This window comes from Geodermatophilus amargosae, from assembly GCF_041028265.1.
Classification (GTDB): Bacteria; Actinomycetota; Actinomycetes; order Mycobacteriales; family Geodermatophilaceae; genus Geodermatophilus; species Geodermatophilus amargosae_A.
Window position 1 is genome coordinate 1 of sequence record NZ_JABGCW010000017.1, and the last position, 55,939, is coordinate 55,939.

Annotated in this window: 57 protein-coding genes and 1 riboswitch (1 of these 58 cut by a window edge); of the genes, 27 read left to right on the forward strand and 30 right to left on the reverse strand. The window is 76.3% G+C overall.

Annotated features, from left to right (window positions below):
- On the reverse strand, positions 1-1,037 hold a 1,037-nt coding region (locus HLV61_RS19490), incomplete at its 3' end, for an inositol monophosphatase family protein (RefSeq protein WP_369258405.1).
- A gap of 67 nt (positions 1,038-1,104) precedes the next feature.
- Between HLV61_RS19490 and HLV61_RS19495 the strand changes: the two genes are divergently transcribed.
- Entirely contained in the window at positions 1,105-2,040 is a 936-nt protein-coding gene (locus HLV61_RS19495) for a glycosyltransferase (protein ID WP_369258407.1), read from the forward strand.
- Positions 2,041-2,053: 13 nt separating this feature from the next.
- Here HLV61_RS19495 and ppc read toward each other — a convergent pair whose 3' ends face one another.
- Positions 2,054-4,861 carry a phosphoenolpyruvate carboxylase gene (gene ppc, locus HLV61_RS19500; RefSeq protein ID WP_369258409.1) on the reverse strand — a complete coding sequence of 936 codons (2,808 nt, stop codon included), beginning with the start codon at positions 4,859-4,861 and terminating at the stop codon, positions 2,054-2,056.
- A gap of 23 nt (positions 4,862-4,884) precedes the next feature.
- Here ppc and HLV61_RS19505 point away from each other — a divergent pair, with 23 nt between their 5' ends.
- Positions 4,885-5,820, forward strand: a complete 936-nt coding sequence (locus HLV61_RS19505; RefSeq protein ID WP_369258411.1) for an SMP-30/gluconolactonase/LRE family protein — start codon at positions 4,885-4,887, stop codon at positions 5,818-5,820.
- A 61-nt stretch (positions 5,821-5,881) separates the two neighbouring features.
- Here the strand turns inward: HLV61_RS19505 and HLV61_RS19510 are convergent, their stop codons facing one another.
- The 3 genes from HLV61_RS19510 to HLV61_RS19520 form a co-directional block, all read right to left on the reverse strand.
- The gene (locus tag HLV61_RS19510; protein ID WP_369258413.1) at positions 5,882-6,742 is read right to left on the reverse strand and encodes a tetratricopeptide repeat protein; all 861 of its coding nucleotides are present in this window, start codon (positions 6,740-6,742) and stop codon (positions 5,882-5,884) included.
- A 102-nt stretch (positions 6,743-6,844) separates the two neighbouring features.
- Entirely contained in the window at positions 6,845-8,056 is a 1,212-nt protein-coding gene (locus HLV61_RS19515; RefSeq protein WP_369258415.1) for an ABC transporter permease, read from the reverse strand.
- The gene (locus HLV61_RS19520) at positions 8,053-8,982 is read right to left on the reverse strand and encodes an ABC transporter ATP-binding protein (protein WP_369258417.1); all 930 of its coding nucleotides are present in this window, start codon (positions 8,980-8,982) and stop codon (positions 8,053-8,055) included. The genes HLV61_RS19515 and HLV61_RS19520 overlap by 4 nt, the downstream gene beginning before the upstream one ends.
- Before the next feature lie 88 nt (positions 8,983-9,070).
- On the opposite strand from HLV61_RS19520, the gene HLV61_RS19525 reads away from it, so the two are divergent.
- Both HLV61_RS19525 and HLV61_RS19530 read left to right on the forward strand, forming a co-directional pair.
- The gene (locus HLV61_RS19525) at positions 9,071-9,748 is read left to right on the forward strand and encodes a UdgX family uracil-DNA binding protein (protein ID WP_369258419.1); all 678 of its coding nucleotides are present in this window, start codon (positions 9,071-9,073) and stop codon (positions 9,746-9,748) included.
- An 8-nt stretch (positions 9,749-9,756) separates the two neighbouring features.
- The gene (locus HLV61_RS19530; protein ID WP_369258421.1) at positions 9,757-10,200 is read left to right on the forward strand and encodes an organic hydroperoxide resistance protein; all 444 of its coding nucleotides are present in this window, start codon (positions 9,757-9,759) and stop codon (positions 10,198-10,200) included.
- On the opposite strand, the gene HLV61_RS19535 is transcribed toward HLV61_RS19530, so the two are convergent.
- Both HLV61_RS19535 and pdxH read right to left on the reverse strand, forming a co-directional pair.
- A complete protein-coding gene (locus HLV61_RS19535) occupies positions 10,197-11,543 on the reverse strand; it encodes an MFS transporter (RefSeq protein ID WP_369258423.1) in 1,347 nt (448 codons plus the stop codon). The genes HLV61_RS19530 and HLV61_RS19535 overlap by 4 nt on opposite strands.
- Positions 11,540-12,187, reverse strand: coding sequence for a pyridoxamine 5'-phosphate oxidase (pdxH, locus tag HLV61_RS19540; protein ID WP_369258425.1), 648 nt, complete (start codon positions 12,185-12,187; stop codon positions 11,540-11,542). Before pdxH ends, HLV61_RS19535 begins: the two co-directional genes overlap by 4 nt.
- 160 nt (positions 12,188-12,347) lie before the next feature.
- On the opposite strand from pdxH, the gene HLV61_RS19545 reads away from it, so the two are divergent.
- Together HLV61_RS19545 and serC are read left to right on the forward strand one after the other, a co-directional pair.
- On the forward strand, positions 12,348-13,478 hold the full coding sequence (locus tag HLV61_RS19545) for a citrate synthase 2 (RefSeq protein WP_369258427.1): 1,131 nt from the start codon (positions 12,348-12,350) through the stop codon (positions 13,476-13,478).
- Positions 13,479-13,489: 11 nt separating this feature from the next.
- A complete protein-coding gene (gene serC / locus HLV61_RS19550) occupies positions 13,490-14,605 on the forward strand; it encodes a phosphoserine transaminase (protein WP_369258429.1) in 1,116 nt (371 codons plus the stop codon).
- A gap of 19 nt (positions 14,606-14,624) precedes the next feature.
- Here the strand turns inward: serC and HLV61_RS19555 are convergent, their stop codons facing one another.
- Positions 14,625-15,878, reverse strand: a complete 1,254-nt coding sequence (locus HLV61_RS19555) for an osmoprotectant NAGGN system M42 family peptidase (protein ID WP_369258431.1) — start codon at positions 15,876-15,878, stop codon at positions 14,625-14,627.
- Between the two features lie 169 nt (positions 15,879-16,047).
- On the opposite strand from HLV61_RS19555, the gene sepH reads away from it, so the two are divergent.
- Entirely contained in the window at positions 16,048-16,920 is an 873-nt protein-coding gene (gene sepH, locus HLV61_RS19560; RefSeq protein ID WP_369258433.1) for a septation protein SepH, read from the forward strand.
- Between the two features lie 82 nt (positions 16,921-17,002).
- Positions 17,003-17,476: a general stress protein gene (locus HLV61_RS19565; protein WP_369258435.1), complete on the forward strand. Its 474-nt coding sequence runs from the start codon at positions 17,003-17,005 to the stop codon at positions 17,474-17,476.
- A gap of 69 nt (positions 17,477-17,545) precedes the next feature.
- Here the strand turns inward: HLV61_RS19565 and HLV61_RS19570 are convergent, their stop codons facing one another.
- A complete protein-coding gene (locus HLV61_RS19570) occupies positions 17,546-18,346 on the reverse strand; it encodes a TrmH family RNA methyltransferase (RefSeq protein ID WP_369258437.1) in 801 nt (266 codons plus the stop codon).
- 51 nt (positions 18,347-18,397) lie between these two features.
- Here HLV61_RS19570 and HLV61_RS19575 point away from each other — a divergent pair, with 51 nt between their 5' ends.
- The 4 genes from HLV61_RS19575 to HLV61_RS19590 all read left to right on the forward strand — a co-directional run bounded on the left by HLV61_RS19575 (position 18,398) and on the right by HLV61_RS19590 (position 21,554).
- Positions 18,398-19,363: an NAD(P)/FAD-dependent oxidoreductase gene (locus tag HLV61_RS19575; RefSeq protein ID WP_369258439.1), complete on the forward strand. Its 966-nt coding sequence runs from the start codon at positions 18,398-18,400 to the stop codon at positions 19,361-19,363.
- Positions 19,364-19,447: 84 nt separating this feature from the next.
- Positions 19,448-20,170 (forward strand): ABC transporter ATP-binding protein, encoded by a 723-nt coding sequence (locus tag HLV61_RS19580; protein WP_369258441.1) that lies wholly within the window; start codon positions 19,448-19,450, stop codon positions 20,168-20,170.
- A complete protein-coding gene (locus HLV61_RS19585) occupies positions 20,167-20,934 on the forward strand; it encodes an ABC transporter permease (RefSeq protein ID WP_369258443.1) in 768 nt (255 codons plus the stop codon). Before HLV61_RS19580 ends, HLV61_RS19585 begins: the two co-directional genes overlap by 4 nt.
- Positions 20,935-20,993: 59 nt before the next feature.
- Positions 20,994-21,554, forward strand: coding sequence for a TetR/AcrR family transcriptional regulator (locus tag HLV61_RS19590; protein WP_369258445.1), 561 nt, complete (start codon positions 20,994-20,996; stop codon positions 21,552-21,554).
- Here the strand turns inward: HLV61_RS19590 and HLV61_RS19595 are convergent.
- The gene (locus HLV61_RS19595) at positions 21,551-22,363 is read right to left on the reverse strand and encodes a thioesterase family protein (RefSeq protein WP_369258447.1); all 813 of its coding nucleotides are present in this window, start codon (positions 22,361-22,363) and stop codon (positions 21,551-21,553) included. The two genes, HLV61_RS19590 and HLV61_RS19595, sit on opposite strands and share 4 nt — an antisense overlap.
- Positions 22,364-22,390: 27 nt before the next feature.
- Here HLV61_RS19595 and HLV61_RS19600 point away from each other — a divergent pair, with 27 nt between their 5' ends.
- Positions 22,391-23,359: an aldo/keto reductase gene (locus tag HLV61_RS19600; protein ID WP_369258449.1), complete on the forward strand. Its 969-nt coding sequence runs from the start codon at positions 22,391-22,393 to the stop codon at positions 23,357-23,359.
- Here the strand turns inward: HLV61_RS19600 and HLV61_RS19605 are convergent.
- From HLV61_RS19605 to HLV61_RS19640, 8 genes are all read right to left on the reverse strand, one after another.
- Positions 23,328-23,456, reverse strand: a complete 129-nt coding sequence (locus HLV61_RS19605; RefSeq protein WP_369258451.1) for a hypothetical protein — start codon at positions 23,454-23,456, stop codon at positions 23,328-23,330. The genes HLV61_RS19600 and HLV61_RS19605 overlap by 32 nt on opposite strands.
- Complete coding sequence (locus HLV61_RS19610) at positions 23,453-24,361, reverse strand: hypothetical protein (protein WP_369258453.1); 909 nt, start codon at positions 24,359-24,361, stop codon at positions 23,453-23,455. Before HLV61_RS19610 ends, HLV61_RS19605 begins: the two co-directional genes overlap by 4 nt.
- Positions 24,362-24,384: 23 nt before the next feature.
- Positions 24,385-24,630: a hypothetical protein gene (locus HLV61_RS19615; protein ID WP_369258454.1), complete on the reverse strand. Its 246-nt coding sequence runs from the start codon at positions 24,628-24,630 to the stop codon at positions 24,385-24,387.
- Positions 24,631-25,585: 955 nt separating this feature from the next.
- Positions 25,586-26,161, reverse strand: a complete 576-nt coding sequence (thpR, locus tag HLV61_RS19620; RefSeq protein ID WP_369258617.1) for an RNA 2',3'-cyclic phosphodiesterase — start codon at positions 26,159-26,161, stop codon at positions 25,586-25,588.
- On the reverse strand, positions 26,158-26,565 hold the full coding sequence (locus HLV61_RS19625) for a hypothetical protein (protein WP_369258456.1): 408 nt from the start codon (positions 26,563-26,565) through the stop codon (positions 26,158-26,160). The genes thpR and HLV61_RS19625 overlap by 4 nt, the downstream gene beginning before the upstream one ends.
- A 67-nt stretch (positions 26,566-26,632) precedes the next feature.
- Positions 26,633-27,970: an MFS transporter gene (locus HLV61_RS19630; RefSeq protein ID WP_369258458.1), complete on the reverse strand. Its 1,338-nt coding sequence runs from the start codon at positions 27,968-27,970 to the stop codon at positions 26,633-26,635.
- Positions 27,967-28,401 (reverse strand): MarR family winged helix-turn-helix transcriptional regulator, encoded by a 435-nt coding sequence (locus HLV61_RS19635; protein WP_369258460.1) that lies wholly within the window; start codon positions 28,399-28,401, stop codon positions 27,967-27,969. Before HLV61_RS19635 ends, HLV61_RS19630 begins: the two co-directional genes overlap by 4 nt.
- Positions 28,402-28,431: 30 nt before the next feature.
- Positions 28,432-29,997, reverse strand: a complete 1,566-nt coding sequence (locus HLV61_RS19640) for an NCS2 family permease (protein WP_369258462.1) — start codon at positions 29,995-29,997, stop codon at positions 28,432-28,434.
- Positions 29,998-30,106: 109 nt separating this feature from the next.
- On the opposite strand from HLV61_RS19640, the gene HLV61_RS19645 reads away from it, so the two are divergent.
- Positions 30,107-30,358, forward strand: coding sequence for a DUF2530 domain-containing protein (locus HLV61_RS19645; RefSeq protein ID WP_369258464.1), 252 nt, complete (start codon positions 30,107-30,109; stop codon positions 30,356-30,358).
- Between the two features lie 9 nt (positions 30,359-30,367).
- Here the strand turns inward: HLV61_RS19645 and HLV61_RS19650 are convergent, their stop codons facing one another.
- Positions 30,368-31,675, reverse strand: coding sequence for an ArgE/DapE family deacylase (locus HLV61_RS19650; protein ID WP_369258466.1), 1,308 nt, complete (start codon positions 31,673-31,675; stop codon positions 30,368-30,370).
- Between the two features lie 136 nt (positions 31,676-31,811).
- Here HLV61_RS19650 and HLV61_RS19655 point away from each other — a divergent pair, with 136 nt between their 5' ends.
- Positions 31,812-32,249, forward strand: coding sequence for an Lrp/AsnC family transcriptional regulator (locus tag HLV61_RS19655; RefSeq protein ID WP_369258468.1), 438 nt, complete (start codon positions 31,812-31,814; stop codon positions 32,247-32,249).
- A gap of 8 nt (positions 32,250-32,257) precedes the next feature.
- Here the strand turns inward: HLV61_RS19655 and HLV61_RS19660 are convergent, their stop codons facing one another.
- Positions 32,258-33,052: a DUF3027 domain-containing protein gene (locus tag HLV61_RS19660; protein WP_369258470.1), complete on the reverse strand. Its 795-nt coding sequence runs from the start codon at positions 33,050-33,052 to the stop codon at positions 32,258-32,260.
- 461 nt (positions 33,053-33,513) lie between these two features.
- On the opposite strand from HLV61_RS19660, the gene HLV61_RS19665 reads away from it, so the two are divergent.
- Complete coding sequence (locus HLV61_RS19665) at positions 33,514-34,899, forward strand: MFS transporter (RefSeq protein WP_369258472.1); 1,386 nt, start codon at positions 33,514-33,516, stop codon at positions 34,897-34,899.
- Positions 34,896-35,399, forward strand: coding sequence for a DUF2771 family protein (locus HLV61_RS19670; RefSeq protein ID WP_369258474.1), 504 nt, complete (start codon positions 34,896-34,898; stop codon positions 35,397-35,399). The genes HLV61_RS19665 and HLV61_RS19670 overlap by 4 nt, the downstream gene beginning before the upstream one ends.
- Positions 35,400-35,408: 9 nt before the next feature.
- Here the strand turns inward: HLV61_RS19670 and HLV61_RS23225 are convergent, their stop codons facing one another.
- Complete coding sequence (locus tag HLV61_RS23225; RefSeq protein ID WP_440285133.1) at positions 35,409-35,804, reverse strand: cold-shock protein; 396 nt, start codon at positions 35,802-35,804, stop codon at positions 35,409-35,411.
- 478 nt (positions 35,805-36,282) lie between these two features.
- On the opposite strand from HLV61_RS23225, the gene HLV61_RS19680 reads away from it, so the two are divergent.
- Positions 36,283-36,429 carry a hypothetical protein gene (locus HLV61_RS19680; protein ID WP_369258476.1) on the forward strand — a complete coding sequence of 49 codons (147 nt, stop codon included), beginning with the start codon at positions 36,283-36,285 and terminating at the stop codon, positions 36,427-36,429.
- On the opposite strand, the gene HLV61_RS19685 is transcribed toward HLV61_RS19680, so the two are convergent.
- On the reverse strand, positions 36,419-36,988 hold the full coding sequence (locus HLV61_RS19685; RefSeq protein WP_369258478.1) for a nucleotidyltransferase family protein: 570 nt from the start codon (positions 36,986-36,988) through the stop codon (positions 36,419-36,421). The genes HLV61_RS19680 and HLV61_RS19685 overlap by 11 nt on opposite strands.
- Before the next feature lie 72 nt (positions 36,989-37,060).
- On the opposite strand from HLV61_RS19685, the gene HLV61_RS19690 reads away from it, so the two are divergent.
- Positions 37,061-37,828 (forward strand): endonuclease/exonuclease/phosphatase family protein, encoded by a 768-nt coding sequence (locus HLV61_RS19690; RefSeq protein ID WP_369258480.1) that lies wholly within the window; start codon positions 37,061-37,063, stop codon positions 37,826-37,828.
- 11 nt (positions 37,829-37,839) lie between these two features.
- Here HLV61_RS19690 and HLV61_RS19695 read toward each other — a convergent pair whose 3' ends face one another.
- The 3 genes from HLV61_RS19695 to HLV61_RS19705 all read right to left on the reverse strand — a co-directional run bounded on the left by HLV61_RS19695 (position 37,840) and on the right by HLV61_RS19705 (position 40,372).
- Complete coding sequence (locus HLV61_RS19695) at positions 37,840-39,495, reverse strand: AMP-binding protein (protein WP_369258482.1); 1,656 nt, start codon at positions 39,493-39,495, stop codon at positions 37,840-37,842.
- Positions 39,492-39,719: a hypothetical protein gene (locus HLV61_RS19700; RefSeq protein WP_369258484.1), complete on the reverse strand. Its 228-nt coding sequence runs from the start codon at positions 39,717-39,719 to the stop codon at positions 39,492-39,494. The genes HLV61_RS19695 and HLV61_RS19700 overlap by 4 nt, the downstream gene beginning before the upstream one ends.
- A gap of 110 nt (positions 39,720-39,829) precedes the next feature.
- Entirely contained in the window at positions 39,830-40,372 is a 543-nt protein-coding gene (locus HLV61_RS19705; protein WP_369258486.1) for a hypothetical protein, read from the reverse strand.
- A gap of 61 nt (positions 40,373-40,433) precedes the next feature.
- Between HLV61_RS19705 and HLV61_RS19710 the strand changes: the two genes are divergently transcribed.
- A complete protein-coding gene (locus HLV61_RS19710) occupies positions 40,434-42,695 on the forward strand; it encodes a helicase-associated domain-containing protein (RefSeq protein WP_369258488.1) in 2,262 nt (753 codons plus the stop codon).
- A 42-nt stretch (positions 42,696-42,737) separates the two neighbouring features.
- Positions 42,738-44,423, forward strand: a complete 1,686-nt coding sequence (locus HLV61_RS19715; RefSeq protein WP_369258490.1) for a DNA repair helicase XPB — start codon at positions 42,738-42,740, stop codon at positions 44,421-44,423.
- 102 nt (positions 44,424-44,525) lie between these two features.
- Here HLV61_RS19715 and HLV61_RS19720 read toward each other — a convergent pair whose 3' ends face one another.
- Positions 44,526-44,786 carry a hypothetical protein gene (locus HLV61_RS19720; protein WP_369258492.1) on the reverse strand — a complete coding sequence of 87 codons (261 nt, stop codon included), beginning with the start codon at positions 44,784-44,786 and terminating at the stop codon, positions 44,526-44,528.
- Between the two features lie 149 nt (positions 44,787-44,935).
- Positions 44,936-45,000, forward strand: a riboswitch (guanidine-III (ykkC-III) riboswitch).
- Positions 45,001-45,011: 11 nt separating this feature from the next.
- Between HLV61_RS19720 and HLV61_RS19725 the strand changes: the two genes are divergently transcribed.
- The 3 genes from HLV61_RS19725 (at position 45,012) to HLV61_RS19735 (ending at position 48,019) form a co-directional block, all read left to right on the forward strand.
- Positions 45,012-45,326: a DMT family transporter gene (locus HLV61_RS19725; RefSeq protein ID WP_369258494.1), complete on the forward strand. Its 315-nt coding sequence runs from the start codon at positions 45,012-45,014 to the stop codon at positions 45,324-45,326.
- Positions 45,327-45,691: 365 nt separating this feature from the next.
- Positions 45,692-46,009, forward strand: coding sequence for a hypothetical protein (locus HLV61_RS19730; RefSeq protein ID WP_369258496.1), 318 nt, complete (start codon positions 45,692-45,694; stop codon positions 46,007-46,009).
- A 201-nt stretch (positions 46,010-46,210) separates the two neighbouring features.
- Positions 46,211-48,019, forward strand: a complete 1,809-nt coding sequence (locus HLV61_RS19735; RefSeq protein WP_369258498.1) for a DEAD/DEAH box helicase — start codon at positions 46,211-46,213, stop codon at positions 48,017-48,019.
- A 42-nt stretch (positions 48,020-48,061) separates the two neighbouring features.
- Here the strand turns inward: HLV61_RS19735 and HLV61_RS19740 are convergent, their stop codons facing one another.
- Positions 48,062-51,076: a helix-turn-helix transcriptional regulator gene (locus HLV61_RS19740; RefSeq protein ID WP_369258500.1), complete on the reverse strand. Its 3,015-nt coding sequence runs from the start codon at positions 51,074-51,076 to the stop codon at positions 48,062-48,064.
- Positions 51,073-51,198, reverse strand: coding sequence for a hypothetical protein (locus HLV61_RS19745; protein WP_369258502.1), 126 nt, complete (start codon positions 51,196-51,198; stop codon positions 51,073-51,075). Before HLV61_RS19745 ends, HLV61_RS19740 begins: the two co-directional genes overlap by 4 nt.
- 173 nt (positions 51,199-51,371) lie before the next feature.
- Between HLV61_RS19745 and HLV61_RS19750 the strand changes: the two genes are divergently transcribed.
- On the forward strand, positions 51,372-52,766 hold the full coding sequence (locus HLV61_RS19750; RefSeq protein WP_369258504.1) for a glucose-6-phosphate dehydrogenase: 1,395 nt from the start codon (positions 51,372-51,374) through the stop codon (positions 52,764-52,766).
- Between the two features lie 190 nt (positions 52,767-52,956).
- Here HLV61_RS19750 and HLV61_RS19755 read toward each other — a convergent pair whose 3' ends face one another.
- A complete protein-coding gene (locus HLV61_RS19755; RefSeq protein WP_369258506.1) occupies positions 52,957-53,718 on the reverse strand; it encodes a phospholipid scramblase-related protein in 762 nt (253 codons plus the stop codon).
- 47 nt (positions 53,719-53,765) lie between these two features.
- Here HLV61_RS19755 and HLV61_RS19760 point away from each other — a divergent pair, with 47 nt between their 5' ends.
- Both HLV61_RS19760 and HLV61_RS19765 read left to right on the forward strand, forming a co-directional pair.
- A complete protein-coding gene (locus tag HLV61_RS19760) occupies positions 53,766-55,037 on the forward strand; it encodes an ArgE/DapE family deacylase (RefSeq protein WP_369258507.1) in 1,272 nt (423 codons plus the stop codon).
- Positions 55,034-55,660: an HD domain-containing protein gene (locus HLV61_RS19765; RefSeq protein ID WP_369258509.1), complete on the forward strand. Its 627-nt coding sequence runs from the start codon at positions 55,034-55,036 to the stop codon at positions 55,658-55,660. Before HLV61_RS19760 ends, HLV61_RS19765 begins: the two co-directional genes overlap by 4 nt.
- On the opposite strand, the gene HLV61_RS19770 is transcribed toward HLV61_RS19765, so the two are convergent.
- Positions 55,632-55,939, reverse strand: the 3' portion of a protein-coding gene (locus HLV61_RS19770) for a DUF4031 domain-containing protein (protein WP_369258511.1). It continues 43 nt past the right edge of the window; only the last 308 of its 351 coding nucleotides appear in the window; its start codon lies beyond the right edge, outside the window; it ends in the stop codon at positions 55,632-55,634. The two genes, HLV61_RS19765 and HLV61_RS19770, sit on opposite strands and share 29 nt — an antisense overlap.

Sequence of the window (55,939 nt, forward strand, 5' to 3'; positions counted from 1 at the left end):
CGCGCGCCCTGCTCGGAGGCCGCCGCCACGAACCGGATGAGCGTCTCGGTGTCCGGCCGCAGGTGCAGCGGCCCGCCGTCGTCGGTCAGCGCCACCCCGCCCGCGGCGGCCAGCACCGCCAGCCCGCCGGCGACGTCGTGCACGTGGGTGCCGCTGCGGTCCAGGTCGTGCCAGGCGGAGGCGGACCCGTCGGCGACCAGGCACAGGTCGACGGCGGTGCAGCCGGTCACCCGCACCCGGTGCGCCGTCGCGGGCACCCGGACGGTCCGCCCGGACGGCGCGACGACGGTGCTGCCCTCGCGTACCCGCGCCGGCACGCCGTCGCGCTGCGCGCCGGTGTCCACGGTCCCGGCCCAGCGGCGCCCCGAGGACAGGTCGACGACGAGCCCGGCCACCGGGCGGCCCCGGTGCACCAGTCCCGCCGAGAACGCCCACGGCGGCAGCCCGGCGCGGAAGTTGCCGGTGCCGTCCAGCGGGTCGAGCACGATCCAGGGCTCGTCGTCGGGCACGTCGGGGTCGGGCCGCTCCTCCGACAGCACGGGGACGCCGAGCGGTGCCAGCGTCCCGGCGGCGGCGTCGTGCGCGGCCTCGTCGGCGGCCATCGACCAGCTGCCGTCGTCCTTGCGCACGTCGCGGCCGGTGTCGCGGGCCAGCGCGACGGCCACCTCGACCCGGGTGGCGGCCAGCGCGGCGAGGTGCGCGAACCGCACGGTCAACGGCGCGTCGGCCGGGGGCGGGACCACCTCGACCACCCGGCCGGTGCCGGCGTCGCGCACCTGCGAGCAGCCCCAGGCCGCGGCGACGGCGAGCAGCCCCGCCCGGCCGGTCACGTGCGTGGAGCGGTGCACGACGACGGCCTCGGTCGTGCCCTCGTCGGTCCAGCGCCGCCGCAGGTGCGCGGCCGCGCCGTCGCCGACCAGCAGCCGCGCGCCGGGGTCGAGCAGCTCGGGGGCGAGCGCGGCCGGGCCCACGCCGAGCAGCCGGGCCGCCGCGCGCAGGTCCTCCCCCGACGCCGCCACCCGCATCGTCTCCGCCACCGCTCCCCCGCTCTGCCCGCCTCTCCCGCAAGGTAGGCCACCGGCGGCGCCCGGGTAGGACGCCACGGTGACGGCTCCCGCGCGCACCTCCCTCGACGACGTCGACGTCGTCCTCCTCGTCCACCGCGAGCCGCCGGAGCTGCTCGCGCGGCACCACGCGGCACTGTCGGCGGCCACCGGCCCGGGCTGGCGCGGCCGGGCGATGATGGTGGAGAACGCCGCCGCGCCGGCGACCTCGGCCGCCGCCCGCGGACACCTGCGCGCCTGCTACCGAGACGCCGACCGGTGGCTCCTGCGCTCGCCGCGCAACCTCGGCTTCGCCCGCGCGATGGACCTCGCCCTCGACGCGTGCGCCGGCCGGTACGTGGCCCTGGTCAACTCCGACGGCGAGCCGGACCCGGGCATGCTGCGCCGCCTGGCGGAGGTCCTCGACGCCGAGCCCCGCGCGGTGTGGGCGGCCCCGGCGGTGCACGGTCCCGGCGAGGACGACGACCCGCCCGGCCCGCCGTTCGCGGCCGGCGAGCTCGGCGGCACCGCGCTGCTGGTGCGCCGGGCGGAGTTCCTGGCCGCCGGCGGCTTCGACCCGCTGTACTTCTTCTACAACGAGGACCGCGACGCCTCCCGGCGGCTGCGCGCGGCCGGTCACCTGCTGCTGCGGGTCCCCGACACCCGCTTCCGGCACGGCAAGGACGGCCGCGGCGCCCGCGCGGTGTTCCTGCGCGAGTGGCACTACGGCCGGACGGTCCAGGTGCTCCTCCCGCAGCACGCCACCCGGCCGGTGCGGGAGGCCGCGACCCTCCTCGCCCGGCGGCCGCGCGCCGTGGCCCGGCACCTGCGCGACGGCGACCGGCCCGGCGCCGCGGGCATCGCGCTGGCCACCCTCGAGCTGCCGCGCGGGCTGCTGGTGGCCGCCGCCCGCCGCCGCCGCCCCTGGGACGGCGCCCGGCTGGCCGCGTGGCTGCAGCGGCACCGCGGCGCCGTCGAGCTCGGCCCCTGCCCCTGAGCCGGTCCCGGCCTCAGCCGGAGTTGCGCAGCGCCGTCGCGATCCCGTTGATCGTCAGCTGGATGTTGCGCCGGACCAGCTCGTCGTCGTCGCCGGTGCGCCGCCGCCGCAGCATCTCCACCTGCAGGTGGTGCAGCGGCTCCAGGTAGGGGAAGCGGTTGCGGATCGAGCGGACGAGGGACGGGTTGTCGGCCAGCAGGGTGTCGTCGCCGGTGACCGCGAGCAGCATCCGGCAGCTGCGCTCGTGCTCGGCGGTGATCTGGTCGAACACCCGGGCGCGCAGCTCCTCGTCGGGCACCAGCCCGGCGTAGCGCGCGGCCAGGTCGAGGTCGGTCTTGGCCAGCACCATCCCCATGTTCGACAGCACCGTGCGCAGGAACGGCCAGCGCCGGTGCAGCTCCCGCAGCCGGTCCAGGCGGGCGGGGTCGTCGCCGATCCAGGACTCCAGCGCCGACCCGGTGCCGTACCAGCCGGGCAGCATGATCCGCGCCTGCGACCAGCTGAACACCCACGGGATGGCGCGCAGGTCGGAGATGCGGTCGCCGGCCTTGCGCGAGGGCGGCCGGCTGCCGATGTTGAGCTCGGCCAGCTCGCGGATCGGCGTCGCGGCGCGGAACCACTCCACGAACCCGGGGGTGTCGTGCACCAGCGCCCGGTAGGCGTCCTGCGCGCGGGCGGCCAGGTCGTCGAGCAGCGCGTAGGCCTCCTCGGCGTCGTCGCCGAGACCCTCGACGTCGAGCAGCGTGGCCTCCAGCGTGGCGGCCACCAGCGCCTCGAGGTTGCGGCGGGCGAGGTCGGGCTCGCCGTACTTGGCCGCGATGACCTCGCCCTGCTCGGTGAGCCGCAGCGCGCCCGCCACCGCGCCGGGCGGCTGGGCGCGGATCGCCTCGTAGCTGGGCCCGCCGCCGCGGCCGACCGTGCCGCCCCGGCCGTGGAACAGCCGCAGCCGGATGCCCTCGGCGCGGGCCACCTCGACCAGCGCCAGCTCGGCCCGGTACAGCGCCCAGTTGGCGGCCAGGTAGCCGCCGTCCTTGTTGCTGTCGGAGTAGCCGAGCATGACCTCCTGCGCGTCGCCGCGGTTGCGGACCAGCTCCCGGTAGACCGGCTGGGCCAGGACGGCGGTCATCGTCTCGCCGGCGCCCTGCAGGTCGCCGATCGTCTCGAACAGCGGCGAGATCCCGACCGGGCAGGTGGGCCCGTCCTCGCCGTCGGGGTCGAGCAGGCCGACCTCCTTGAGCAGGACGGCGACCTCCAGCACGTCGCTGACCGACTCGCACATGCTGATCACGTAGTTGGGGACCGCCCGCGGCCCCAGCAGCGCCACCTGCTCGGCGGCGGCCACCAGCAGGTCCAGCTCCCCGCGGGCCAGCTCGGAGAGCTCCGCGCCCGGGCGCACCAGCGGCCGGCGCATCCGCAGTTCCCCGGCCAGCAGCTCCACCCGGGCGGCCTCGTCGAGGGACGCGTAGCCGGGGCAGACGCCGGCCCAGGCCAGCAGCTCGCCGAGGACCTCCTCGTGGACGGCGGAGTTCTGCCGCATGTCCAGCCCGGCGAGGTGGAAGCCGAACACCTCGACGGCGTCGCGCAGCCGGGCCAGCCGGTCGTCGGCGAGCGCGCCGGCGCCGTGGCTGCGCAGCGAGGCGTCGACGACGGCGAGGTCGGCGATCAGCTCGTCGGGGCTGTCGTAGGGCTCGAGCTCGGCGTGCGGCACAGCGCCGGGCACCTGCCCGAGGACCCGTCGCGCGGTGGCGGCCAGGCGCGCGTGCACGCCGGTGAGCGCCCGGCGGTAGGGCTCGTCGGCGCGGAACGGCGAGTCGTCGCGGGAGGCGTCGGCCAGGCGCGACAGGTCCGGCGTGGGGGTGACCAGCCGGTCGGACATCGACAGCTCGCTGCGCAGCTCCACCAGCTCGGACAGGTGGTGGGCCAGCGCCGTCTCGGCCTGGCGGGTGCTGGCGCGGCGGACGGCGTCGGCGGTGACGAACGGGTTGCCGTCGCGGTCGCCGCCGATCCACGAGCCGGGCTGCAGCACCGGCTGGGTGGGCAGCCCGCTGGTGGGCCAGCGCTCCCCCAGCGCGCGGCGCAGGTCGGCGTTGATCTCGGGGACGACCCGGAACAGCGACAGGTCGTAGTAGCGCAGCGCCTCGTCGATCTCGTCGGCCAGCCGCAGCCGCGACAGCCGCAGCAGCGCCGTCTGCCAGAGGGTGAGCACCGAGCGCTGCAGCGCCGTGGACCACCGCTGCTCGTCGACCTCGCCCGGCGCCATCCGGTCGCGCTCGCGGATGAGCTCGGTGACCTCCTGCTGCACCTGCGAGATCGTCCGGCGGCGCACCTCGGTGGGGTGCGCGGTGACCACCGGCACGACCAGCGCGCCGGCCAGCTCCCGCGCGACGACGTCGGGGTCCAGGCCGGCCCGGTCCAGCAGCGCGAAGGTGGCCGCGAGGCTGCCCGGCTGCGGCGGCGACCCGGCCCGGCGGTGGTGCCGGCGGCGGCGCTCGTGGTGCAGGTCCTCGGCGAGGTTGGCCAGCAGCGAGAAGTGGCTGAACGCGCGGATGACGTGGTTGGCCGCGCGGACGTCGAGGTCGCCGAGGCGGGCGGCCAGCCCGGCGCGGTCGGTCTCGGAGCGGCGGACGGCGAAGGCCTGCACGCGGGTGGACTCGACCAGGTCGAGGACGTCGTCGCCGGTCTGCTCCCGGATGACCTCCCCGAGCACCCGGCCGAGCAGCCGGATGTCGTCGCGCAGCGGGGCGTCGTCGGCGCGGCCGTCCCCCTCGGGATCGCGGCCGGGCAGGCGCAGGTCGGCGACGTCGACGGTGGCTTCGGACATGGGGCGCAGTATCCGTCCCCCGTGTGACGGGCGGGTGTCGCGGGCACCTGCCCGCCGTGCTGACGCTGCGCGCCACCCCCGCCGACCCCGCGCCCGCCGACCACGGCGAGGGCCCCACCTGGGACGCCGCCCGCTCCGAGCTGCTGTGGGTGGACATCTCCGCCGGCCAGTTCCGCCGGGCGACCCTGGACGGCGACACGCTCACCGACGCCGGCTCGCTGCGCGCCGGGGACACCGTGGGCGCCGTCGTGCCCGCCGCGGCCGGTGGCTGGCTGACCGCCGCCGGCGGCGGGTTCACGCACGTGGCGGCCGACGGCACCGCCCGCGTGCTGCTGGTGCTGGCCGGCGAGGGCGGCGGCGAGGTCGACGGCGGCACCCGCATGAACGACGCGAAGTGCGACCGCGCCGGCCGGTTCTACGCCGGGACCATGGCCTTCGACGAGCGCCCCGGCGCCGGTGCCCTCTACCGGCTGGACACCGACGGCACCGTGACCACGGTCCGCGAGGACCTCACCGTGTCCAACGGCCTGGGCTGGTCACCCGACGACCGCACCGTCTACCTCGCCGACTCCGGCCCCGGGCTGGTGCACGCCTTCGACCACGACCCGGGCAGCGGCGCGTGGAGCAACGGGCGGGTGCTGCTGGAGACCGGCGGCGCCGACGGCGTGGCCGACGGGCTCACCGTCGACGACGAGGGCTGCCTCTGGACGGCGATGTGGGGCGGCGGCCAGGTGCGCCGCTGGTCCCCCGAGGGCGAGCTGCTCGCCGTCGTCGAGGTGCCGGTGGCCAACACCTCCAGCTGCGCCTTCGCCGGCCCGGACCGCGGCCTGCTGGTCGTCAGCACCGCGCACGGCGACGCGGACGAGGACGGGGCGGGCCGGCTGTTCACCGTCCGCCCCGGCGTGACCGGCCCGCCGGCGAACCCCTACCGCGGCCCGCTGGCCGCCCTCCGCCAGTAGGAGGACCCCACCGCCCCCCGCGCCTCGCAGGCTCGCGACGGGCCCCTGCGGTGGGGCCGACTCAGCTCTCCTGCAGCAGAGCCAGTGCGGCGGCGGCGAGCTGGTCGCCGGCGGCGGCGCCGCGCTCGAACTCCTCGGCGGCCCCGGCGAGGTCGCCGCGGTCGGCCAGGAGCACGCCGAGGTTGTGGTGGCAGTACGCGTCCCCGGCCTGGATGCCGGCGCGGTAGGCCTCCTCGGCCGCCTCGTCGTCGCCCAGCTGCTCGCGGTAGAGGTTGCCCAGCGGCAGCCAGGCCACCTGCTCGCCGAGCTTGGCGCCGCGCTCGAGCACCGAGCGGGCCTCCTCGGCGCGGCCGGTCTGCAGCAGCAGCGCCGCGAGGTCGGCGCGGGCGGCGGCGAAGTGGGCGGCGCCGGCGCGCAGCCGCCCCTCGAGCACGGGGTCGAGGGTGGCGCACCACTGCCAGCACGCGGCGACGGCGTCGGCCTCGGCGTCGCCGGTCGCGGCGAGCTCCTCGGCGACGGCCAGCGCCTGCTCGCGCTCCCCCTGGTCGCGCAGGAGGAAGGCCAGCTGCAGCCCACCCTCGGTGTCCCCGGCGTCGGCGGCCCCCCGGTAGGCGGCCATGGCCCCCGCGAGGTCGCCGAGCTGCTCGAGCACCAGCCCGAGGTTGCGCCAGGCGTCGAACTCGCCACCGGCCAGCGCGACCTCGTAGGCGTCGACGGCCTCGGCCCAGCGCTCCTGCGCGGCCAGGCTGTTGCCCAGGTCGTAGTAGCCGGTGACGTCACCGAGCTCCGCCGCGCGGCGGAAGCACCACTCGGCGTCGGTCTGCCGGCCGGCGTCGGCGAGGTCGCAGCCCAGCTCGATCAGCTCATCGGCGTCCTCGGAGGCCTGCAGCCGCCAGAGGCGCGCGTCCAGGTCCTCGGTCATGGCGACGATGATGGCCGCGCTGACCTGGGCACACGCCCTCCGTCGGGGTGAGGTCACCCCAACGTGTCCGGTGCTCGTCCAGGCGGGTGTCCCCCCGCCGGATCAGGTCTCCCCGGCCCGCAGCGCCTCCCGCAGCTTGGTCTTCCCGCTGGTGCGCAGCAGGGCCCCGGAGTAGACCCGCCCGCCCAGCCGGATGACCAGCGCGATGGCCACGAGCATGAGGACGACGGCGACGCCGACCTCCCACAGCGCGACGTCGCCGGCCGCCTGCCGCACCGGCATGACCATCGGCGACAGGCCCGGCACGTAGGAGGTCACCACGGCCAGCGACCCGGACGGGTCGCTGGCGGCCTGGATGGCGACGATGAAGCCGGCCACCAGCACCAGCGACGCCGGCGTCAGCACGCTGCCGAGGTCCTCCTGCCGGCTCACCAGCGAGGCGGCGACGGCGAACAGCGAGGCGAACAGCGCGTAGCCCAGCACGAACCAGAACAGCAGCCACAGCACCGTCCCGACCAGCTCGCCGGGCAGGTCCACGACGTCGAAGGCGAGCGCCCCGCCGATCCCGATCGCGGCGATGACGGCGATCTGGCCGAGGCCCAGGACGCCGAGGCCGAGGATCTTCCCGGCCAGCAGCTGCCACGGCCGCATCGTGGCCAGCAGCAGCTCGACCACCCGGCTGGCCTTCTCCTCGACGACGCCCTGGGCGACGAACTGGGCGAAGAGGATGAGCAGGCTGTAGAGCACCACGACGCCGACGACGGCGACCACGGTGCGCTGGGTGTCGGCCGCGGAGTCGCCGTCGAGCGCGGTCACCGTGACCTGCGGCAGGTCGGAGGGGTCGACGCCGGCCTGCGCCAGCGCGTCGCCGAGCGCCACCGCCCCGACCGCGCCGGAGACGACCGCCTCGAGGGTGGTGTCGGGGTCGCGGACCACGAGCTCGGGGTCGCTCGCGCTGCCGACCAGGGCGCCGTCGACGCCCTCGTCCTCGACGGCGGCCCGTGCGGCGTCGTCGGTGTCGAACCGGACCACCTCGACGTCGAGGTCGAGGGCCTCGCCCTGCGCCTGGAGCGCGGTGCCCACCTGCCCGGGGTCGCCGACGACGCCGATGCGGCTGGTGTCCCCACCGGAGTTGACGACGACCTGGAAGACCAGCACGCCGAGGATCAGCACGATCATCAGCACCGAGCTGGCGATGAACGTCTTGTCGCGGATGCGCGTGGAGATCTCGCGCGCGGCGACCAGGCGGACCAGCTGCCCGCTCGACAGCGGCGCGCTGCCCCGTGCCCGGGACGGGCTCGCGAGCGCGCTCACGCCGCCACCTCCTCGCGGGCCGCGGCCTGCTGCGCCGGGTCGGCGACGGCCTCGCGGAACAGCTCGACCAGCGTGGCCTCGCGCCAGCCGAAGTGGGTGACCCGGCCGGTGCGCAGCGCGGCGGCCAGGACCTGCTGGTCGTCGGTGTCCCCGGCGAGTTCCAGCAGCGTGTCGCCGGCCTGCTCGGACACCACCCGGACGCCCGGGACGGCGACGGCCCAGCCCGGCGCGGCGTCGGGCACGACGACCCGCAGCACGCGGCCGGACTCGCGGCGCCGCAGCTCCTCGACGGTGCCGGTGGCGACCATCCGGCCGCGGGCGAGGATGCCGACCGAGTCGCACAGGCGCTCGACCAGGTCGAGCTGGTGGCTGGAGAACACGACGGGCACGCCGGCGCGGCACTGCTCGAGCAGCGCCTCGGCCAGGGCGTCGACGCCGACGGGGTCCAGGCCGCTGAACGGCTCGTCGAGGATCAGCACCTCGGGCCGGCTGACCAGCGCCGCGGCCAGCTGCACCCGCTGCTGGTTGCCCAGCGACAGCTTCTCGACCGGGTCGCCGCGCCGCTCGGCCAGGCCCAGGCGGCCCGACCACTCCTCGGCGGCGCGGGCCGCGGCGGCGGCGTCCAGGCCGTGCAGCCGCGCGAAGTAGGCCAGCTGCTCGCCCACCCGCATCTTCGGGTAGAGCCCGCGTTCCTCCGGCATGTAGCCGATGCGCCGCCGAGCCTCCTCGTCCAGGGGGCGGCCGCGCCAGCGCACCTCCCCGGCGTCGGCGCGGGCCAGGCCCATGGCGATGCGCATGGTCGTCGTCTTCCCGGCCCCGTTGGACCCGCAGAAGCCGAACATCGAGCCGGGGGCGACGGTGAAGCCGACGCCCTCCAGCACGTGGTTGTCCCCGTAGCTCTTGTGGAGCCCGTCGAACTCGAGCACTGCTCCTCCGTCCAGAGTCCACCCGTGCCCGGCCGACGCTATCGGTCCCCGCCTCGCGCCCGGCTCCGACCTGCGGTGTCATCGGGGCATGAGCCAGGACAACGTCCCCGCCAGCCCACCGTCGGGCGTCGGGCTGGACGGCCTGCGGCAGGCCGCGGCCGGGTGCCGGGCGTGCGAGCTGTGGGAGCCGGCGACCCAGACCGTGTTCGGGGAGGGCCCGGAGACCGCGCGGATCGTGTTCGTCGGCGAGCAGCCCGGCGACCAGGAGGACCGCCGGGGCGAGCCGTTCGTCGGCCCGGCCGGCCGGCTGCTGGACCGGGCGCTCGCCGACGCCGGCATCGAGCGCGGCGACGCCTACGTCACCAACGCCGTCAAGCACTTCCGGTTCACGCCCACGCCCAAGCGGCGGATCCACCAGTCGCCGGGCGCGGAGCACATCCGGGCCTGCCGGCCGTGGCTCGAGGCGGAGTTCGAGGTGCTCAAGCCCGAGGTCGTCGTCTGCCTGGGCGCGACCGCGGCCAAGGCACTCATCTCGCCGTCGTTCCGGATCACCAAGGAGCGCGGCGTGCTCATGCCCTGGACGCCGCCGGGCCTCGCCCGGGCCGAGCTCGGCGACGACGAGCCCGACGAGGACGCCCCGGCGCAGACCTGGATGCTGGCCACCGCACACCCCTCGGCGGTGCTGCGGGTGCCCGACGAGGAGCGCCCCAAGGCCTACGACGCGCTGGTCGCCGACCTGCGCGTGGTGGCCGGGGCCCTGGCGTAGGAGCACCCGTGGGAGACACCGTGGACCCGCTCTACACCGCCCAGGCGACGGCCACCGGCGCGCGCACCGGGGAGGTCGCCAGCTCCGACGGGCGGCTGCAGGTGCAGCTGTCCCGCCCCGCCGAGATGGGCGGCGACGGCGGCCCGGGCACCAACCCCGAGCAGCTGTTCGCCGCGGGGTTCGCCGCCTGCTTCCACAGCGCCATGCGCTTCGCGCTCAGGCCGCTGGGGCTGACCCCGCGGGCGCTGGAGGGCTCGTCGGTCACGGCGCGGGTGCACTTCCTGCGCGGCGGGGACGGTGACTTCGGCCTCGGCGTCGACCTCACCGGCCACCTGCCCGCGCTGGAGGCGGAGCAGGCGCGGGCGCTGATGGAGCGCACCCACACCGTGTGCCCCTACTCGCGCGCCACCGCCGGCAACATCGAGGTGGGCCTGCACGTCGCAGGCGGCTAGCCGGCCGTCCGCGACGCGCGGAAGTGCAGGAACGAGGGCACCGCCAGCGCGACGACGGCCATCGCGACCACGACGACGATCCCGCCGGAGACCATCGCCACGCTCACGCCCGCGGCGCTGGCGATCGCCCCGGCGCGCAGGTCACCCAGCCGCGGGCCGCCCGCGACGACGACGAGGAAGACGCCCTGCATCCGCCCGCGCATGTCGTCGGGCGCGGCGGTCTGCAGCATCGACGAGCGCAGCACCGCGCTGACCATGTCGCCCGCGCCCGCGACGGCCAGGCAGAGCACGGCCAGCCACAGGGTGGACGCCAGGCCGAAGCCGACGATCGCGACCCCCCACACCACGATCGCGGCGAGCACCACGGCGCCCTGCCGGTCGACCCGCGAGACCCATCCCGACGTCAGCCCCATGAGCAGGGCGCCGACGGAGACGCCGGCGAACAGCCACCCGAGGCCGTTCGGGGACCCCTCGAAGCGCGTCTGCGACAGCTCGGGGAACACCGCCTGCGGCCAGGCGAACAGCATCGCGACCACGTCCACGACGAAGGTCATGAGCAGCACCGGCTGGGTGCGGAGGAACGTGAAGCCCTCCCCCACGCCGCGGACGGCGGCGCCCAGGCGCAGCGGGCCGGTGTGCCCGGCCGGCGGCAGCGGCGGCAGGCCGCGCAGCAGCAGGACGGCGACCAGGAACCCGAGCGCGTCGACGGCGTAGGCGAGGAAGAGGTCGCCGAGGCTGATGAGCACCCCGGCCAGCAGCGGCCCGGCGATGACGCCGACCTGGCGGACGGTCATGGCCAGCGCGTTCGCCGCGGGGACGCCCTCGGTGCCGACCAGCGCGGGGATCACGGCGCTGCGGGTCGGCTGGTTGACCGCGGTGAACCCCGACACCGCGGCGACCAGCACCCACAGCAGCCAGACGTTCCCACCGCCGGGCAGCAGCGCCTGCACCGCCAGCAGCGCGCTGGTCACCGCCGACCCGGCCCCGGTGACCAGCATGAGCCGGCGGCGGTCCATGGCGTCGGCGATCGCGCCCCCCAGCAGCCCGAAGACGACCAGCGGCACCAGCGCGACGATCGAGGTGACCCCCACCAGCAGCGAGGACCCGGTGAGGTCGTAGACCTGGAACGGGACGGCGACCAGCGTCATCTGCTGGCCGAGCATCGTGGCCGCCACGCCCCAGAACAGCCGCCGGTAGCCGGGGTGGCGCAGCGGGCTGGTGTCGATCGCCCAGCCCCTCGACGACGTGGAGCGGCGGCGCACCGGCGCGGGCTCGGGGACCCCCCCGGCCCCCTCGACGGGATCGACGGGCAGCTGCTCCCCGGGCGTCTCCCGCGCGGTCACGGGGCCAGGCGCTGCAGCGCCCAGCCGCCGCCCTCCTCGTCGTCGCGGACGAAGCGCAGCCGGTCGTGCAGCCGCCCCGGGCCGCCCTGCCAGAACTCGATGCTGTGCGGCACCACGCGGTAGCCGCCCCAGACCGGCGGTCGCGGCACCTTCTCCGTCGTCGTCTCCTCGTCGAGCCGCCGCACCCGCGCCTCGAGCTCCTCGCGGTCGTCGACGACGGTGGACTGCACCGAGGCGACGGCGGCCAGCTGCGCCTCGCGCGGGCGGGGGTCCCACAGGTCGTCGGAGGCGCCGTCGCCGACGCGCTCGACGGTGCCGGTCACCCGCACCTGGCGCTGCAGCGCGTGCCACGGGAAGACCAGCGCCGCCCGCGGGTTGGCGGCCAGCTGCGCGCCCTTGGCGGAGGCGTAGCTGGTGCCGAAGACGAAGCCGGCCTCGTCGTAGCCCTTGAGCAGCACGATCCGCGCGTCCGGGGCGCCGTCGGCGTCGGCCGTGGCCACGACCACCGCGTTCGGGTCGGGGACGTCGGCGGCGACGACGTCGCGGAACCAGCGGTCGAACTGCTCGACCCAGGTGGGCGCGAGGTCCTCCTCGCGCAGCCCCGGGCGGTCGTAGTCCCTGCGCATGCGGGAGAGGTCGGCCACCCCGCCATGCTGACACCGCCGCCGCGGCGGGGTGCCGGGCGCCTCCCGCTGGACGGCAGCCCCCCGTGTGACGAGGGGGACCGCTGGGCCTAGTGTCGCGGTGCAGTCGTGCGCCGCGGAACGTGCGGGCACGAGGTCCGCGCGCAGAGGAGCATGCGAGATGGCCGACGACTTCGTACCCGGCCTCGAGGGCGTCATCGCCTTCGAGACCACGATCGCCGAGCCCGACAAGGACGGCGGGTCCCTGCGCTACCGCGGGGTCGACATCGAGGACCTGGTCGGCAAGATCACCTTCGGCAACGTCTGGGCGCTGCTGGTCGACGGCAAGTTCGGCCCCGGCCTGCCCCCGGCCGAGCCGTTCCCGATCCCGGTGCACAGCGGCGACGTGCGCGTCGACGTGCAGGCCGCCCTGGCGATGCTGGCCCCCTTCTGGGGCTACCGCCCGCTGCTGGACATCAGCGACGAGGAGGCCCGCGACCAGCTGGCCCGCGCCGCGGTGATGGCGCTGTCCTACGTGGCGCAGTCCGCGCGCGGCATCGGCACGCCCGCCGTGCCGCAGAGCCGCATCGACGAGGCCTCGACCATCGTCGAGCGGTTCATGGTCCGCTGGCGCGGCGAGCCCGACCCCCGCCACGTCGCCGCCGTCGACGCCTACTGGACGTCGGCCGCCGAGCACGGCATGAACGCCTCCACCTTCACCGCCCGCGTCATCGCCTCCACCGGTGCCGACGTCGCCGCCGCGATGTCCGGCGCCATCGGCGCCATGTCGGGCCCGCTGCACGGCGGCGCCCCCTCCCGCGTGCTGCACATGCTCGACGGCGTCGAGCAGGAGGGTGACGCGGAGAAGTACGTGAAGGGCCTGCTGGACCGCAAGGAGCGGCTCATGGGCTTCGGGCACCGCGTCTACCGTGCCGAGGACCCCCGCGCCCGCACCCTGCGCAAGGCCGCCAAGGAGCTGGGCGCCCCCCGCTTCGACGCCGCGCTGGCGCTGGAGCAGGCGGCCCTCGAGGAGCTGCGCGAGCGGCGTCCCGACCGGCCGATCGAGACCAACGTCGAGTTCTGGGCGGCCATCGTCCTCGACTTCGCCGAGGTCCCGAGCCACATGTTCACCTCGATGTTCACCTGTGCCCGCACCGCCGGCTGGTGCGCGCACATCCTCGAGCAGAAGCAGACCGGCCGCCTCGTGCGCCCGTCGGCCCGCTACGTGGGCCCGGCGGCGCGCAAGCCCGAGGAGGTCGAGGGCTTCGACACCATCACGGTCAAGGCCGTCGACCAGGCCACACCCGCCTGAACGGAGCGCCCATGAGCATCGAGATCCCCGCCGGCCTGCTGCCCGCCGACGGCCGCTTCGGGTGCGGACCCTCCAAGGTCCGCCCCGAGGCGCTGCAGGCACTGGTCACCGACGGGGCCGGGCTCATGGGCACCTCCCACCGCCAGGCCCCGGTCAAGGGCCTGGTCCGCCAGGTGCGCGAGGGGCTCGCCGAGCTGTTCGGCCTGCCCGAGGGGTACGAGGTCGTGCTCGGCAACGGCGGGAGCACGGCCTTCTGGGACGTCGCGGCGTTCGGGCTGATCCGGCGGCGCAGCGCCCACGGCACCTACGGCGAGTTCTCGGCGAAGTTCGCCTCCGGGGTCGCCGGGGCGCCGTTCCTCGACGAGCCGGTCGTCGTGACGGGGCAGCCGGGGACGCTGGCCCTGCCGCAGGGTCAGCCGGGCGTCGACGCGTACGCGTGGGCGCACAACGAGACCTCGACCGGGGTCATGGCCCCGGTGGTGCGCCCCTCCGGCGCCGACGACGACGCGCTGGTGCTCGTCGACGCCACCAGCGGCGCCGGCGGCCTGCCGGTCGACGTCACGCAGGCCGACGCCTACTACTTCGCCCCGCAGAAGTCCTTCGCCTCCGACGGCGGGCTGTGGATCGCGCTCATGAGCCCGGCGGCGCTGCAGCGGGTGGCCGAGATCGAGGCGTCCGGGCGGTGGATCCCCGGGTTCCTCGACCTGGCGACCGCCGTCGACAACTCCGCGAAGGACCAGACGTACAACACCCCCGCGGTGGCGACGCTGTTCCTGCTCGCCGACCAGGTGCGCTGGCTGCTCGGCCTCGGCGGCCTCTCCGGCGCCGTGGCACGCACCCAGGACTCCTCGGGCCGGCTCTACGGGTGGGCGGAGAAGTCGCCGTACGCCACGCCGTTCGTCGCCGACCCCTCCCAGCGCAGCCTCGTCGTCGGGACGGTCGACTTCGACGCGTCCGTCGACGCCGCGCGGGTGGCGCAGGTGCTGCGGGCCAACGGCGTGGTCGACGTCGAGCCCTACCGCAAGCTCGGCCGCAACCAGCTGCGCGTGGGCATGTTCCCCGCCGTCGACCCCGACGACGTCAGCGCGCTGACCGCCTGCATCGACCACGTCGTCGAGCGGCTGTAGTCCCGCGCCTCACCGCACGTCAGCGGGCGATCTCGCCGTCGGCGGGCTGGACGGCGGTGCTCGGGAAGTCCCGCAGGTCGCCGGTGGGCGTGCGGTCCCAGCTGCGGAAGGTCAGGTCCGTCTGCAGGTAGAGCGCGATGAGCTCGGCGGTGCTGCGGATCCCGTCCAGGTGGGTGCGCTCGTTGCCGTGGCTGCCGTCGATGCCGAAGCCGACGAGCGCCGCGCGGGTGTTCGCGCCGGCCTCCAGGGCCGAGGCGGCGTCGGACCGGTAGTACTTGTAGACGTCACGGCGGTGCGGCACCTCGTGCACCCGGCACAGGTCGATCAGGTGCCGGGTGAGGTGGTAGTCGAAGGGCCCGGTGGAGTCCTGCATCGCGATGTTCACGCAGTGCTCGGAGGACGCCTGCCCCGGCGCGACCACCGAGGTGTCGATGGAGACGAGCTCGGCGACGTCGGCGTCGAGGCCGTGACTGGCGCCCAGGCCGACCTCCTCGGCGATGGTGACCAGCAGGTGCGCCGTCACCGGCACCTGGACGCCGTGGTCGACGATCGCCTTGAACGCGCCGAGCGCCGCGGCGATGCCGGCCTTGTCGTCGAGGTGGCGGGAGTTGACGAAGCCGCTGGCGGTGACCACCGGCTGGGCGTCGATCGCGACGAAGTCGCCGACCTGGATGCCGCGGCGCTCGAGGTCGGCGCGGCTGTGCGCGACCTCGTCCACCCGCACCTCGACGTGGTCCCAGCCGACGCCCTGCTCGTCGACCTCGTCGCCGAAGCGGTGCCCGCTGGCCTTGTTGGGCAGGATCGTGCCGGTGTGCCAGTAGTCGCCGGAGACGTCGTCGCTGAAGATCGTCACCCGGGCGCCCTCGGCGAAGCGGGCGCTGTGCGTCCCCACCGGCACGATCGCCAGCCGCCCGTTGTCCTTGAGCTCCCGGACCATGCAGCCGATCGTGTCGGCGTGCACGACCACCGTCCGGTCGGCGCCGGGCGAGCGGCTGGGCAGCTCGGCGATGAGCGCCCCGCGGCGGGTGACCTCGAAGTGCAGGCCCATGTCGCGCAGCTCGCCGCCGATGACCTGCATGACGTGGTCGGTCCGCCCCGACGGGCTCGGGATGTGGAGCATCTCGAGCATGACGCGCTGCACGTAGTCCATGTCGATCGGCAGCCGCTTCTGGCCCGCGTCGACCGGAGAGGGCAGGAAGCGGGCGTCGCGCTCGCCGTCGTCGCGGGTGTCGTCGCGGACGAGGCCGGTGTCGTCCCGGGGGCCGGTCAGCATGGGGGCGGAGTCTAGGTGCGCCGTGCGCCCCGGACGGGGACCGGGGAGCGTCGTCCGGTGCCGCCACGCCGGACCACCTGCGGCGCACACCCCCCTCGCGCCGATAGCCTCGCGCGTGGCCCCGTGTAGCCGGGGCCGTCCGCCCGTCCCGTCGTCCGAGGAGGTCTGTGTGCGCACGCTGCGTCTCGTGGGCCTGTCCGAGGACGGCAGGCACCTGGTCCTCACCGTCGACGGCGGGGACGGCACCGACGACGGCGAGCGCTTCGAGTTGCCCGTCGACGACCGGCTGCGCGCCGCCGCCCGCGGGGACACGCGCCGGCTCGGCCAGATGGACGTCGACAGCGGCCTGTCCCCGCGGGTCATCCAGCAGCGCATCCGCTCCGGTGAGACGCCCGAGCAGGTCGCGCAGAGCTCCGGGACCCGCGTCGAGCGGATCATGCGCTTCGCCCACCCGGTGCTGCAGGAGCGCGAGCGGATCGCCGACCAGGCCCGCGAGGCGCGGGTGCGGCTGTCCGAGGGCACGCCGAGCGTCCCGCTGCAGCAGTTCATGGCCGAGCGGCTGCGGCTGCTCGGAGCCGACCTCGACGCCGTCCGCTGGGACGCCTCCCGCTCCGACGACGGCACGTGGGTGGTCACCGCCGCCTGGCGGGCCGGCGCCAAGGAGGGCACCACGCAGTGGGCCTACGACCTCGCGGGCCGCGCGGTCAGCCCCCTCGACGCCGCCACCCGTGACTTCGCCGAGGGCACCCGGCTGGTCCGCGTCGTCCCCGGCGTCCCCGCCGAGCGGCCGGTGCTGCCCGTGCACCGCAGCGCCGCCGTCCCCGAGCGGCCCACGGCACCGCCCGCCCCGGCCGACGAGGCCCGTCCCCAGCCGGCTCCCGCCCCTGCCGACCGGCGCACCGACGTCCCGGACGACGAGGACGTCTCCGAGCACGACACGGTCGTCCTGCGGACCGGCGAGACCGACGGCGAGGACGAGGACCCGCGCGCCCGCGTCCCGGCGTGGGAGGACATCGTGTTCGGGGTCCGCCGCAACCACTAGCCTGCTGTGACCGGTCGGACGTGTCCTCCCGACCGGCACCGGGTACCTCTCCCGCAACGGAAGCGCGGAGGTGGAGCGAGTCATGTCGATGTCGGTGTCCATGCCCCTGGGGGGCGTCCAGGTCGGGTCCTACGACAGCTACCAGCAGGCACAGGCCGCGGTGGACCACCTCTCCGACGAGAAGTTCGCCGTCGAGAACGTGACGATCATCGGGTCGGACCTGCGGATGGTCGAGCGGGTGACCGGCCGGTTGACGTGGGGGCGGGCGATCGCCGCCGGCGCCGCGGGCGGCATCTGGTGGGGTCTGTTCGTCGGCCTGCTGCTGGGGATCTTCGCCCCGAGCGGCACCAGCTGGGTCAGCTCGGTGCTCACCGGTCTGCTGTTCGGCCTCGTGTTCGGTGCGCTGTTCGGCGCGATGGGCTACGCGGCCACCCGGGGGCAGCGCGACTTCACCAGCACCTCGCAGATCACCGCGAGCCGCTACGACGTCATGTGCGACCCCTCCCGCGCCGAGGAGGCCCGCGCGATCCTCGCCCGCTGGTCCCTCCGGCAGTAGGAGGACCTCCTCGCCCCCCACGGCTCGCACGCTCGCCGCGGGCCCCTGCGAGCAGGCCGTTCCAACACCTCACCGCAGGGTGGCGAACGCGACGGCCGCGGCGGCGGCCACGCCGAGGGAGTCCACGCCGGCCCGCATGGGGATCCTGGCGCGCACCCGGGCCGCCGCCTGCGCCTCCGCCGTGAGCCCGGGTCCCTCGGCGCCGAGCAGCACCGCGGTGCGCGGGTGCGCCCGCGGGTCCACCGCGGTGAGGTCGACGGCGTCCGGGGCCGGGGTGAGCGCCACGGTGAGGTAGCCGGCCTCGTGCAGCCCGGACAGCCCGGCGGGCCAGTCCGGCAGGACGGCGAACGGCAGCGCGAGCACGTGCCCCATCGAGACCCGCACCGAGCGCCGGTAGAGCGGGTCGGCGCAGCGCGGGTCGAGCAGCAGGCCGTCGACGCCGAGGGCCACGGCCGAGCGGGCGATCGAGCCGAGGTTCTCGGCGTCGTTGAGCGCCTCGAGCACCGCCAGCCGCCGGGGCGCCGCCGGGTCGGGCCCGGCCAGCAGCGCGCCGAGGTCCGCCGGCGGGCGACGGTCCGCGGAGGCCAGCACACCGCGGGTCAGCCGGAAGCCGATGAGCTCCGACAGCGCCCACTTGTCCATCTCGTAGGCCGGCACGTCGTCGGGCACGTCGAGGTCGGCCAGCCGCCCGGGCACGCCCAGCACCGCCCGCACCCGGTAGGGCGAGGCCAGCAGCCGCTGCACCGCCGGGACGCCCTCGACGATCACCGGGCCGGTCCCCCGCTCCCGTCCGGTGGGCCGGTCGCCGGCATGCAGGTCGCGGAAGTCCGACACCCGCGGGTCGGCGACGTCGCTGATCGGCTCGGGCACGCCTGCGATCCTCCCCGAGCGCCGCGGCCGGCCGGCCCGCAGGATCCAGTGGTGCCCACCTCGTCTGTCGTCGTCGGAGCCGGCATCGCCGGGACGGCCTGCGCCCGGGCGCTGGCGGAGGCCGGGGTGCCGGTGCGCGTCCTCGACCGCGGCCGCCGTCCCGGGGGCCGCATGGCCTCCCGGACGCTGGCCGGCCGGGTCACCGACCTCGGCGCCTCGTACTTCACCGCGCAGGACGGCTCGCCGTTCGCCGCCGTCGTCGACGACTGGGGAGCGCGCGGGCTGGTCCGGCCCTGGACCGACACCTTCGGCGTCGCCGGGCCCGACGGGATCCGGGACCGCAAGCGCGGCCCGGTCCGCTACGCCGCGCCGGGCGGGCTGCGCTCGCTGGTCGCCGACCTCGGCACGGGCCTGGACGTCGTCCAGGAGTCCGCGGTGCAGCGGGTGGAGCCCGGTCCCCGGGTCGACGGCGCCGACGTGACCGCCGCCGTCCTCGCCCTGCCCGACCCGCAGGCCCGCCGTCTGCTGCCCGCCGACCTCGCCGCCCGGCTGCTCGGCGGGGAGGCGGAGCACCCCTGGCAGCCGACCCTCGCGGTCGCGCTGGGCTGGGACGAGCGCCGGTGGCCGGCCGACCTGCACGGCGCCTTCGTGAACGACGACGCGGTGGTGGAGTGGATCGCCGACGACGGCGACCGGCGCGGCGACGGCGCCCCGGTGCTCGTCGCGCACACCACGCCGGGCACCGCCGCCGCGCACCTCGACGACCCCGACCGCTGCGCGCCGGAGGTCACCGCCGCCGTCCGCCGGGCGCTGGGCATCGACACCCCGCCGGCGTGGACGCACGTGCACCGCTGGACCTTCGCCAAGCCGTCGGCCCCGCGCGAGGCGCCCTTCGGCCTGGTCGACGGCGTCGGCGTGTGCGGCGACGGGTGGCGGGCGCCGTCGAAGGTGGAGAGCGCCTGGACCAGCGGGCACCTGCTCGGGACCGAACTGGGCACGGGGCTCGGAGCGACCTGAGGGCGCCGGGCGTTGACGCCGCCCGATGAACTCACCTAGCGTTGAGTTCCTCAGGCGTGGAGTTCGCGTCCCCGGGAGGCCCCCATGACCGACGCCGTCACCGTCACCGACCTCGTCGTCGAACGCGGGCGCCGCCGGGTCCTGCACGAGCTGTCGTGCTCCGTGCCGGCCGGGCAGGTCACCGGCCTGCTCGGACCGAGCGGCAGCGGCAAGACCACGCTGATGCGGGCGCTGGTCGGCGTGCAGCGGGTCCGCTCCGGGCAGGTCACCGTCCTCGGCGAGCCCGCGGGCTCCCCCGGTCTGCGCTCCCGGGTCGGCTACGTCACGCAGGCGCCGAGCGTCTACCCCGACCTCACCGTCCGCGAGAACGCCCGCCACTTCGCCGCCCTCTACGGCCGCGGCGCCGGGGCGGCCGACGACGCGCTCACCGCCGTCGGGATGACCGACGCGGCCGGGCAGCTGGTCGCCGACCTCTCCGGCGGGCAGCGCAGCCGGGCGTCGCTGGCCTGCGCGCTGGTGGGCGACCCGGAGCTGCTGGTCCTCGACGAGCCGACCGTCGGCCTGGACCCGGTGCTGCGGGTGGACCTGTGGGACCGGTTCCACGCCCTGGCCGCCGCCGGGACGACGCTGGTGGTCTCCAGCCACGTCATGGACGAGGCCGGCCGGTGCGACCGGCTGCTGCTCCTGCGGGAGGGCCGGCTGCTGGCCGACTCGACGCCGGCCCGGTTCCGCACCGACTCGGGCACCGACGACCTCGAGGAGGCCTTCCTCCGCCTGGTGCGGACGCAGCAGGAGGTGGCGGCGTGAGCGCCGTCCTGAGCCCGCGGCTGACCGGCGTCACGACCGGGCGGGTCCTGCGGCAGCTGCGGCACGACCACCGCACCATCGCGATGATGGTGCTGCTGCCCAGCCTGCTGCTGGGCCTGCTCCACCTGCTGTGGCGCGACGTGCCGGCGCTGCCCGGCCAGCCGTCGGTGTTCGACCGGGTGGGGCTGACGATGCTCGGCGTCTTCCCGTTCGTGGTGATGTTCCTCGTCACCAGCATCGCGATGCTGCGCGAGCGCACCTCCGGCACGCTGGAGCGGCTGCTCACCACGCCGCTGTCGCGGCTGGACCTGCTGCTGGGCTACGGCACCGCGTTCGGGCTGGCCGCCGCTGTGCAGGCCGTGGTCACGGTGACCGTGGCGACGACGCTCTACGACCTCGACGTGGCCGGCTCGCTGTGGCTGGTGGTCCTCATCGCCGTCGTCGACGCCGTGCTCGGGGTGGCGCTCGGGCTGCTGGCCAGCGCCTTCGCGCGGAGCGAGTTCCAGGCGGTGCAGTTCATGCCGGTGATCGTGCTGCCCCAGTTCTTCCTCTGCGGGCTGCTGGTGCCCCGCGAGCAGATGGCCGGCTGGCTGCAGGCGATCAGCGACGTGCTGCCCCTGACCTACGCCGTGGAGGCCCTGCAGGAGGTCGGGCGGTCGGTCGCGGAGACCGGCACGATGTGGCGGGACGTCGGCGTGGTGGCCGGCGCGGCGGCGCTCGCCCTCGCCCTGGCGGCGGCGACCCTGCGGAGGAGGACCGGCTGAGCGAGGCACGCCGACGGCCCGCGGGCCGTCGTCCCGGCAACCCGGACACCCGGGAGGCGGTGCTGGCCGCGGCCCGCACCGCCTTCGCCGAGCGCGGCTACGACGGCGCTTCGATCCGCTCGATCGCGACCACCGCGGGCGTGGACCCCGCGCTGGTGCACCACTACTTCGGGACCAAGGACGCCCTGTTCCTGGCCGCGGTGCAGATGCCGGCCGATCCCGACGACTTCCTGCCCGAGGTGCTCGCCGCGCCGCCGCACGAGCTCGGCGCCGCCGTCGTGCGCACCGTCCTGCGGGTCTGGGACGGCCCCGCCCGGCCGGGGATCCTCGCCCTGGTGCGCTCGGCGGTGAACCACGAGTGGTCGGCCCGGCTGCTGCGCGAGTTCGTCCTCGCCCGCATCATCCGGCGGGTGATCGGCACCCTGGACATGCCGGTGGCCGAGCGGGAGGCGCGTGGTGCGCTGGTCGCCTCCCAGGTCGTCGGGCTGATCATGACCCGCTACGTGCTGCGCCTGGAGCCGCTGGCCTCGGCCCGCCCGGACGACGTCGTCGCCGCGGTGGCACCGACGCTGCAGCGCTACCTCACCGGCGACGTCGCGCTCCCCGGCCGGCGGGACTAGCGGGCGACGCGGGCCAGCTGCCGGGCCTGCGCGACCAGCCGGCCGGTGGAGTCCCAGATGCGGCACTCCTCGTCCGACCAGCCCCCGGCCACCTCGGTCGAGCGCGACTCGACGACGCACCAGCCCGGCGCCGGGAGCCCGCGGACGAGCACCTGCAGCTGCACCGTGGGCGCCCAGCCGGGCCTGCCGACCGCGAAGGCGGTGGGCGGCAGCGCGTCGGCGAACAGCAGCAGCGCGAGCGGGTCGGGGTCGCGCCCGTCGGCCAGCCGGATCCAGGCACGCAGCAGCCGCACGTCGGCGGGCCGGCCGACCGTCCAGCCCGCCGTCGCGGGGTCCAGCCGGGTGTCGAGGTGCTGCGCGAGGCCGACGGCCGGGCCGCCCTCGCTCGTCCGGGTGGCCACGCACTCGTCGGGGCCGGGCAGCTGCGGCACCGGGTTGACGGTGTAGTCGGCCCGGTCGGTGCCGAGGGTCGCCGCCGTCACCTGGACGGCGAGCGAGGGGCCGGCCGCGCTGCTGAGCAGGACCGTGGAGTGCGCCAGGGTGCGCCCGGCCGGGCCCGCGGTGACCGTGAGGTCGGCCGGCCCGCCCGGGGTGGCGCGCAGGTAGCCGGCCGACAGCGCCACCGGGTGCGGGTGCGGGCTGTCCAGCAGCGCCGCCCGCGCGACGACGCCGAGCAGGTAGCCGCCGTTGAGCACGCCGTTGCCGACGTCCCACCCGGGGTCGAGGTCGGCGCGCACGCCGCCGCCCTCGGTGCGGGTGACGGCGGTGGCCCGGTCGAAGGCGGAAAGCTCGGCGTCGGTCTGCGGCACGCCCGACAGGGTGCCAGGGTCGGGGACGTGGACTACACGCACCTCGGACGCAGCGGCCTGACGGTCTCCCGGCTGTGCCTCGGCACCATGAACTTCGGCTGGAAGACCGAGGAGGCCGACTCCCACGCGATCATGGACCGCGCCCACGAGGAAGGCGTCAACTTCTTCGACACGGCCAACGTCTACGGCTTCGAGGCCGGCAAGGGCCGTACCGAGGAGGTGCTGGGCACCTGGTTCGCCCACGGCAGCGGCCGCCGCGAGCGCACGGTGCTGGCCACGAAGGTCTACGGCGGCATGTCCGACTGGCCCAACGACACCTTCCTGTCCGCCCGCAACCTCGTGCGCGCCTGCGACGCCTCGCTGCGGCGCCTGCAGACCGACTGGATCGACCTCTACCAGTTCCACCACGTCGACCTCGCGACGCCGTGGGAGGAGATCTGGCAGGCCTGCGAGACGCTGGTCGCCCAGGGCAAGGTGCTCTACGTCGGGTCCTCCAACCACGCCGCCTGGCAGCTCGCCGCCGCCAACGAGGCCGCCGCCCGCCGGCACTTCCTCGGGCTGGTGAGCGAGCAGTCGCACTACAACCTGCTCACCCGGCACGTCGAGCTCGAGGTGCTGCCCGCCGCCCGCCACTACGGCATCGGGGTGATCCCGTGGAGCCCGCTGGCGCAGGGCCTGCTGGCCGGCGTCCTCGGCGACCAGGAGGGCAGCCGCCGGCACGCCGAGCGCAACCGAGAGCTCGTCGAGCGGCACCGCCCGGCGCTGCAGGCCTTCGAGGACGCCTGCCGGGACTGGGGCCTGGCACCGGCCGACGTGGCGCTGGCCTGGCTGCTGCACCAGGACGGCGTCACCGCCCCGATCGTCGGCCCGCGCACGATGGCGCAGTTCGAGGGCTCGCTGGCCGCGCTCGGCGTGCGGCTGGAGCAGGCCCAGCTCGACCGCCTCGACGAGGTCTTCCCCGGCTTCAGGGCCGCGCCGATGGAGTACGCCTGGTGAAGGAGAGCACCCGTGCCGTGCTGTCCAGCAGCGCCGCCCGGGCGACGACGCCGAGCAGGTAGCCGCCGTTGAGGACGCCGTTGCCGACGGTCGTCACGGAGGGTCGTTCACGAAGCGGAACTGCAGCCGCACCGAGTCGTCCATCGGCACCACCAGGGTGGAGTTGCTGGCGTCCCACGTCTCGGGGACGAGGAACAACCGGTCCTCGCCCTGGATCAGTAGCCGCAGGTCACGGTACCGATAGCGGAACGTCTGCCCCTCGCTCGGCGGTAGCGCCGACTCGCGGACCCCGGATGAGGTGAGGCTCAGCCGCTCGGTGGTGTCGAGGATGACGGCCGGGAGGCGGTCCAGGTGCCGCGCCACCTCTCGCGCCGCGCCCCGGCCGGACCACTCCGCGAAGGTCGCCGTCGCCCAGAAGACGCTGATCACCAGGAGCACGGAGAGGACGACCGTCACCAGCCCCGACGGCAACTGCCCCGGCTCCAGCGACCGCGCGATCCGCCGTCCGTAGAGCGCGAGTCCGGCGCCTGCCGCCATGAGCAGCGGCGTCACGAGGGTGTAGTACACCCAACCGCCCCACAACGGGAAGGCGACGAGGAGCAGCACTCCGACGAGCAGGAGGGCGTCTCCGGTCACGACGACCGCGCGGGCTCTCCGGCTCCCCCGGTCCAGGCGGTGCCGCGCGCTCGCGGCCACCTCCGGGTCGGCGTCCTTCGCATCGGCGAGAGCGGCCTGCACTCGGCGGAGCACCCGCTCGTGGACGACGGCGACGACGATGGCCAGGAGCGCCAGGACCAGCAGCGGGGTCAGCAGCGGCTCCGGGCTGCGCATGACGTAGTCCTGCGTGCTCAACCCGATCGTGTCGACGTCGACGCCGAAGTACAGGTATCGCGCCCGCGAGGAGGCGTAACCGAAGTAGAAGAGCAGCGCGGTCAGGACGCTGAGCGGCGCGACGACCTGCGCGACCGATCCCGCGACCTGCCCGAGCCGGGCGAGGGACATGGCCGGGTCAGGGGGTGGGGACGTCATCCCGACGGCTCGGGCGGGCTGAGCTCGATGTCCTGGTCGTCGGCTTCGATGCCGGCCGCCACCTCGTCACAGTCCGCCCTCGACATCCCGGGGCACTCCAGACGGCCGTCGAGTGACAGCGTGGCGGCCGACTCCTCGACGATCACGCCCCCACCCTCGGAGACGTCGCTGCCCACGTAGCTCACGGCGACGACGCAGACGGCCGCGTCCTGGTTGTCGGCGGTGAAGGTGAACCCCGGCACGCACGGCTCGCCTCCGGAACACCCGCCCCGTTGCACGACCCACAGGTCCGAGGTCGTGGAGGCACCGGTGACCGTGATCGCCACCCCAGAGGGGATCGCGGATGAGTTCTCGGCGCCTCCCAGGTAGTTGACGCCCACACACTGGTCCGCGACGGTTCGGTCCTCCGGGTCGCCACCGATCGGGAGTCCGACCGCATCGACCTCTGGTTTCTCCTCAGCCGGCGGCTCCGGGGCCTCCGGACCCGTCTGCTCGGGCGGAGGTGGCGGCGCTCCTGGCTCCGGCGGGGGCTCAGCCGGCGGCGGAGGTGGCGGAGGTGGCGGAGGAGGTGGCGGCGGTGCCGGGGATCCCTGCGTGCTCGGCGGAGGTGCCGGCGAGCCCGGTGCGCTCGGCGGGTCCACGGGGGGCGCAGGTGTCGAGGATCCAGGTCCGGACGGCGGGTTCGCCGGAGCCTCGGGTGCTGGAGAGTCCGGGTGCTCCGGGGAGCCACCCGGCGGGGGCACCGGGGCCTCCGGATCCTCCGGGGAGCCACCTCCCGGGGGCGCCGGGGAGTCGGGTCCGCTCGGCGGGTCCGCCGGTGACTCGGGTGACGGTCCGGTCGGACCCGGTGCGGGAGCCGGCTCGACCGACGTCACGGGGGCGGGCGCGGCCCCTGTGTCGCGGTCGTCCCCACCGCCGCAGCCGGTGACGACCACCAGCACCACCGCAGCCCCCGACACCACCCTGATGCGCGACTTCGACATGCGATCACCCCGGCCGTAGCCGCCGCACTCGTGTCGGGGCACCGGCGCGGCAGCCGACACCCAGGGTGTGCGGATCCCCGGCCTCGAGCGCCGTGCTCTCGGACGAGACCGTTCCATGGTGCGAGCGGGACCACGCTAGGGACCCACCCGGTCGAGCGCAACAGTCGGTATGCCACCGGTGACGGTGCGGTGACGCCACGACCTCCGGTGGGGATCAGGACCGCGCCGATGGAGTACGCCTGGCGACGGAGGAGAGCACCTCGTGCCGCCCGGCGCTGCTGCGGACCAGCGTCACCTCTGCCAGCGGCCAGTCCGGCCCGCGGTAGCCGGCCAGCCGGTCGGGCAGGTCGCCGTCGGCGGGCCGGCGCGGGTGCCAGCGGCCGAGCGTGAGGTGCGGGCGGAACGGCCGGTCCTCCACCGGCAACCCCAGCCCGCGGGCGGCCGCGGCCAGCCGGGCGGCCAGCGCGGTGAGGACGGCGACGTCGCCGTCGACCCCGGCCCAGCACACCTGCGGACGGCGGCGCGAGCCGAACCGCCCGGCGCCGGCCAGCCGCAGCGTGGCCGGCGGCGTGGGCGCGACCGCGTCGGTGACGGCGCCGGTGAGGCCGGGCAGCAGCGCGGACGGCACCGCGCCGAGGAACAGCAGGGTGAGGTGCCACCGCGCCGGGTCGCCCCAGCGCGGTGCACCGGGGGCCTGGCGCAGCGGCTCGAGCGCCGCGGCCAGGTCGGCGCGCGCCCGCGCGGGCGGGGCCACCGCGACGAACAGCCGCAGCGGCGCCGGCTCGCTCAGCGCACCACCAGGCCGGCGTCGGCCAGCGCCGTCTGCAGCCGGAGCCGCTCGACGTCGCGGGCGAAGCCGAGCGGCACGGCACCCAGGCCGTGCGGCACGGCCAGCAGCGCGGCCGCCTCGGTGAGGACGTCGTCGTAGGCGGCCTGCAGGCCGCGCCGGCGCACCTGGGGCGCCCCGGCGGGAACCGTGTCGAGCTGGCGTCCCAGCCGGCGCACGTCGGCGGCGACGGCCTCCAGCGGCCGGGGCGCGGCGGGCGGGGGGACGTCCCCCTCGCGGGCCCGGCGGCGGGCGCGGACGTCGAGCATGAGCTGGCCGGAGAAGACGCGGAACAGCAGGCCGAGCGCGGCGAAGGCGCCGACCAGCATCGCGGTGATGCCGGCGAGCTGGAGCAGGGCGGAGGTCATCGGCACTCCGTGGGGGCGGGTGGCCGTGACGGTACGTGGCGGTACGGGTCGCCGCCAGGTGCGCCGGTCAGCGACCCGCGGCCTGCTCCCCGCGGAGCTCGCCGACGTGCAGCCGCAGCCGCGGCGGGACGACGTGGGCCTCGAGCCGGACCCGCCGTCCGCGGGACAGCCACAGCCCGGCGAGGGCACCGGCCACCACGACGACGGCCCCGCCGAGGATCAGCCCCCAGGGCGCCCCGAGGTGCTCGGAGACCCAGCCGATGACCGGCGCGCCCAGCGGCGTGCCGCCCAGGAAGCACGTGAAGTACAGCGCCATCACCCGTCCGCGCATCTGCGGGTCGGCGCCGAGCTGCACGAAGCTGTTGTTGGCCACGCTGAACACCAGCGCCGCCGCGCCGGTGGGCACGAGGAGGACGGCGAAGGGCAGGAAACCCGTCGTCAGCCCGCAGGCGACGGTGAGCAGCCCGAACACGACCGCCGAGGTGACCAGGAAGCGCTGCCGGGGGCGGGCGGTGCGGCGGGTGGACAGGAACGCGCCGGTGAGCGACCCGACCGCGAACGTCGTGGACAGCAGCCCGAACGCCTCGGCGCCGAGGTCGAAGACCTCGCGGGCCATGAGCGCGATCGTGACCTGGAAGTTGAACCCGAACGTGCCGATGACGAAGGCGAGCACCATCGCCAGCCGCAGGTCGGGGCGCGCCCAGGTGTAGGCCAGGCCGGCGCGCAGCTGGCCGCGGGCGCGCGCCACCGGCTCGCTGCGCCGCAGCTCCGAGGACCGCATGAGCGCCAGCGCGCCGATCGTGACCACGAAGCTGGCGGCGTTGACCAGGAACGCCGGCGCGGTGTCCCCGCCGGCGGCGCCGATGAGCAGGCCGGCCAGCGACGGGCCGATCAGCCGGGCGCCGTTGAAGATCGTCGAGTTGAGCCCGACGGCGTTGGCCAGCAGGTCGCCGCCGACCATCTCCGAGACGAACGCCTGGCGCACCGGGGCGTCGATCGCCGACACCGAGCCGAGGGCCCCCGCCAGCACGAACACGTGCCACAGCGCGACGGCGCCGGTGGCCACCAGCACGCCGAGGCCGAGGGCGAGCAGGCCCATGAGCGCCTGGGTGACGACCAGGACGCGGCGCTTGTCGTAGCGGTCGGCCAGGATGCCGCCGACCATGCTGAGCACCAGCATCGGGCCGAACTGCAGGGCGGTCACGAAGCCGAGGGCCACCCCGCTGTCGCCGGAGAGCTGCAGCACCAGCCAGTCCTGGCCGATGCGCTGCATCCACGTCCCGGTCAGGCTGACCAGGTTCGCCGACGCGTAGAGCCGGAAGTTGTGCACGTGCAGCGAGCGGAACGGGCTGCGCCCCCGGGCACCCGGTCCCCCCGCGGCCGGGTCAGCGGCCGTCGACGTCACCCACCGGCGAGCTCCTCCATGATCACGGCGGCCTCGCGCAGGGTCGCCCGCTGTTCCGGGGTGAGCCCGTGCAGCCGGCCGGACAGCCAGGCCTCGCGGGCCCGGGCCTCCTCGCTGAGCAGCGTCTCGGCGGCCGGGGTCAGCTCGATGACCACCTGCCGGCCGTCGGTCGGGTGCGGCGTGCGGGTGACCAGTCCCATGCCGTCGAGCGCGACGACGACGCGGGTCATCGACGGCGGCTGGACCCGCTCGTGCGCGGCCAGCTCCCCCGGGCTCATCGGGCCGTGCCGCTGCAGCGTGGACAGCGCCGCGAGGTGGGTCAGGGTGACCGAGGTGTCGACCCGCTGGTTGCGCAGCCGGCGGGAGAAGCGCATGACCGCCAGCCGCAGGTCGTGGGCCAGCGCCGCGGTGTCCAGCGTCGACCGTGTCACGGCCGGGACCCTACCGGTGGTTAGCCCCGCTCAGAACAGTTGCTGGAGTGGCTCCAGTGCGAAGTACACGACGAACGCCGCGGCGATCACCCACATCAGCGGGTGCACGTCCCGCCACCGCCCGACCGCCGACCGCAGCAGCACGTAGCTGACCACCCCGGCACCGATGCCGTTGGTGATCGAGTAGGTGAACGGCATGAGCGCGATGGTGAGGAAGGCCGGGATGACCAGGGACATGTCGTCCCAGTCCAGCGCCCGGATCTGGCTGATCATCAGCGCGCCCACGATCACGAGGGCGGGCGCGGCGGCCTCCGAGGGCACGATCTGCACCATCGGCGTGAAGAACATCGCCAGCAGGAACAGCGCGCCGGTGACGACGCTGGCCAGGCCCGTGCGGGCGCCGTCGGCCACGCCGGAGGCGCTCTCGATGTAGGTCGTGTTCGACGACACGCTGGCCGCGCCGCCGGCGGCCGCGGCCAGGGAGTCGACCAGCAGCACCGGCTGGGCGCCGGGCAGGTTGCGGTCCTCGTCGAGCAGGTCGCCCTCGGCACCGACGGCGGTGATCGTGCCGACGGTGTCGAAGAAGTCGGCGATCATGATCGAGAAGACGATGAGCAGCGCAGCGACGACGCCGATGCGCTCGAAGCCGCCGAACAGCGAGAACTGCCCGACGATCGACAGGTCGGGGGCACTGACGACCTGGTCGGGCCACCTCGGCAGCTGCAGCGCCCAGCCGCGCGGGTTGTCCTCCCCCACACGGACGCCGACGTCGGCGATCTCCTCCACGACGATCGCCAGCAGGGTCGAGACGACGATGCCGATGAGCAGCGCGCCGCGGACCCGCCGGACCACGAGGACGGCGGTGAGCAGCAGCCCGACGACGAAGACCAGCAGCGGCCACCCGGCGAGCTGACCGTTGACGCCGAAGCTGATCAGCGGGGTGCCCGGGCGGATGACGCCGGCGTCGGCCAGGCCGATGATCGTGAGGAAGAAGCCGATGCCGACCGCGATCGCCGTCTTCAGCTGCGGCGGGATGGCCTCGAAGACCGCCTTCCGGAAGCCGGTGAGCACCAGGACGGTGATCAGCAGGCCCTCCAGCAGGACCAGGCCCATGATCTCCACCCAGGCCAGCTGGGTGGCGGCGAAGACGGCGACGATCGCGTTGATCCCGAGGCCGGTGGCCAGCGCGAACGGATAGCGGCCGACGACGCCCATGAGCACGGTGAGCGCGCCGGCGACCAGCGCGGTCACCGCGGCGACGGCGGGGAAGGGCAGCGTGGCGCCGGTGACGTCGGGACCCGACAGGATGATCGGGTTGAGCACCACGATGTAGGCCATCGTGAAGAAGGTGGTCAGCCCGCCCCGCACCTCGCGGCCTACGGTGCTGCGCCGGGCGCTGATGGAGAAGAAGCGGTCCAGCCCGTTGCGCGGCCGCACCTGGGGGCCGGGGCTGCGCCGCGCCCGGGGTCCGCCCGCCGCGACGTCGGCCGGCGTGTCCCCGGTGGGGACGGCCCCGGGAGGAGTGGCTCCGGCGCGCGTGGCCCCGGGAGGAGTGGCCGCGCTCGCGCCGCGGGCGGGACGGGACTTCGGGGGCATGCGGGCTCCTGCGGACTGCGAGTGCCGGGGTGACGAGCGGCGACAGAGTGCCACACGCCGGCGCGCGCCCCCGCGCAGGTGGGCGCGGGACGTGGCCTAGGGTCGCCCCGTGCCGGATCCCCGCGGGCACGGGCCGCTGAAGCAGGCTCCTCCGCCGCTGCAGGTCGACACCGCCCGCGTCGTCCTGGCCGGGGCGGCGCTGTGGGCGCTCACGCTGGTCGTCCTGCTGTTCCTCGGCGACCGGGTGGACCGGGCCTGGACCTGGACCTGCGTGGTCGGCATCGTGCTCGCCCTGGTCGGCCTCGGCGTCATGCGCCTGCAGGGCCAGCTCGGCCCGCGCCGCGGCCCGGGCGAGGAGTAGCCGGCCGGCTCAGCCGGCCTGCAGCAGGCGGACGGTCGCCACGGCGAGGACCCGTGTGACCGCCGTCAGCTCGGTGAGGTCGACGTGCTCGTCGTAGGAGTGGGCGTGGACGACGTCCCCCGGGCCGTAGTGCACCGTGGGGATCGACTCGGCGGCGTACAGCCGCAGGTCGCTGCCGTAGGGCACGCCCCGCTCGCGCGGCACGGTGCCGGTCAGCGCCTCCTGCGCCGAGGTCAGGACCTGCCGCAGGGGCGTGTCGGCGGGGGTCCGCCCGGGCGCGAACTGCCCGCCCGGCCAGGTGACCTCCGCCGGGTGCCCGCGCAGGAAGGGGTGCGCCGCGCAGGCGGCGGCCACCCGCTCCTCCAGCGCCGCGCGCGCGTCCGCGGGGTCCTCGTCGAGGCGGACGCCCATGCGCCCGGTCGCCGTCAGCCGGTCGGGCACGGTGCTGGCCCAGTCGCCGGCGACCACGGTGCCCACCGAGATGGTGTGGGCGACCGGGTACTCGGCCATCAGCGGGTCCACCGCGGTGTTGCGCTCGGTCTCCAGGTCCCGCAGCGCGGCGTCGAGGTGGGCGAAGTGCTCGACGGCGCTGTGCCCGGCCCACCGGGCGCTGCCGTGCGCGGGCTGCCCGGGGACGACGAGCCGGAAGGTCAGCGCACCGCCGGCCGCGGTGGTGAGCGTGCCGCTGGTGGGCTCGGTGATGACGCAGGCGTCGGCGCGGTGCCCGCGGGCCAGCGTCGCGAAGGCGCCCAGCCCCCCGTCCTCCTCGCCGCCGACCAGGTGCAGGGCCAGCCGCCCGGGCAGCCGCACGCCGCTGGCGAGCACCGCCTCGGCGACGGCGAGGTCGGCGGCCACCCCGGCCTTCATGTCGCAGGCGCCCCGCGCGTACAGCCGGGGTCCGGCCGTCCGCGGCGTCCAGGGGTCGCCGGTCCAGCGCCGGCGGTCGCCCGGCGGGACGACGTCGACGTGGCCCTGCAGCGCGACGGTCGGGCCGGCGTCGTCGCCGGTGGCCGCGACCAGCCCCCAGGACTCCCGGCGCGGGACCTCCGTCCCGGGGAAGCCCGGCCGGCCGGCCAGGTCCGCGACGTCGATCCGCCAGTGGTCGACGTCCATGCCGAGGCGCGTGGCGCGCCCGGCGAGCCCGGCGAGGAGCTCGGACTCGGCGTCGCTGCCGGTGACGCTGGGCACCCGCAGCAGGTCGACCAGGGTGCGGTGCAGGCCCGGGACGTCGAGGGCGTCGAGCACCGCGAGCTCGGCACGCCCGAGCCGGCCGTCCTCCGCCGGCGCCGCGGCGGCCGGCAGCTCCGACAGCGTCACGGCTCCTCCTCCCGAGGCGCCCGGCGGCGCATGGGTCGAGGCTAGGGAGCGCCCGGGGCGCGGGCCAAGGTCGAAGGACTGCGTCCTGCCTACGATCCGTTGCGTTCGGAGCACCTGGGGCGCAACGGAGGGCCGCGTGGACGAGCTGGACCGGGCGATCGTGCAGCGGCTGCTCCAGGACGCCCGCACCACCTACGGCCGCATCGGGGCCGCGGTCGCGCTGAGCGCGCCCGCCGTGAAGCGCCGGGTCGACCGGCTGCTGCGCAGCGGCGCGATCCGGGGGTTCACGGCCGTGCTCGACCCCGCCGTCCTCGACTGGGACGTCGAGGCCTACGTGTGGGTCTACTGCGAGGGCGCGCCGGACCCCGAGGACGTGCGCGCCCAGCTCGCCGCCGTCCCCGAGGTGGTGCAGGCGACGACCATCTCCGGCACGGCCGACGTCGTCCTGCGTCTGCAGGCGCGCGACACCACCGAGCTGGAGCGGGCGGTGCGCCGGGTGCGGGCGCTGCCCACGGTCGCGCGGACGGAGAGCGCCGTGGTCCTCTCCCGGCTCATCGACCGGCCGCGGGTCTGACCGGTGCGCTAGTCGGTGAGGACGTCGAAGTCCGCGGTGTCGTAGCGGGCCGACGTCACGACCTCGGCCGGCTCCCCCACCGCGAGGGTGGCCTGGCTGTGCGCGCCGCACCCGTAGTCGATCGCGACCACGCGGCCGTCGGCCGGTGCGTACTCGTTGCCGCAGGCGCCGAGCAGCCTGCGCAGCGACCCGGCCAGCGGGAGGAAGAAACCGCACGTCCCGCACGGGCCGGGGGCCGAGCGGGCCATCGGCGCCCGCGGGCCGAAGTCGCCGGCCAGCCAGCGCGCGGCCGCGGTGGCGCGCCCCTCGCGGGACATGACCCGCTCGCGGCCCAGGCCGATCTCGCTGGCCAGCGCCTGCGCCTCGGGGTCGGCCGCGGCGTCGTCCTCGGCGGTGTAGGAGGGCACCAGCCGCGGGTCGTCCTCGGTGGCCGGCAGGACGTCGCCGACCGACAGGTCGCCCGGGCGCAGCCGCTCGTGCCACGGCACCCAGGCCGGCGCGAGCAGGGCGGCGTCGCCGGGCAGGAGCACGACCTCGTCGACGGTGACCTCGTCCCCGCCGGGGACGTGGGCGAGGGTGACCGCCCAGTGCCAGCCCACGTAGCCCGGCAGCCGGCTGGCGAAGGAGTGGGTGACCACGTCGCCGAGGACGGTGGGACCGCCCGCGGCGTCCCCGACCGGCTCGGGCCCGGCGCCGAGGTGCTCGCCGACGACCGCGGGGTCGCCGGCGGTCTCCTCGGCCGCCGCGCGGGCGAGGTCGACCGCGCCGGTCAGCACGTCGCTCGGGACGAAGTCGGGAGTCACGGGGTCATCGTCCCAGACGGGGCGAGGGGGCCCGCGCAGCCGGGCGACCCACGTGATCACGACTCCCCCGGACCGCCGGGCGGGTACGGCACCATGGAGGCGTGCCGTCGTCGCGTCCACCCGGGTCCCGCCGGGGCCCGCTGCGCCGCTCGCGGCAGGAACCGGACCCCGACCGGATGGACACCGCGCCGCTCGACCTCCCCCAGCCGACGACCCGGCCGCAGCCCGCCGCCCCGCCGCCGTACCCCGCGCCCGCCCCGTACGGCCCGCCGTACGTCCCGGCACCCGGGTACGGGCCGCCGCCCGGATACGGGCCCTCCACCGTCCCGGCACCGCCCGCGTACGGCCCGCCGCCGCAGGCGCTGCCCCCCGGTCACGCGCCGCCGCCCGTCCCCCCACCGGCCGCGCTGCCTCCACCCGAAGCGCCTGCGCCGGCGGCGCCCGGGGCCGGGCAGCCGCGGGTGACCGTCACCCGGGTCGCCGTCGCCCGGACCCGTGAGCTGACCGGCGCGACCGTCGCCCGGGTGCGGGCCGCCAGCCGCGCCGACGGCGCCGCCGAGAGCGGGCTCACCCACCTGCTGTGGGTCAACGCCGTGCACATGGCCGGCGACGCGATGATCGCCGTCTCGCTGGCCGGCACGCTGTTCTTCGCCGCCGCCTCCGACGCCCAGCGCGGCAACGTGGCGCTGTACCTGCTCGTCACGATGGCGCCGTTCGCGCTGGTGGCGCCGGTCATCGGCCCGCTGCTCGACCGGCTGCAGCGCGGCCGCCGCTGGGCCCTCGGCGCCGCCGCGCTGGGCCGCGCGGTGCTCGCGCTGGTCATGGCCGCGCACTACGACGACCTCGTCCTCTACCCCGCGGCGCTCGGCGTCCTGGTGCTGTCGAAGGCGCACAACGTGCTGCGCGCCGCGGTGGTCCCCCGGGTGCTGCCCGCGGCGATGTCGCTGACCTCCGCCAACGCGCGGCTGTCGGTGTTCGGCCTGGTGACCGCCGGCGTCTTCGGCGGCATCGGTGCCGGGATCGCCTGGCTGTTCGAGTTCCCGCCGCTGCTGTGGGCGACCTCGGCGGTCTTCCTCGTCGCCGCGGTGCTCGCCGTCCGGCTGCCCCGCCACGTCGACGTGCCCACCGGCGAGCAGCCCGCCGACGTGCTGAGCACCGGCCCCGTGCCCGCGCCCGGCCGGCGCCGGCGCCCGGTCAACCCGCACGTGGTGCTCGCGCTGCGCGCCAACGCGGCGCTGCGCGGGCTGGGCGGCTTCCTGACGATCTTCTCCGCGTTCCTCGTGCAGGCCACCGTCGAGGGCGGCTGGGAGGCCACGCTCGCGCTGGGCGCCATCGCCGGCGCGGCCGGGGCCGGCAGCGTGCTGGGCACCGGCATCGGCTCCCGCCTGCACAGCGCCGATCCCGACCGGGTGGTCGTCTGGGCGGCCGGGGCCGCCGCCGTGGTCACCGTGCTCGCCGCCGTGTTCTTCGGCCTGGCCACCGCGGCCGTCGTCGCCGGGGTCTCCGCGGTGGCCAACGCGCTGGGCAAGGTGGCCCTCGACGCGATCATCCAGCGCGAGGTGCCCGAGGGCCTGCGCGCCTCGGCCTTCGCCCGCTCCGAGACGGTGCTGCAGCTGGCCTGGGTCTTCGGCGGCGCCGTCGGCATCGCGCTGCCGCCGATCGGCTGGCTGGGCTTCGCCGTCGCCGCCGCGCTGCTCGTGCTCGCCGTCGGGCTGCTCCTCTGGACGCCGCGCCGCCGCCGGTGGGCGCCCGTCGACCCCGCCGCGCCCACCGTCCCCGGGTCCCCCGCCGTCCCCGTTGCGGCCGGCCCCGACGCCCCGACCGTGCCGGAGGCACCCCGCCCGTGACGACCACCCCCCGCGCCGCCGGTGCCCTGCTGGCCGGCGCGCTCACCGCCGTGCTGGCCGGGTGCGGCGGCGGCTCCTCGTCGGCCACCGGCGCGCCCCCGGACGTGACGGTGACCGCCGGACCGCAGGAGCTCGCCGTGCAGCCGACCCAGTACTGCGGGTCCGGCGAGGGGCAGCGCTACGAGGTGACGCCGCCGCTGGTCGAGGTCTCCCCTGACACCCCGATCGCGCTGACCGTGCCCGACGACGTCGCGGCCAACGGCTGGAGCGTGCAGGTCTTCGACGGGCGCCTCGAGGAGAAGCTCGGCGAGGTCGACGTCGGCGCGGGGACGACGACGTTCGACGGGATCAACAGCTCCGACGTCGTCCCGCCGGCGTACTACCTCGTCGTCGTCGAGGACGCCCACGACGACTGCCTGCTGACCGGTTCCTGGCCGGTCGGCTTCCTCCGCGCCGGCGGCGAGATCGGGACCGACCCGACCGCGACGCCGGCCGGCTGAGCTCCCGGCTCAGGCCTCCAGGTCGCCGGCGACCGCGCGCAGCACCGCCGCGACCTTGCGCGACTCGGCCCGGTCGGGGTGCCGGCCGCGGCGCAGGCTGTTCGAGACGTCGTCGAGCAGCTTGATGAGGTCCTCGATGATCGGGACCAGCTCGTCGGGCTTCTTGCGGTTGGCCGCGGCCACCTTCGCCGCCACCGACGGCAGCGGGTCGAGGACGCGGACCTGCAGCGCCTGGTCACCCCGGCGGCCGGCGACGATGCCGAACTCCACCCGCTGGCCGGGCTTGAGCTCGGCGGTGCCGGAGGGCAGGGCGTCCTTGTGCACGAAGACGTCGGGCCCGTCCTCGCGAGAGAGGAAGCCGAACCCCTTCTCGGGGTTGAACCACTTGACCTTGCCGGTGGGCACGGTGAGATCCCTCGATCGCTGCTGGGTGTCCCGGCCCGGGGCCGGCGGACGGCGGCACGGTCGCACCGCTCGCGCCAGGTTAGCCGTCCGGCGCACCTGGATTGAGCGGGTGCCGCCCGCGTCCGGGTCCGCCGCGGACACGGGCGCCGGGCACCCGGACCACCGCTCCACGCCGGCCGACGAGCGCACGGCGACGGCCTGGCTGCGCACCGGCCCGGCGCTGGACGCCGGCGGGGTGGCGGTGGCCTCGTACTCCCGGGCCCGGGCGTTCCCTGGGGCGGCGGTGCGGTCGGCCTCGCGCTGGTGCCACCGGGCTCGGCACCGCACCGGCCGGGTACCGGCGCCGGCGGCGCAACGAGCGGGCCACCACCGCCGACGCCCCGCTGTCCGGCGGCCCCGAGGTCCCCGCGCCGGGCACCCTCGTCGCGGCGGTGGTCCTGCTGGTGGCGGTGCTGCTCGTCGTCGAGGTCAGCGGGCGGTGAGCCCCCGGGAGACACAGCCGCAGCGCACCGCGCCGGCGTGGCAGCGCACCGGCCTGGGCGTGCTCGGCGGGGCGGCGCTGCTCGGCCACGCCGCCGTCGTCGTCACCGCACTGGCCGCGGCGGCCGCCGTGCTCAGCCGCTGACGACCTCCTGGTCGACCACCCCGAGCCGGACCAGCAGGTCGAGGAAGACGACGGCGAAGTCGTTGTCCTCGACCTCGCGCCGCACCGTGCTCCAGTCGACCTGCTCGCGCAGCGCCCGCGCCACCGGCAGCAGGCGGGAGAAGTCGCAGTAGTGCTCGTCGAGCGCCATCAGCTTCGTGACCAGGATGTCGGTGGCCGCCAGCACCGGCATGTGCACCGAGAGCACGGGCATCTGCTCGGCCCGCTCGATGAGGTCGGCCTCCACCGGGTGGCCGCAGGTGCGCCAGAGGACGTCGACGAAGGAGTTGCCCTGCACGACCTTGGTCAGCCAGTCCTCGGCCGGGTCCTCGACGGTCAGGCCGGCGTCGGTGAGCACCTTGACCGCCCGCTCGGCCTCGCCGTCGGGCACGAGGAAGTCCGCGTCGTGGTCGGGCTCCGGGGCCCCGCGCACCCAGGCCGCGTAGCCGCCGCACAGGGCGAAGGGCACCCCGCCCTCCTTGAGGGCCACGGCGGTGCGCTTGAGGAGGTCACGGATCTCGTCGCGGTCGGAGGGCTGCACGGGGATGCGTCTACCCGGCGCCCGGCCGGTCACGCACGGGTGAACCGGCCGCCACCGGGGCACGGGGAGACCGTGCGCATCGCGACCTTCAACATCCTGCACGGGCGCTCGCCGGTGGACGACCGGGTCGACGTCGACCGGCTGGCCAGCGCGGTGAAGACGCTGGACGCCGACGTCCTGGGCCTGCAGGAGGTCGACCGGGACCAGCCCCGCTCGATGAACGCCGACCTCACCGCGGTGGCCGCCGAGGCCATGGGCGCCGTCGACTCCCAGTTCGTGGCCGCACTGTCCGGCACCCCCGGCGGCACGTGGATGGCGGCCACCGGCGAGGAGCAGCCCGGCTCGGCCAGCTACGGCATCGCGCTGCTCTCGCGCTACCCGGTGGTGTCCTGGCGGGTGGTGCGGCTGCCGGCGCTGCGCGGGCGGGTGCCGGTGTGGTTCCGCGGCGCGCGGGCGCCCAAGCTGGTGGGCGACGAGCCGCGGGTCGCCGTCGCCGCCGTCCTCGACGGGCCGTCGGGGCAGTTCACCGTGGCCTGCACGCACGTGTCGTTCGTGCCCGGCTGGAACTCCGTGCAGCTGCGCCGGCTGGTGCGCTCGCTGACCGGCACCCGCGAGCCGCTCGTCGTCCTCGGCGACCTCAACATGGACCCGCGCCAGGCCTCCCGGGTCAGCGGGATGCGCCCCCTGGCCAGCGGGCTCACCTTCCCGGCGGAGGCACCCGCACGGCAGCTCGACCACGTCCTGGGCCGCGGGCCGGTGGCCGCCACCGGCCCGGGCGAGGTGCTGCGGCTCCCCCTGTCCGACCACCGGGCGCTGGCCGTGCCGTGCCGGGTCGGGTGACGTCCTGACGCTCAGGCGTTGCGGACCGCGGCGGCCGCCTCCAGGCCCAGCTCCTGCACCGACGCCTCGCGCATCTCGACCTTGCGCACCTTGCCGGTCACCGTCATCGGGAACGCGTCGACGACCTTGACGTAGCGCGGGACCTTGTAGTGCGCGAGCCTGCCGGCGCAGAACTCGCGCAGCGCCTCCGGGGTGAGCGGCTCGGCGCCCTCCCGCAGCCGCACCCAGGCCATGAGCTCCTCGCCGAACCGCTCGTCGGGGACGCCGATCACCTGCGCGTCGACGACGTCGGGATGGGTGTAGAGGAACTCCTCCACCTCGCGCGGGTACACGTTCTCCCCGCCGCGGATGACCATGTCCTTGATCCGGCCGACGATGTTGAGGTAGCCGGCCTCGTCCATGACGGCGAGGTCGCCGGTGTGCATCCAGCGGGCGGCGTCGATGACCTCGGCGGTCTTCTGCGGCTCGTCCCAGTAGCCGAGCATCACCGAGTAGCCGCGGGTGCAGAACTCTCCCGGGGTGCCGCGCGGCACGGTGATGCCGGTGGCGGGGTCGACCACCTTCACCTCGAGGTGCGGGTGCACCCGGCCGACGGTGGCGGTGCGGCGGTCGAGGTCGTCGTCGGCGCCGGTCTGGGTGGAGACCGGGGAGGTCTCGGTCATGCCGTAGCAGATGGTGACCTCGGTCATGCCCATCTCGGCGACCACCCGCTTCATCACCTCCACCGGGCACGGCGAGCCGGCCATGATGCCGGTGCGCAGGCTGGAGAGGTCGTAGGTGCCGAAGTCGGGCAGCGCCAGCTCGGCGATGAACATCGTCGGGACGCCGTAGAGCGACGTGCAGCGCTCCTCCTGCACCGCCCGCAGCGTGGCCGCCGGGTCGAACGCGGGCGCCGGGATCACCATGGTGGCGCCGTGCGAGGTGGCCCCGAGGTTGCCCATCCCCATGCCGAAGCAGTGGTAGTAGGGCACCGGGATGCAGATCCGGTCGGCCTCGGTGTAGCCGCAGCCCTCGCCCACGAAGAACCCGTTGTTGAGCAGGTTGTGGTGGCTGAGCGTGGCGCCCTTGGGGAAGCCGGTGGTCCCCGACGTGTACTGGATGTTGATCGGGTCGTCGGGTGAGAGCTCGGCGGCACGGCGCTCGAGCAGCCCGCGGTCGGCGGCGCGGCCGGTGGCCAGCAGATGCTCCCACTCCGGGTCGCCGAGGAAGACGACCTCGCGCAGGTCGGGGCAGTCGCCGCGGACCTCGGCCACCATCGCCCGGTAGTCGCTGGTCTTGAACTCCGGCGCCGCGACGAGCACCGAGATCCCGGCCTGCCGCAGCACGAACGCCAGCTCGTGGGTGCGGTAGGCCGGGTTGATGGTGACCAGGACGGCGCCGAGCTTGGCGGTGCCGTACTGGACGAAGACCCACTCCGCGCAGTTGGGCGCCCAGATGCCCACGCGGTCGCCCTTGCGCACGCCGAGGGCGTCCAGGCCGAGGGCGCAGGCGTCGACGTCGGCGACCAGCTGCGGATAGGTCCAGCGGCGGCCCGTGGCGCACTCGACGAGCGCCTCGTGGTCGCCGACCCGCGCCGCCGTCCGGTCGAGGTCGGCCCCGATCGTGTCCCCCAGCAGGGGGACGGCAGAGGTGCCGCTGGCGTAGGACGGCAGCGCGGGGGTGCTCACGGCCGCCGGTTCTCCGGCAGCTGGACGCCGGCCCGGTTGGGCTTGTCCGTGGGGTGGGCGTAACGGATCCGCTCGACCGGCAGCGGGAAGCTGTGGTCCTCGCCGAAGGGCGACAGCCCGCCGGCCATCTCGCTGACCAGCTCGGTCACCGGCGGGCCGGCGTCCTCGGACTGCCCCCAGGTGGGCTCCACCAGGTGGGCGTGCTTCTCCTTGCGCTTGGCCATCTCGCCTCCGTGTACCCGGGCGCACCGGGCGGTGCGCGCGTCGTCGCCATTCTGGCGGCTCCCCGGTCCTACCCGCACCAGCCCCGCTCTCCCGTGTCCTCCCCCGGGTCTCAGCGGGCCGGTCGCCGGGCCGAGCGTGCGCCGTAGAGGGTGGGCAGCCCCTCGGCGGTGAGCACCCACTGCCGGGTGCCCACGGGCGCGAGCCGCACCTCCCCGCCGTCGAGCCCCTGCACCTGGCGGGTGCGCCAGACCGAGGTGCTCGCCAGCCGCAGCCGCACCGGCTCGTCGGCGGGGTCCCACTCGTCGTAGCCCTCCGGCTCGAAGGCGACGATCGCCGGGCCCGCGATGCGCAGCAGCCCGCGCTGCCACGGGACGGCGGTCAGCGCGCGGTGCCAGCGCAGCGCGCGGGCCAGCCCGCCGAGCCCGGCGGCGGCGGCGCAGGTGCCGCCGACCACCAGGACGACGACGACCATGCCGGCCAGCGGCACCGGGCGGCCGCGGTCCTCGGCGAGGCTGATCGCGACGGCGCCGAGCAGCACGGCCAGGACGACGGCGATCACGCCACCGGCCAGCCAGCGCAGTGCACCCGCCCGGTAGCCCTCCAGCGCGGAGCGGGTGTGCGGGTCGTCGGCGGCCGGCTGCACGCCGTCCATGCTCGCAGCCCCCCGGGGACGACGGCGGCACCGGCGCCCGCGGCGACGTAGCGTTGACCGGATGCCTGCCGACCGTCCCGCCACGCTGGCCGCGTGGCTGCGCACCCGCAGCGACGCCCAGCTGGCGGCGTTGCTGGCCGCGCGGCCCGACGTGGCCCGGCCCGCGCCCTCCGACGTCGTGGCACTGGCCAGCCGGCTGGCGGTGCCGGTGTCGGTCGACCGGGCGCTCGACGAGCTCGACGCGGCCACGCTGCAGGTCCTCGACGTCGTGCTGCTCGCCCCCACCGACGGCGTGCCCGCCGAGGACGTGCACGCCGCGCTGCCCGGGCTGCCCGACGACGTCGTCGACGCGGCGGTCGGGCGGCTGACCACGCGGGCGCTGCTGTGGGGCGAGGACGTCCTGCACGCCCCCGACCCCGTGCGCCGCGCCGTCCGCCACCCCGCCGGGCTGGGCCGCCGGGCCGCCGAGCTGCGGGTGACCCTGCCCGCGGACCTGCCCGCCGCCGTCGGCGCGCTGGACCCCGGCGAGCGCGAGGTGCTCGAGCGGCTGGCCGGCGACCGCCCGGTCGGCCACCTGCCCGAGACCGGCGGCCCCGGCGCCTCCCCGGCCCGGCGGCTGCTGCAGGCGGGGTTGCTGGCCCGCATCGACGCGCTCAACGTGGAGCTGCCCCGGGAGATCGGCCTGCACCTGCGCGGCGACCGGCCCTACGGCCCGCCCCGGCTGCGCCCCGAGCCGGCCGCCGTGGAGCGCGACCCGGCCGTGGTCGACCGGCAGGCCGCGGGTGCGGCGCTCGAGGTGGTCGGGCGGGTCGGCGAGCTGCTGGCGGTGCTCGAGGAGGAGCCGGCCGGGCTGCTGCGCAGCGGCGGGGTCGCCGTCCGGGACCGCAAGCGGCTGGCGAAGGCGCTGACGGTGTCGGAGACCGATGCCGGCTGGCTGCTGGAGCTGGCCCACGCCGCGGGACTGCTCGACGTCGGCGGCCCGCACCGCGACGAGTGGCTGCCCACCCGCGGCTACGACCTGTGGCGGGAGCAGCCGCTGCCCGACCGGTGGGCGGCGCTGGCGGCCGGCTGGCTGGAGAGCACGCGGCTGCCCTCGCTGGTCGGGTCGCGCGACGTGGCGGGCAAGGCGGTCAACGCGCTGTCCCCCGACCTGGTGCGGCACACCGCCCCGGCGATCCGCCGCTCGGCGCTGGCCGCGCTCCTGGACTCCCCGCCCGGGCGCGGGCTGGCCCCCGACGACCTCGTCGCGCTGCTGCGCTGGCGCACCCCGCGGCGGGCCGACCGGCTCGCGCCGGTGCCGGACATGCTGGCCGAGGCCGGGCGGATCGGCGTCCTCGTGGGCGGCGTGCTGTCCGGCGGCGGGCGCGGCCTGCTGACCCGCGGGGAGGAGGGCGCCGCCGACGGGATGCAGGGGCTGCTGCCCGAGCCGGTCGACCACGTGCTCGCCCAGCCCGACCTCACCCTCGTCGCCCCCGGCCCGCTGGTGGCCGGGCTCGCCGACACCCTCGCCGTCGTCGCCGACGTCGAGTCCTCCGGCGGGGCGACGGTGTTCCGGGTGTCGGAGTCCTCGGTCCGGCGGGCCCTGGACGCCGGGTGGTCGGCCACCGACCTGCACGACCTGTTCACCCGGTCGTCGCGGACGCCGGTGCCGCAGGCGCTGGACTACCTCGTCGACGACGTCGCCCGGCAGCACGGGCGGCTGCGGGTCGGCGCCATCGAGTGCTACGTGCGCTCCGACGACCACGGCCTGCTGTCCCAGGTGCTCGGCGACCGGCGGACGGCGGCAGCCGAGCTGCGCCGGCTCGCCCCCGGCGTGCTGGTCAGCGGGCTGGGCGCCGACGAGGTGCTCACCGTGCTGCGGCAGGCCGGGTACGCGCCGGCCGGGGAGTCGCCGGGCGGCGCGGTGCTCACCCGGCCTCCGGCCCGTCCCCGCGCGGCCGGACGCCGGCTCGGTGCCCCGCCGTCGATGGCCGGCCGCCCGCTCACCGACGCGGAGGCCGAGGCCACCGTCCGCGAGATCCGCGCCGGCGACGCCGCCCTGGCCGCCCGTCCGGCCGCGCCCGTCCGGCAGGTCCCCGGCGTGACCACCGCGGGCACCCTGGAGGTGCTGTCCCGCGCGATCCGCGAGGGCATCCCGGTGTGGCTCGGCTACGTCGACGCCCAGGGCAGCGGCAGCCAGCGCGTGGTGCAGCCGGTGTCACTGGCGGGTGGTTTCCTCCAGGGGTGGGACGAGCGCCGGCAGGAGAGCCGCACCTTCGCGGTGCACCGGATCACCTCGGTCGCGCCGGCCGACGAGGAAGCACCGGCCGCCGGCAACGGTTGACCTGACAGACGCCCACCCTGCGAGGAGAGGCAACCCATCCCCGTGAACGACGGACCCCTCATCGTCCAGTCGGACAAGACGCTGCTGCTCGAGGTCGACCACCCGGCCGCCCGCGAGTGCCGCGCGGCCATCGCCCCGTTCGCCGAGCTCGAGCGCTCGCCGGAGCACGTGCACACCTACCGGGTCACCCCGCTGGCGCTGTGGAACGCCCGCGCCGCCGGGCACGACGCCGAGCAGGTCGTCGACGCCCTGGTGCGCTACTCGCGCTACCCGGTGCCGCACGCGCTGCTGGTCGACGTCGCCGACACGATGGACCGCTTCGGCCGGCTGACACTGGTCAACCACCCCGTGCACGGGCTGACGCTGGCCACCACCGACCGCGCCGTGCTCGAGGAGGTCATCCGCTCCAAGCGGGTGGCGCCGATGCTCGGTGCGCGCATCGACCCCGACACCGTCGTCGTCCACCCCTCCGAGCGCGGCCGGCTCAAGCAGGCGCTGCTGAAGGTCGGCTGGCCGGCCGAGGACCTCGCCGGCTACGTCGACGGGCAGGCGCACCCGATCGAGCTGGACCAGGAGGACTGGCACCTGCGCGACTACCAGCAGGAGGCCGTCGAGGGCTTCTGGGCCGGTGGCTCTGGCGTCGTCGTCCTGCCCTGCGGCGCGGGCAAGACGCTGGTCGGCGCCGCGGCGATGGCCCAGGCCAAGGCGACCACGCTGATCCTGGTCACCAACACCGTCTCGGGGCGGCAGTGGAAGCGCGAGCTGATCGCGCGCACGTCGCTGACCGAGGAGGAGATCGGCGAGTACTCCGGCGAGCGCAAGGAGATCCGCCCGGTCACCATCGCGACCTACCAGGTGATGACGACCCGCCGGAAGGGCGAGTACCGGCACCTGGACCTCTTCGACGCCCAGGACTGGGGCCTGATCGTCTACGACGAGGTGCACCTGCTGCCCGCGCCGATCTTCCGGCTCACCGCCGACCTGCAGTCCCGCCGCCGGCTGGGGCTGACCGCGACGCTGGTGCGCGAGGACGGCCGCGAGGACGACGTCTTCTCCCTCATCGGGCCCAAGCGCTACGACGCGCCGTGGAAGGACATCGAGTCCCAGGGCTACATCGCGCCGGCCGAGTGCATCGAGGTGCGGGTCGGCCTCGACGACGAGGAGCGGATGACCTACGCGGTCGCCGAACCCGAGGAGCGGTACCGGATCGCGGCGACGGCGACGTCGAAGCTGCCGGTGATCCGGCGGGTGCTCGAGCGGCACCCCGACGAGCCGTCGCTGGTGATCGGCGCCTATCTCGACCAGCTCGAGGAGCTCGGGCGGGCGCTGGACGCGCCGGTCATCCAGGGGTCGACGACGAACAAGGAGCGCGAGCGGCTGTTCCAGGCGTTCCGCGTCGGCGAGATCAGGACGCTGGTCGTGTCCAAGGTCGCCAACTTCTCCATCGACCTGCCCGAGGCCGCCGTCGCCGTGCAGGTGTCGGGGACGTTCGGGTCGCGGCAGGAGGAGGCGCAGCGGCTGGGCCGGGTGCTCCGTCCCAAGGCCGACGGCCGGCAGGCGCACTTCTACACGGTGGTCAGCCGCGACACCCTCGACGCCGAGTACGCCGCCCACCGGCAGCGCTTCCTCGCCGAGCAGGGCTACGCGTACACGATCGTCGACGCCGCCGACCTGGCCGGCCCGGGCGAGGTCAACGGCCCCGACTGGGTCGACGAGCCCGCCGACTGACTGGGGACCACCCTTCCCCCACGCCTCGCACGCTCGGCGCGGGACCCTGGGGGTGGCCGGCCCCCGGCCCCCTGGTCCTGGTGACCCGGGGGCCGCGGTCGGCTACTCCTCGGTGAGCTCGTGCAGGACGTCGGCGGCGTCGGCGTTGCCCTCCTCGGCGAGCCGGCGCAGCTCGGTGAGGTCGTCGAGCTCACTGGCACGCTGCACCAGCTCGTCGACGGCGTCGCGGTAGCCGAGGTCGCCCAGCCGGCGCAGCTCGGCGAGGTCGCCGCGTTCGCCCGCCAGTTCGATCAGCTCGTCGACCGCGTCGCGGTCGCCCTTCGCCGCGCGCTCGCGCAGTCCGGCGTGGTGGGGCTCGCTCATGCCTGCAGGATGCTCCGGTCGCCGGTGGACGGGACCTCGATCGGCCGCTGCGCGGCATGGCGCCACGGCGCGCCGCCGGGGCGTACGTGTCCCCGGAGGGCGGTGGCGGTTCTCACCACCACTCGTCGGCCGGGGCGTGCCATGGTGGAGGCGGGTCCGTGGCGGACCCCCGGACGAGCGGTGCCGTACCCGGACAGCGACAAGACGGCAGCCTCGGGAGTCGTCGTGGCCTGGTTCGTGCTCGTGCTGTCCGGTGTCCTCGAGGCCGTGTGGGCGACCGCCCTCGGCCGCTCCGAGGGCTTCACCCGGCTCGCCCCCACGGTCGTGTTCGTCCTCGGCCTGATCGCCAGCATGCTCGGGCTCGCCTACGCGATGCGCAGCCTCCCGGTCGGGACGGCGTACGCGGTGTGGGTGGGCATCGGGGCGGCGCTGACCGCCGGCTACGCGATGGCGACGGGCGAGGAGCCGCTGACGGCGCTGCGGGTGCTCCTGCTGCTGGGCATCGTCGGCTGCGTGGTCGGCCTCAAGCTCACGCACTGACCTCGTCCCCGCGCCCTCCACCAGGGCGGTGGCGTGGCGGTGAGGTCGGCCTCGGCGGTGGGGCCGGTGGGCCAGGGGACGGCGTGGTCGAGTGCGCCGTCGCGGGGGACGGGTCGGCGGCAGCCGGGGAGGCGGCAGCGGCGGTCGCGCCGGGCAGGGGCTGTGGACGGAGGAGGTGCTGGTCAGCGGGTCGGTCGGCGACCGCCCACCTCCACGCAGCGAGCTCGGGAGGCAGCCCTGGCGTCGAGCTCGGCGGCAGTGGAGGCACGCATCCGGCGACCGGCGTCCGGGTGCGCCACCTGCCGGTGACCCGGGACAAGATCCCGACCGGGCTGCCCTCGGTGTCCGGGACTACCCTTCCCTGGGTGCCGCCTGCCAAGGACCTCCCGGACCTCGTCCGGCGCCGCCTCTGGGAGCTGGGGATGACCGTGCACGACGTCTCCCGGCGCGCGCGGGGGACGATCGCGCCGGAGGTCATCGAGCGGCTGGCCCGCTCCCGCGGGCGCGCCTTCATCAGCGCCCGCCTCGCCGGGCACCTGGCCCGCGCGCTCGACGTGCCGGAGAACCGGGTGCGCCGCGCGGCCGACCTGCCCGAGGTGCGCGACCCGCGCGAGGACGTCCCCACCGGCCCGCACCTGCGCCTGGTCACCAACGAGGTCGGCCGGGCCGGCGGCGAGGCCTGAGTCGGCTGGTGCGGACGGGGCCCGGGACGCGACGGACCGGTCCCCTCACGGTGTGAGGCGTGCCACGTCGACGCGGGACGCCGTGGTGAAACCGCAGGTCAGCGCGGCGCCCGAGGCCGCGTATACGACGGCTCCCGGCGGGCGCGCGGGAGGTGGCCGGTCGGGCGTGTCCGCTGCGCGCCAGGCAGGATGGTCCGCGAGATGGCGAGTGCAGCACGGGCCGGGGCGGTCGCCCCGCAGACGACCAGCCGACCGCTCCGGGCATGGCAGCAGGCCGCCCTCGAGCGCTACGAGGAGTCCTCGCCGAAGGACTTCCTGGTCACCGCGACCCCCGGCGCCGGCAAGACGACGTTCGCCCTGACCCTCGCCTCGCGGCTGCTGCAGCGGCGCGAGGTGGCCCGCGTGGTCGTCGTCTGCCCCACCGACCACCTGCGGCTGCAGTGGGCCGACGCCGCCGACCGGATGGGCATCGTGCTCGACCCCGGCCTGACCAACGCCGTCGGCCCCGTGCGCGCCGGCACCCAGGGCTACGTGACCACGTACGCGCAGGTCGCCGGCAAGCCGATGCTGCACGCGGCCCGCGCCACCGCCGTCAAGACCCTGGTCATCCTCGACGAGGTCCACCACGCCGGGGACGGCCTGTCGTGGGGCGAGGCGATCGAGGAGGCCTACGGCTTCACCGCCCGCCGGTTGTGCCTGACCGGGACGCCGTTCCGCACCAAGCCCGACGAGCGCATCCCCTTCGTGCGCTACGAGGAGGACGGCTTCGACGGTGACGCCGGGGAGGCGGGCGCCGGGCTGGTCAGCCGCGCCGACTACACCTACGGCTACAAGGAGGCGCTGGCCGACAGCGTCGTCCGCCCGGTCGTCTTCGCCGCCTACACCGGCACCGCGCGCTGGCGGAACTCCGCCGGCGAGGTGGTCGCCGCCTCGCTGTCGGAGGCCGGCACCCGCTCGGTCGAGATGGCCGCCTGGCGCACCGCGCTGGACCCGAAGGGCCAGTGGGTGCCGCACGTCATCGCCGCGATGGACGAGCGGATCACCCACCTGCGCGAGAACGGCATGGCCGACGCCGCGGGGCTGGTGCTGGCCAGCGACCAGGACGACGCCCGCGCCTACGCCCGCATCGTCAAGCGCATCACCGGCAAGGCGCCCGAGCTCATCCTGTCCGACGACCCCAAGGCGTCGAAGAAGATCGAGCGGTTCGCCGCTGGGTCGGCGCGGATCGCGGTCTGCGTGCGGATGATCTCCGAGGGCGTCGACGTCCCCCGCGCCGCCGTCCTCGCGTGGATGACCTCCTACCGGACGCCGCTGTTCTTCGCCCAGGCCGTCGGCCGCGTCGTCCGCTCGCGGGCGCCGCACGAGACGGCCACCGTGTTCCTCCCCGCCGTCCGGCCGCTGCTCGGGCTGGCCGCGTCGATGGAGAAGGAACGCAACCACGTCATGCCGCCGCCCAAGGCGCAGGACCCGGAGGCGCTCGACCTCGACCCGCTGCCGCCCGAGGAGCGCGAGGCGGTGGGCCTCAAGCAGTGGGAGGCGCTGGAGGCCGACGCCCGGTTCGCGCACGTGCTGCACGGCGGGACGGCGCACACCGGGGACGGGCCGGGCGGGCCGGGGAACGGCATGGCGGCCGGGCCGCTCGGCGCCGAGGAGGAGGACTTCCTCGGCATCCCCGGCCTGCTCACCCCCGAGCAGACGGCGTCCCTGCTGGCCAGGCGGGACGACGAGCTGCGGGTCCGGATCGCCCAGCGGGTGCACGACGAGGACACCGGGGAGCTGCCCGTCGTCGAGGACCACCCCGAGGAGGACGACGCCGGCCGCTCCTGGCGCGACGTCGCCGAGCTGCGCCGGGAGATCAACCGCCTGGTCAGTCGCGTGTCGGCGAAGACGTCGACGCCGCACGCCGTGGTGCACACCCAGCTGCGGCAGCACGTGCCCGGCCCGCCGTCGGCCTCGGCGTCGATCGACGTCCTGCGCGCCCGCCGCGAGCGCCTCCGCACGATGTTGTGACGAGGGCGTGCACGTCCGCGGACGTGCACGACCCCGGCCTCCTCAGGCCGTGGGCAGGAGGCCCCGGGACGCGGCCAGGGCGACGGCCTCGGTGCGGGAGCCGGCGCCGAGCTTGGCCAGGATGTTGCTCACGTGCACGCTGGCGGTCTTCTCGCTGATGTAGAGCTCGCTGCCGATCTGCCGGTTGGTGCGCCCGCGGGCGAGCAGGGCCAGCACCTCGGTCTCGCGCGGGGTGAACACCGCCGCGGTCTCCACCACCCGCCCGGCGCCGGGCAGCTCCAGCCGCGCCCGGCGGGCCAGCGCGGCGACCACGCCCAGCAGCGGCGCGGCGCCCAGCTCCCGCGCGGTCCCGGCCGCGGCGGCCAGCGGCTCGAGAGCGGCGTCCCGGTCGCCGGTGGCGACCAGCGCCTCGGCCAGCCGCCACCGGCTGCGCGCCTGCTCGTAGACGTGGCCGTAGCCGAACGCGTCGACGGCGGCCGTCCACAGCGCCGGGTCCGCCCGCCCGTCCAGCCGCGCCGCCTCGGCGTCGAGCCGCGCGACCCACGCCGCGGCCTCGGCCCCGTGGGCCCCCACCACGCGGGCGTGGTCGGCGACCGCGTCGCGGCCGAGCGTCACCATCGACTCCCCCGCCGCCGTCCACTCCGCCTCACCGGCGACGTCCCCGGTCAGCCGCGCGGTGGCCGCCGCGTCCGCCACGGGCGACAGGGCCATGGCCGCCAGCCGCACCACCGCGAGCCGGTTGGCGCCCCAGAGCCGGGCGAGCGTGGACGAGGCCGCCCGCGCCCGGTCCACCGCGGTCCCGGCGTCCCCGGCCCACGAGGCCCGGTCGATCTCGGCGCCCGCGGTGGCCAGCAGCAGGAGCACGTGGGCGTCCAGGCGGTCGACGAGTCCGCGCGCCCAGGTGATCCGCTCCGCCGTGCCGGGGTCCCCGCGGCCGACGAGCACGAGCAGGCCCGCGGCCCGCACGTGCGCGCCCATCTCGGGCACCCGGGCCAGCCGGTCGGCCAGCCCGAGACTGCCGTCCCAGTCCCCGAGGACGTAGCGGGAGACGACGCCGAGGTGGCGCAGCTCGGCGGCGTAGAACGACCACTCGACACCCAGCGCCTGGGCGCGCCCGAGCCCCGTGTCGCTCCACCGCAGTGCCTCCCGCGGGTCTCCGCCCTCCCAGGAGACGGTGGCCAGGTTGAACAGCACCCGCATCTCGACGTCGGGGTCCCCGGACCGGCGGGCGCGCGCCAGCGCCTCCTCCAGCCGCGCCCACGTCTCCGCCGGGTCGCCGCCGCCGGCCTCCTGCGAGCGCGCCAGCGTCACCGCGACGTCGGCCCAGGCGCTGTCCAGGCCGAGGGCGTCGGCGGCGGCGAGCGCCTCCTCGGCGGCGGCGTCCCCCTCGGCGCGGCGGTCGAGGTCGTAGCAGACCCGGGCGTGGGTGGCGGCCGCCCAGGTCCGCGCCGGGGAGGGCGGCTGCGCCGGCACCAGCGCCATGGCCGCCGTGGACTCCCGCAACGCCGAGGTCTGGTCCTCGATGCGGGCCAGCGCCTGGGCCAGCGTGTAGTGCGCGCGGGCGCGGATCACCGGGTCGCCGTCGTCGCCCACGACCTCCTGGACGGCCCGCAGCAGGGCGACCGCCCGCGGCAGCTGCCCGCCGCTGCGCGCCGCGGCGGCCGCCTCCAGCAGCAGCTCGGCGCGGCCGCGGCCGGCGACGTCGGCGGCGCCGGGCACCGCCGGCCACAGCGCGAGCACCGTCTCCAGGTGCTGCAACTGCTCGGCCGGGGCGCCGACCTGCCGGGCCGCGTCGGCGGCCTCGAGGGAGGCCGCCAGCGCGCCGGCCAGGTCGTGGCTCTCGCGCAGGTGGTGGGCCCGCTCGGCCGCGGTGCCCGCCGCGGGCTCGGCCGCGAGGTGCGCGGCGAGGGCGGCGTGCAGCCGCACCCGCTCGCCGGGCAGCAGGTCGGCGAGGACCGCCTCGCGCACCAGCGCGTGCCGGAAGCGGTAGGCGCCGTCCGGGTCGACGACGAGCAGGTGGGAGTGCACCGCCTCGGCCAGCGCGGTGTCGAGGTCGCCGTCGGCCGGCGGCCGGACCACCGCCGCCACGAGCTCGTGCCGCACCCGGCGCCCGGCGACCGCGGCCACCCGCAGCACCTGCTGCGCGGACGGGGTGAGCTGCTCGACGCGCGCGAGCAGCACGTCGGTGAGCCCGAGGGGCAGCGTCTCCCCCGCGAGGCCCGCGGCCAGCAGCTCCTCGGCGTAGAAGGCGTTGCCCTCGGCGCGCGCCACGACGTCGTCGACCGTGCGGTCGGGCACCCCCGCGGCCGCCCCGCCGGCCACCTGGGCAGCGAGGCCGCGGACCAGCTGCTCCACCTGCGCGTCGGGCAGCGGGCCGAGGTCGAGGCGCTCCACGCCGGGCAGCCGGACCAGCTCGGCCAGCAGCGGGCGCAGCGGATGGCGCCGGTGCAGGTCGTCGGAGCGGTAGGAGGCCACGACGGCGACCGGCTCGTCGGTCAGCCGGGCCAGCAGGTAGCGCAGCAGGTCGCGGCTGGACCGGTCGGCCCAGTGCAGGTCCTCCAGCACGACCAGCAGCGGGGCGGCCGCCGCGAGCTCGGCCAGCGCCGCGGCGACCGCCTCGAACAGCTGCAGCCGCCCGTCGTCGACCGGCGGGCGCAGCGCGCGGACCGGGCCGCCCAGGTCGGCGGCGTCCGGCTCGCGCGCAGCGGCCGACCGGGCCGCGAACAGCCCGGCGGCCCCGTCGCCGAGCTCGGCGGCGACGGGCCGGAGCAGGTCGACGAAGGGCAGGTAGGGCAGGCCGACCTCGCCGAGGTCGACGCAGTGCCCGGCGAGCACCCGCAGGCCGCGGCCGGCCGCGCGGGCGGCGAGCTCGTCGAGCAGGCGGGACTTGCCGACGCCGGCGTCACCGGCGACGAGCACGGCCGAGCCGCGGCCGGCGGCGGCGCGGTCGACGGCGGCCAGGAGCGTGGCCAGCTCGCCGGCCCGCCCCACCAGGGGTCGCTCGTCCCACCGCGGCACGGCGCCGATCGTGGCACGCGCGGCCGACGGTGCCGTCACCCGCGGGACCGCCGGGACCGCCACGGGCCGCGGCGGGTGCGGGTGCCGCGTCCGATGGCCTGCAGGACCTCGCGCCGGTAGGCGAGCTCGGCCTCGAGTCCGGGGTTGGGGTAGGGGCTCACGGTCGTCTCCTCGTGTCGTCGTCCGGTGTCGAGGACGACGGTCGTGCTGAGGCCGGGCCCCGGGCATCGGTCGTCCGGGCAGTCCTGGCCGCACCCGCGTGCCTGAGGCCCCTCAGACACCCCTCAGACGCGCCCGCCGCGCGGCGATCCCCGGCCGGGGCGAGGGTGGGGGCATGGCCGACCTGCCCCCGACCGTCTTCGTCCTCTTCGGCGCGACCGGCGACCTCGCCGCGCGCATGGTCCTGCCGGCCTTCGACGTCCTGCACCGCCGCGACCTGCTGCCGCCCGACTGGCGCCTGGTCGGCAGCGGGCGCGGCGACCGCTCCGACGACGACTTCCGGGAGCTGGTCCGCGCCGCCCTGGCCGAGCACGGGAACGGCGAGCCGGCCGACGGGCTGCCCGAGCGGCTGCGCTTCGCCGGGGGCGGCTTCACCCCCGACGACCCCGGGCAGCTGGCCGACGCCGTGGCGGGCGCCCGCGAGGAGCTCGGCGAGGACGCGCAGGTCGTGCACTACCTCGCCGTCCCGCCCGGCGCGTTCGAGGGGATCACGCGGGCGCTGGACGCCCACGGCCTGGCCAAGGGCTCGCGCGTGGTCTTCGAGAAGCCCTACGGCACCTCCCCCGACGGCTTCCGCGAGCTCGACGAGCTGGTGCACTCGGTGCTCGACGAGGACCAGGTCTTCCGCATCGACCACTTCCTGGGCAAGGAGGGCACGCAGGACCTGCACGTCCTGCGCTTCGCCAACGGCCTGTTCGAGTCGGTGTGGAGCCGCGAGCACGTGGCGCAGGTCCAGGTCGACGTCCCCGAGACCCTCGACGTCGCCGACCGTGCCGAGTTCTACGACGCCACCGGCGCCACCCTCGACATGCTGGTCACCCACCTGTTCCAGGTGGCCGCCGAGGTGGCGATGGAGCCGCCGGTGTCGCTGACGCCGGGTGACCTGCAGGAGGCGCGCGAGGCGGTGCTGGCGGCGTTCCGGCCGCTGGCCCGCGAGGACGTCGTCCTCGGGCAGTTCACCGGCTACCGGGACCTCGACGACGTCGCCGACGACAGCACCACCGACACGTTCGTGGCCGCGCGGCTGTGGGTGGACACCGACCGCTGGCGCGGCGTGCCGTTCCTGCTGCGCACCGGCAAGCGGATGGCCGAGGGCCAGCAGCGGGTGACGCTGGTGATGCGCCGTCCCGACGGCCCGGTGGGCACGCTGCCCGGCGGCGGCAACACCGTCTCGCTGTCGCTGTCGGGTGCCGGCGCGCTCGACCTCGGGCTGGTGGCCAAGCGTCCCGGCCCGGGCCTGGAGCTCGCCGTCGCCGGGACCTCGCTGGACCTGGGCGCCGTCCCGGGCGGGGAGGCCCTGCCGCCCTATGCCTCGCTGCTGTTCGACGTGCTGACCGGGGACCGGTCGCTGTTCACCACCAGCGCGGGGCTCGCGCACGCCTGGCGGGCGGTGCGGCCGGTGCTCGAGGACCGGCCGGAGGTGCGCCCCTACGAGCCGGGCTCCTGGGGGCCGGAGGAGGCGACGGCGCTGGCCGACCCGTGCGGCTGGACCGTGGGGTCGGGCGGCTGAGGAGAGGGTCCGGACCGGGCGCTGGTCGCCTCGCGGCGAGAAGCACGACGCGGCTCCAGACCCCCGACCGAGGTCGGAGCGGTGGTCCGCGAAGGCGGTATCCAATTGGCACCCGGGGACACAGATCGCCCGGTCCGGACATCCACGACGGTACCCCGCTCCCGGCGCGCGCACACCGGGACGCGGGTGCCTATCCGAGGCCGCGCGCGTCCTGCTTGAGTGCCGTGTCGACGGTCAGCGCCGACGCCAGCACCAGGCTCGCGAGCGGCTCGGGCAGCCGTGCGTGCACGCGGACGACGTAGCGGTCGGCGGTGGTGAACAGCGTCCGCGCCAGGCCCTCCCACGTCTTGGTGATGCGGGCCACCTCGGTGCCCGAGGAGTCGGTGACCGAGAAGTCCCAGGCCCGCCAGTTCTCCGCCTGGATCGCACCGGCCGGCTGACCGCCGACGGCGAGGTCGAAGCGGATCCGGCCGAAGACGTTGACCTGGACGATCTCCCCCACCGGCGCGCCCTCGGGCGTCTGGACGACGACCCGCGACCGGACCAGCTTGGCCGGGCGGGTGAGGACGAGGACCGGCCCGAGCGCGTCCCGTACCTCGAGGCGGTGGGTGAGGTACTGGTCGAGGCTGCTGACGAAGCGGACGACCTTCTTCGCCGTCGACTGGCCGACCTCGACGACCGCGCCGATCTGCACCCCGTGGGCGTCGAGCACGGCGTACTCGTTGGTGAGCTCGACGAGCTTGGTCTCCTGGTCGACCAGCAGGACCGGCTGCTCGTGCAGGACCGACCGCCGCGGGCCGCCGTACTGCTGCTGGCCCCCGTACTGCTGCACCGGCGCGGGGGTGGGCGGCTGCTGCACGTGACCGGTCCAGGTCCGGCCGTCCCACCAGCGCGAACCGCCGCTGCCGGCGGGGTCGGGGTACCAGCCGGGCGGCGGGGAGGGCTGGATCACGGCGGCGACGGTAACCGCAGGCGCGGTGCGTGCCAGACTGCCGAGCCGTGGCCGACCTGACCCGCACCGAGGCCGCCGTCCTCGACGCCGTGGACGAGGCCGCCGCGGTCGGCCTGCTCTGCCGGCTGGTCGCGGTCCCCTCCGTCGGCGGCTCCGCGGCCGAGAGCGAGGTGCAGGCCCTCGTCGCCGGGGAGCTGGACGCCCTGGGGTGCGACGTCGACCGCTGGGACATCGACCTGGCGGCCGCCGCCACCGCACCGGACGCGCCCGGCCAGGAGGTCCGGCGCGAGGAGGCGCTGGGCGTCGTCGGGACCGTGCCGGGTGCCGACGGCGGTGACCCGGCGCTGGTGCTGTGCGGGCACACCGACGTCGTCCCCACCGGCGACCGCGCGCTGTGGGCCGGCGACCCGTTCACGCCGCGCCTGGACGGCGGCGCCGTGCACGGCCGCGGCACGTGCGACATGAAGGGCGGGCTGGTCTCGGCGCTCGCCGCGCTGGCCGCGGTCCAGGCCGCGGGTGTGCGGCTGCGCCGGCCGGTGGCGCTGCACAGCGTCGTCGGCGAGGAGGACGGCGGGCTGGGCGCGTGGGCGACCCTGGCCCGCGGGCACCGCGGTGACGCCTGCGTCGTCCCCGAGCCCACCGACGGCGCCGTCGTCACCGCGGCGGCCGGCGCGCTCACCTTCCGGCTCGAGGTGACCGGGCACGCGGCCCACGCGGCGATGCGCGACCGCGGCGTCAGCGCCGTCGAGCTGTTCGCGGCGGTCCACGCGGACCTGCGCGCGTTCGAGGCCGAGCGGCAGCGCGACGCCGACCCGCGCTTCGCCGGCGAGCGGTACCCGTTCGGGCTGTCGATCGGCACGGTGCACGCCGGCGACTGGGCGTCGTCGGTGCCCGACCGGCTGGTGGCCGAGGGCCGGTACGGCGTGCGCCTGGGTGAGCCGGTCGAGGCCGCGCGGGCGGCGTTCGAGGCCCGCGTCGCCGCGTCCTGCGCCGGACACCCGTGGCTGGCCGCGCACCCGGTGCGGGTGACCTGGACCGGCGGCGCCTTCGCCAGCGGGCAGCTGCCGCCGGCGCACGACCTGCTCGGCCAGGTCCGCGACGCCGTCGTCGACGCGGGCGGGCCCCCGCCGCCGGAGCGCGCGGTGACCGCAGGCACCGACCTGCGCCTCTACGCCGCCGCCGGGATCCCGACGCTGCACCTGGGCCCGGGCGACCTGCACCTGGCGCACGGCCCGGCCGAGCGGGTGCCGGTGGCCGAGGTGACCGCCGTGGCCCGCGCGCTGGCGCTGCTGGTCCTGCGCCGCTGCGGCGTCGCATGAGCGACCTGGTCGGCTTCGAGGCCTTCGCCGCGCTGGCCGGCGACTCCCCCACCGCGCGCACCGAGTGGGCGGCCGTCGTCGCCGCCTGGAGCGAGCCGCACCGCCGCTACCACGGCCTGCACCACCTGGCCGCCGTCCTGGGGCTGGTCGGGGAGCTGGGCGGGTCCGCTCCCGATCCGGCCGCCGTGGCGCTGGCCGCCTGGTACCACGACGTCGTCTACGACCCCCGTCGCGGCGACAACGAGCAGGTCAGCGCCGAGCGGGCGCGGGCGGGGCTGACCGGCCTCGTGCCGCCCGCGCGGCTGGAGGAGGTGGTGCGGCTGGTGCTGCTGACCGCCGGGCACGACGCCGCGCCGGACGACGGGAACGGGGCCGTCCTCTGCGACGCCGACCTCGCGGTGCTGGCCGGGCCGCCGGAGGCCTACGCCGCGTACGCCTCCGCCGTCCGCGAGGAGTACGGGCACCTGTCCGACGAGGTGTTCACCGCCGGCCGCATCGCGGTGCTGGAGTCGCTGCTCGCGCTGCCCGCGCTCTACCGGCTGCCCGCGACGGCGCACTGGGAGCCGCGGGCGCGGGCCAACCTGGCCGCCGAGCTCAGCGTGCTGCGCGGTCGCGCTTCCTGAGCCGCAGGCCCGCCGCCATCAGCCGGGCCAGCAGCTCCCGGGCGCCCACCGGCTGCGCGCCGGCAGCGACGGCGGTGTCGTAGAGGTCCTCGGGGACGTCGTAGTGGTCGCCCTGGAACGCCCGGCGCGGGATGCCGAGCTCGGCGGCGACGAAGGCGTGCAGCTCCTCGTAGGAGACGTCGCTGACCAGGTGCGACCAGCGTCGCCCCCGCCAGGGCCAGACGGGGCTGTCGATCAGCACGGCCACGGGCACCTCCTCGCTGCGCTCGTCGAGCCCGC

Coding starts and splice junctions, on each gene's coding strand:
- ppc (WP_369258409.1), bottom strand. CDS start 4,861: ATGTCCGAAGCCACCGTCGACGTCGCCGACCTGCGCCTGCCCGGCCGC.
- HLV61_RS19510 (WP_369258413.1), bottom strand. CDS start 6,742: ATGACCGAGGACCTGGACGCGCGCCTCTGGCGGCTGCAGGCCTCCGAG.
- HLV61_RS19525 (WP_369258419.1), top strand. CDS start 9,071: ATGAGCCAGGACAACGTCCCCGCCAGCCCACCGTCGGGCGTCGGGCTG.
- HLV61_RS19545 (WP_369258427.1), top strand. CDS start 12,348: ATGGCCGACGACTTCGTACCCGGCCTCGAGGGCGTCATCGCCTTCGAG.
- serC (WP_369258429.1), top strand. CDS start 13,490: ATGAGCATCGAGATCCCCGCCGGCCTGCTGCCCGCCGACGGCCGCTTC.
- HLV61_RS19555 (WP_369258431.1), bottom strand. CDS start 15,878: ATGCTGACCGGCCCCCGGGACGACACCGGCCTCGTCCGCGACGACACC.
- HLV61_RS19565 (WP_369258435.1), top strand. CDS start 17,003: ATGTCGATGTCGGTGTCCATGCCCCTGGGGGGCGTCCAGGTCGGGTCC.
- HLV61_RS19580 (WP_369258441.1), top strand. CDS start 19,448: ATGACCGACGCCGTCACCGTCACCGACCTCGTCGTCGAACGCGGGCGC.
- HLV61_RS19610 (WP_369258453.1), bottom strand. CDS start 24,361: ATGTCCCTCGCCCGGCTCGGGCAGGTCGCGGGATCGGTCGCGCAGGTC.
- HLV61_RS19625 (WP_369258456.1), bottom strand. CDS start 26,565: ATGACCTCCGCCCTGCTCCAGCTCGCCGGCATCACCGCGATGCTGGTC.
- HLV61_RS19640 (WP_369258462.1), bottom strand. CDS start 29,997: ATGCCCCCGAAGTCCCGTCCCGCCCGCGGCGCGAGCGCGGCCACTCCT.
- HLV61_RS19700 (WP_369258484.1), bottom strand. CDS start 39,719: ATGGCCAAGCGCAAGGAGAAGCACGCCCACCTGGTGGAGCCCACCTGG.
- HLV61_RS19705 (WP_369258486.1), bottom strand. CDS start 40,372: ATGGACGGCGTGCAGCCGGCCGCCGACGACCCGCACACCCGCTCCGCG.
- HLV61_RS19710 (WP_369258488.1), top strand. CDS start 40,434: ATGCCTGCCGACCGTCCCGCCACGCTGGCCGCGTGGCTGCGCACCCGC.
- HLV61_RS19720 (WP_369258492.1), bottom strand. CDS start 44,786: ATGAGCGAGCCCCACCACGCCGGACTGCGCGAGCGCGCGGCGAAGGGC.
- HLV61_RS19735 (WP_369258498.1), top strand. CDS start 46,211: ATGGCGAGTGCAGCACGGGCCGGGGCGGTCGCCCCGCAGACGACCAGC.
- HLV61_RS19750 (WP_369258504.1), top strand. CDS start 51,372: ATGGCCGACCTGCCCCCGACCGTCTTCGTCCTCTTCGGCGCGACCGGC.
- HLV61_RS19765 (WP_369258509.1), top strand. CDS start 55,034: ATGAGCGACCTGGTCGGCTTCGAGGCCTTCGCCGCGCTGGCCGGCGAC.